Source organism: Klebsiella ornithinolytica NBRC 105727 = ATCC 31898, assembly GCF_001598295.1.
Classification (GTDB): Bacteria; Pseudomonadota; Gammaproteobacteria; order Enterobacterales; family Enterobacteriaceae; genus Klebsiella; species Klebsiella ornithinolytica.
In genome coordinates this window covers 228,276-284,160 of record NZ_BCYR01000001.1, presented here as the reverse complement: position 1 = coordinate 284,160, position 55,885 = coordinate 228,276, and the positions used below count along the sequence as shown (strand labels likewise).

Below are 55,885 nucleotides of genomic sequence, written 5' to 3'. Positions count from 1 at the left end.
CGGCAATCGCAGCGCAATAATCCCGGTCGCGGCGTGTTCTGGCAGACCGTTCTCGATGAGCATGCGCAAAACGACGATCCGGTAGTGACGGCCTCCATTCCCCTTGATTTCCGACATGACTGGCTCGGGGTGCTGTCGATGGATTTTTCGGTGCGAGAGATGAAAGCGTTTCTGGTCAGCGCCATTAAGGGGGGCCAGGAGGGGGAATATCAGCTGTATGATAGTCGGCTTAACCTGATTGCATCCTCGGCGTCGGGGAATGTACTGACCCTGTTGTCCGCCCGTGAACAGGCGATGCTTAGCTACGCGTTTTTGCATCAAAACCAGGGGGGGATTCGTTTATTAACGCGCTATATCAGCTGGCAGAAATTAAACAACTTTGATGGCGTGCTGCTGAGGATCCATACGCTGCAGGAAGGCGTGCGCGGTGCTTTCGGGACCATTACTATTGCGCTGACGCTGATGTGGCTACTCTTTACGCTGATGCTGATCATCTCCTGGCTGGTGATTCTGCGGATGGTGCGTAATATGAGTGTTTTGCAAAAGTCGCTGGAGTGGCAGGCCTGGCATGACGCGTTAACCCGCCTGTTGAATCGCGGGGCCTTATTTGAAAGGGCAATCGCTACCACCAGAATGTGCGAGCGGACGGGGCGGCCGATCTCGGTGATCCAGCTCGATCTCGATTACTTTAAGAAGGTGAATGACCAGCACGGGCACCAGGCGGGCGACCGGGTACTGTCGCTGGTTGCCAGTACCATCGCGAGCAATATCCGTGAAGGCGATCTGGCTGGCCGCGTCGGCGGTGAAGAGTTCTGTGTTGTGATGCCTGACACCACCTTACAGGTGGCAACAGCCATCGCCGAACGTATCCGCATCCGCATTTACAGCCGTGAAATTCTGCTCTGCAACGACACCAGTTTGCGGATCAGTGCTTCACTGGGGGTCAGCAGCAGCGATGATTGTGCCGGATTTAATTTTGAAAACCTGCAGTCAACGGCCGATCACCGGCTCTACCTCGCCAAACAAAATGGACGCAACCAGGTCTGCTTTAACGATTTGCCGTCGTGCGCTGGTTTGCGGAAATGAGATTTATCTTAAAAAACACCCGTGACCAATGCGCGATCGGAGAAAAAAGAACGCAACAAACCCTTGCGCCATCAGCATTCTGGGAGAGTGACAGAAAGTTCATCCCATTTCTCAATTATTTTCTTCATGAATAGCTCTTGTCATGCAAAATAATTGAGGATAATGTTTTCCCGCAACGGATATCCCGGTGTAACGAATTTTCAAGTGCTTCTTGCATTAGCAAGTTTCATCCCGACTCCTGCGAGTCGGGATTTTTTTCACCTGTACCTAGCGGTTGATCTCCGTGACGCTAAAGTCATGAATATCGAGTTCAAACGCTTCCGCTAGTTCGCACCAGGTGTGATAGTCGCGGCCATCAACGCTGACGTGATGCGGATCGTCGCGCGAACGCCGTATCTCGCTCTCGCTGATTTCATTAATCGCCGCCAGCAGGGCATCAACATCGACATTCACCCCGCGACTTCCCGCATATCCACTATCTTTGGCGGTTTTCATCATGGCTACCTCGCTTGGCTCAGATCGTGCCTGTTTAAGTATAGGCAAAAAATCACCGGATGGTCGGCGCGGCATAGGGGCCGTCGTAATGGCGGATGGTCGATAAAAACGCACTCACCGGGCAGGGCGCTGCACAGCGGGCAGTTTTGTTCTACACTGGCTCAAAAATAGAGGAGATAAGTTATGCAGGTGAACGATCGTGTCACGGTGAAGACCGACGGTGGCCCACGTCGATCGGGTGTAGTTCTGGCAATAGAGTCGTTTAGTGAAGGGACAATGTATCTGGTTTCGCTGGAAGACTACCCGCTGGGGATCTGGTTTTTTAACGAAGCAGGGCACCCGGACGGGATCTTTGTTGAGAGAGAAGATTAGTTCGTAAGGCATCTGAACTGGCGGAGAGCACCGCCAGTTTTGCCTGCGCCTGGTTCAGCGCAGGTTAACGTGTATTCCGCTGGTAATGTTTTCCGCCAGGCGTACGATATGGTAAATCACCTGTTTATTGTGGGTCTGAATTTTCTTTTTAATATTTCCTTTATGCGACGAAACCGTCTTTGCCTTGATGTTCATCTGGCTTGAAATCTGCGCTGTACCATAGCCCGCCATCCACATTTGCAACATATTCGATTCGGTACGACTGAGCGACAGTGTCGGTATATTGATACGGGCGCTGCTGTAGTTATCGTATTTAAGGCGATTACCCAGAATTTCATCAAGGTCTTTTGGCGTCAGCGATTTGGAGCTAATAAGTAAATTCTTGCGCACCAGCAGATAGCGATCGAAATGAATGTTAGCTAACGACATAAAGATAACAAATAACGTCCCAGGGTGCTGGGTAATGATATGCCGGATAAGCTGATTGCTGTCCGGATGATGAATAAAGCAATCTTCATTGATAAATACCACTGCCGGATGCATGAATTCACAGGCCTCTTTCAGGCATTCCACAGAATGTACTTCACTAATGTCGCGCTTTTTTATTCCCCGGCTTGTCAGATACCCGGACAATCCCAGCCGGGTATAGCTACACAAATCCATGATAATCGTTGACATGACCCATCCTCAATCAACACGTAACGATAATTTATCCCTCGCCGACAAGCGCGATGAAATCCATTTAAGTGGGTAATAAAAACCCGGTTCAGCACAGGAACCATCAGAGAGTCTAAACTATTCCGTAATATTGCCCATAATTTGCCAGGAATACTCCCAAAGTAATGTGTGGCCCGGGTTATGTGAGGGAATTAAAAGCAAAATTGCCTCTTTTCCAGAGAGCGTGGGCCACAAATAATAAATATTTTTAGGATTTTCCTTATGTTGATTGCGTAAATAGCCAGCGCTTTGTCATCGGCCCTTCATGATCGTTATTAATTAATAATGCGGCGGTCGGCTGCATTTTTTCCTGGAGCGACGGTGGCGTTTTGCGTACGGTCATGTTGGCAAGTTTGACGCCGGTCAACGGCAGGGGTGGCGGGCTTAACGCTTTAATGCCACAATACTTTTTTATCGGTTTGTGGGATGGATGATGAAAAAGTTAGTGATTGTCGGTGCGCTGTTGATGCTGGCCGGGTGTGTCCAGGTTGATAATTACGATACCGTCGTTAAAGCGCCAGCGCCCGCCGGGTTAGAGGGATACTGGCAGTCAAAAGGCCCGCAGAGCGAAATGATGAGCCCGGACGCGATTGCCAGCCTGATTGTGACGAAAAATGGCGACACCCTGGATTGTCGTCAGTGGCAGCGCGTCATCGCCACGCCGGGTAAATTAATGCTGCGTGACGAGCAGGTCTATAACGTCACCTCCAGACTCGATGTTTATCCTGTTGAGCGCTCTGGTAATACGCTGCAATACGATCGCATGACCCTGACTCGCGTTGACCGCCTGACCGCCGAGTGCGAGCAGGCGTGGAAAAAAGCCGCGGCAGGGAAAAGCGTGAACTAATGCAGGTGCGGGCTGAGGCAACGTTCAGCCCGCGAGCTTCCAACGACTACAGCACCTCCTCAATGACCCAAACGCTGACGCTTCCGCCGTTGCAGGTAAAAGTGCCGCAGCCTTCGTCGTCGGTTTCTACCACCTCCTGGCGATTGCCCAGAAAATCTTTCCAGCGCTTATTGCCATAGTTGGCGCCCAGCGGCAGCTGCTTCTCTCCCTCATCGCCGTTAGACAATACAACGACGCATCCCGGATCTTCATCGGTGCCGCTGCGGCTGAACGCAATGCAGTTGGGATGATCGAACCACAGCGTCTGGACGCCGTGGGCAAAACGCTGGCGGGCATCAATCAGTTCATGCAGTTGCTCAATAACCGGCATCTCAATGGCATAGGTCTGGCCATCACCACCGGTATCTTCATAGCTGGCGCCGAAGAGGTCGGCATAAAAAACCGAGGGGACGCCGTTTTCGCGCAGCAGAATGAGCGCATAGGCCAGCGGTTTGAACCACGGTTCGACGGGGGCCTCCAGTGCCTGCAAGGGTTGAGTGTCATGGTTGGTCACCAGCGTAACGGCATGAAACGGGTCGCTTTCAACCAGCGTGCCGCTAAAAATCTGGCTCATATCGTAGTCGCGCCCCTGACGTGACGCCTCGTGAAACTTCATCTGCAAAGGGGCGTCAAACAGCATCGTTTTACCGTCGACGCGCTCAATATATTGCTGGAGCTTATCAACTTCATGCGACCAGTACTCCGCCACGATAAACAACGGCTTTGTCGCCACTTCCTGGACGTGGTCAATCCACGCTTTATAAAACCATGCGGGAATATGTTTAACCGCATCGAGACGAAAACCGTCGCAGCCGGTTTGCTCCATAACCCAGCGGGCCCAGTACTTCAGTTCTTCGGCGACCGCATGATTGCGGAAATCAATATTCTCGCCCATCAGGTAATCGAAATTACCCATCTCATCATCGACCTGATCGCTCCAGCCTTCGCCGGTATAATCGTTAACAATTTTAAAAACGCCGTCCTCGTCGGGATTCTCGATGTGATCGACGCCGCTGAAACATTTGTAGTCCCAGATAAACTGAGAGTACTGCCCGTCCCGGACCGGGAAGGTGTAGCGTGTCCAGGCTTCGCACTCGATAATCTCCTCCGCGATTTGCGTCCGGTCCTGCTCATCGACGCGCTGCACGCGAATATGCTCTTTCTCATCTGCGCCCATCTTGTGGTTGACCACCACATCAAGCAGCACCGCAATATCGTGCTGGTGAAGGGCCGCAATGGCGGCAAGGAGCTGGGCTTTATCACCATATTTCGTGGCAATGGAGCCTTTTTGGTCGAACTCGCCGAGGTCAAACAGATCGTAGCTGTCGTAGCCGACGGAGTAACCGCCGGACGCCCCTTTGTAAGCCGGCGGTAGCCAAATCATGTTAATGCCAATTTCATTCAGGTTCGGGGCCAGGGCTTCGACTTCGCGCCACAACTCGCCGCCGGCGGGGTAATACCAGTGAAAGCACTGCAGTAACGTGGGGTTTTTCATCTTCCATGCTCCAGACGTCATCAAGCTGACCTTTGCAGTATGAGATATCTCCAGCAAATCCGATCAATTTTGGCTCTCTTTTCGCTATGTCTTAAATCGCTGCATATATAATATTTCGGAATAAGATGTAGCGTATAGGTGTTGGTGAGCGAAACTAAACGCCTTACACTACTGGAAAATATCACTTATCAGGGGCATCTATGAAATTAGCACTTCTGGGTCGTCAGGCGCTGATGGGCGCGATGGCTGTAGTTTTAATGGCCGGCGTCAGCGCAAAATCGTTTGCTGCGGAAAATCTGCTCGGGCAGATTAAAGAGCGCGGGACGCTGCGCGTAGGCCTGGAAGGGACCTATCCGCCGTTCAGCTATCAGGGCGACGACGGAAAGCTGACCGGTTTCGAGGTTGATTTTGCTAATGAACTGGCGAAACATCTGGGCGTGAAGGCCGATCTGAAACCGACCAAATGGGACGGCATGCTGGCTTCCCTCGATTCTAAACGTATTGACGTGGTGATTAACCAGGTCACCATTTCCGACCAGCGCAAGCAAAAGTATGACTTCTCTACCCCCTATACGGTGTCGGGTATCCAGGCGCTGGTGAAAAAAGGCAATGAAGGCATTATCAAAACCGCAGCGGACCTGAAAGGTAAAAAAGTCGGCGTCGGTCTGGGGACCAACTACGAAGAGTGGCTGCGCCAGAACGTCCAGGGCGTAGATATTCGTACCTATGATGATGACCCGACTAAATATCAGGATCTGCGCGTGGGCCGTATTGACGCGATTCTGGTCGATCGCCTGGCGGCGCTGGATCTGGTGAAGAAAACCGGCAATACCCTGGCGGTGACCGGCGAAGCGTTCTCCCGTCAGGAGTCTGGCGTGGCGTTGCGTAAAGGCAACGAAGACCTGCTGAAAGCGGTTGATGGCGCGATTGCAGATATGCAGAAAGATGGCAGCCTGAAAGCGCTGTCGGAAAAATGGTTTGGCGCTGACGTGACGATGTAACGGCGGGCGGTGAAAAAAGGCGCTATTGATAGCGCCTTTTTTTATTTCGTACGCCAGTGTGTGCATAATAAAGATAACTCAGTCAGGAGGTACCATGTCACTGCAAAATTTAACGCGCTTCCCGCGCCTGGAATTGATTGGCGCGCCGACGCCGCTGGAATATCTACCGCGCTTGTCCGATCATCTGGGCCGCGAGATTTTTATAAAACGTGACGACGTGACCCCGCTGGCGATGGGCGGCAATAAGCTGCGTAAGCTGGAGTTCCTGGCGGCAGATGCGCTGCGTGATGGTGCGGATACGTTAATCACCGCCGGCGCGATTCAGTCGAACCACGTTCGTCAAACGGCGGCGGTGGCCGCGAAACTGGGTCTGCACTGTGTGGCGCTGTTGGAAAACCCTATTGGCACTCGCGCCGAGAACTACCTGACCAACGGTAACCGCCTGCTGCTGGATCTGTTTAATACTCAGGTTGAGATGTGCGATGCGCTGACCCAACCCGATGTTCAGCTGGAGGAGCTGGCAACCCGCATTGAAGCGCAGGGCTATCGGCCCTATGTCATTCCGGTGGGGGGCTCAAATGCGCTTGGCGCGCTGGGCTATGTGGAAAGCGCCCTCGAAATCGCTCAGCAGTGCGAAGGCGCCGTGGAACTCTCTTCCGTGGTGGTCGCCTCCGGGAGCGCGGGTACTCATGCCGGACTGGCCGTAGGACTGGAACAGCTTATGCCAGGGGCTGAGCTGATTGGCGTCACCGTATCACGCAAGGTGGCGGATCAGTTGCCGAAAGTCGTTGCGCTTCAGCAGGCGGTGGCGAACAGTCTGGAGCTCCAGGCCAATGCGGAGATTAAGCTGTGGGATGACTATTTTGCGCCGGGATATGGCACGCCGAACGACGAAGGAATGGAAGCCGTGAAGCTGCTGGCGCAGCTGGAAGGCATTCTGTTGGATCCGGTTTATACCGGCAAAGCGATGGCCGGGTTGATTGACGGCATTAATCAGAAGCGCTTTAAGGATGAAGGGCCGATTTTATTTATCCACACGGGTGGAGCGCCGGCGCTGTTTGCCTATCATCCCCATATCTAAAGCAGAACATACAGAATGCAAGAGAGTATCCAACTGGTTATCGATTCCGCGCCTTATCTGCTGAAAGGCGCGGTGTTTACTTTACAGCTGAGCATCGGCGGTATGTTCTTTGGCCTGGTGCTGGGCTTTATCCTCGCTTTGATGCGGATGTCGCCTCTGTGGCCGGTGAAATGGCTGGCGAGAATGTATATCTCCATCTTCCGCGGTACCCCGCTGATTGCCCAGCTGTTTATGATCTATTATGGTCTGCCGCAGTTTGGTATTGAGCTCGACCCGATCCCGGCGGCGATGATTGGCCTGTCGCTTAACACCGCGGCCTACGCGGCGGAAACGCTGCGGGCGGCGATCGCCTCGATTGACAAAGGGCAGTGGGAAGCGGCGGCCAGTATCGGTATGACGCCGTGGCAAACCCTGCGCCGGGCGATTTTGCCGCAGGCTGCGCGCGTGGCGCTGCCGCCGCTCTCCAATAGTTTTATCAGCCTGGTAAAAGATACCTCGCTGGCGGCCACCATTCAGGTTCCGGAACTGTTCCGTCAGGCGCAGCTGATTACCTCGCGCACCCTGGAGGTATTTACTATGTATCTGGCCGCATCGCTGATTTACTGGGTGATGGCGACGGTGCTGTCCTCGTTGCAGAACTATTTTGAAAACCAGCTGAATCGCCAGGAGCGTGATCCAAAATGAGTGCCATTGAAGTCAAAAACCTGGTGAAAAAATTCCACGGCCAGACGGTACTGCACGGTATCGACCTCAATGTCCAGGAGGGGGAAGTGGTGGCGATCATCGGCCCCAGCGGCTCCGGTAAAACGACGCTGCTGCGCAGTATTAACCTGCTGGAACAGCCGGAAAGCGGGACCATCCGGGTGGGCGATGTGACCATTGATACCGCGCGCAGTTTCAGCCAGCAAAAAGGGTTGATTCGCCGCCTGCGCCAGCATGTGGGTTTCGTGTTCCAGAGCTTTAACCTGTTCCCGCATCGTACGGTACTGGAAAACATCATTGAGGGGCCGGTTATCGTCAAGGGTGAGGATAAAAACGAATCCATTGTTCGCGCCCGGGAACTGCTGGCAAAAGTGGGGCTGAACGGTAAAGAAAACAGCTATCCCCGCCGTCTGTCCGGCGGCCAGCAGCAGCGTGTGGCCATCGCGCGTGCGCTGGCGATGCGCCCGGATGTGATTCTGTTTGATGAGCCGACATCGGCTCTCGATCCTGAGCTGGTTGGCGAGGTGCTGAACACCATTCGCCAGCTGGCGCAGGAGAAGCGCACGATGGTGATTGTGACTCATGAAATGAGCTTTGCCCGCGATGTCGCGGACCGCGCTATTTTTATGGACCAGGGGCGTATCGTCGAACAGGGTGAGGCGAAAGCGCTGTTTGCTAACCCGCAGCAGCCGCGCACCCGCCAGTTCCTTGAAAAATTTCTGATGCAGTAATTTTTACCAGCTCGCGGCGGCCGTCCCCAGCGGCGAGGGCGGCCGCGACCAGACCACCGGTGTTCCCGCCAGCTGTAACGGAAAGCGCAGACGCTCACCCAGGCCGAAAGCTGACCACTCCAGCGCCGGCTGGAAATCGCCCCGCTGCGGTTCACGAAAAGAGAGGGGGCTTTCTGGCGTGGGATATTGCATTAAGCATGCCGCCACCCGAGCCAGCGACAGGCGCGCGCGGTAACCCTCACCGCAGGTCGCACGACGATAAAGACCTTTGAGTACCGCGGCAGCCATTAAATAACCGGTGGCATGATCCAGGGCCTGAACCGGCAGAGGCACCGGTTTATCCGCCAGGCGCCACTGTTGACCGGCTGCGGCAATGCCGCAGGCCATCTGCACCAGACTGTCAAAACCGCGGCGGTTACGCCACGGACCGCTCCATCCCCAGGCATTCAGCGACACATCGACCAGCCCTGGTCTGAGTCGAGCCCGCGTTTCGCTATCGAATCCCAGGGTGTCCAGCGCATCGGCACGGTAGCCGTGTACGATAACATCAGCCTGAGAGAGCAAATCTATTAAACGTTGCTTATCGATTGCTGTTTTAATATTCAGTCGTGCGCAGCGCTTGCCGGGCGTGATTTCCTCCTCGAGCGTCGGCTCATACCAGTCTGGCGGATCGATCCGCAGCACCTGCGCACCGAGGCCGGCGAGCAGACGGGTGGCCACCGGTCCGGCAATAATCCGCGTCAGATCGAGAACCCGAATGCCGAGCAGCGGCCTGCTGCGAGATAAACGCCAGTCGACGGGGGAGCCAGACGGTAACGGTGTTTCGATCAGCAGCGGTTCCTGACTGACCGCCATGCCCTGCGGGTGCGCCTGCCATTGTCGGGCGCTGCGCATTGCCGCCGCACAACCGCCTGCTTCGACGACCGCTTGTTCAAGCGCCTCAGCCTGCCACTGACTAACCGCGGACGCCAGAGAAGCCCGGGAGTCATGTTCACCTAAAACGCGCGCCATGGCACGACGGTGGTGATGTGCGTTGGTATGCAAACGGATCCAGCCTTCCTCAGTCGGGTAGTCGCCGGCCAGGGGATCCCAAAGCGACTGGGGCGGCCGGTTTACAGGATACAGGCTATGATTAAACCAGTAAGACGCGAGGCGCCGGTCGACCCGGATGGGCGAGGGAGAGCCTGATAGTTGTGCCAGTTGACCGCCCGCGACGGCAATAGAAGCTGAGGCAAAATCGGTGACGGCAAAGCAGGAACGCAACGCCCCCGTCTGGGTAAATTCGACTTCCGGGGCCGGGTGGGAACTAAAGGCCTGCCATAGCCGGGAATATATCGTGTTTAGCGATAATGGATCCGACATACTTTTCTCCGGTAACGGGTGAGGAGCGCCAGTCATGGCCTAATAAGTGCGATGCATACGATATTTTATACATATAAATAAGATTTATGTGTTAGTTTTCTGTATTTCTAATAATGATTATTACTCAGGAGTTATTTGGTCGGTTATGAGGGACATTGATTTTTTCAGCTGGCGGCGGGAAATGCTGCAACAATTTCAGTCAATCGCGACGGGAGGGGAAGTTTATAATCTCCTGCAACAACAAACGGAAGGGCTGGAATATGACTATTTTGCGCTTTGCGTACGCCACCCCGTGCCTTTTACCCGGCCCAGGATTACGCTGCAATCGACCTACCCGCAGGCGTGGATGACACACTACCAGGCTGAGAATTATTTTGCTATCGATCCGGTATTGCGTCCCGAAAACTTTCTCCGTGGCCATCTGCCGTGGGATGACAGACTCTTCCGCGATACGCCGGAATTGTGGGATGGCGCGCGGGATCACGGGTTGAACAAGGGGGTTACCCAGTGTCTGACCTTGCCTAATCATGCTCAGGGGTTTTTGTCCGTTTCCAGCCGCAGCCGCAGCGCAGGGCCGTTTCATGAAGACGAGCAGGAGATGCGCTTAAGAACGCTGACCGAGCTGAGCCTGCTGACGTTACTGCGGCTGGAAGATGCGATGGTCATGCCGCCGGAAATGAAGTTTAGTCGTCGTGAACTGGAAATATTGAAATGGACTGCGGAGGGAAAAACATCGGCTGAAGTGGCGATTATTCTCTCTATCTCAGAAAATACCGTTAATTTCCATCAAAAAAATATGCAACGAAAATTCAATGCGCCAAATAAAACGCAAATCGCCTGTTATGCGGTGGCGACCGGTTTAATTTGAGCAGGTAGGGTGTTCTGCGTGTCAGACGTGGGGACCGGCTGTGCTGAACTCACAGCCGGTTGACTGTTACTGGCGGTAAGCTTGTTTAATTTGCTTAACGGTGCTGGAGAATACGGCAGCCTGAGCCTCATCTTCCATCTGCGTGATCTGTTTTTCCATTTTAATAATCACCCGACCCGCATCCGCCTGGCCCATTGCCTGGAGCATCAGCGTCAGCAGCGTTTTCAGGCAGGTCACTTCCTGCGCCAGTTCTTGATTATTTTCTGCAGTGGAAAAATCTGGAGTGCTCATCGATATCCTCGTTTGCTATCGGCGCTTTTGCGCAATACTAAATGTTAAGGCGGCGCAGTATACCACAAGCGACGGGAAAAAAAGGAGCGCGTAATTTGTGTCCTCTCATCAGAGGTGTAGGCGCATTAATTGCCTGAATAATACGTAATCTGCCCGCGCATCGCAGGTTAATTTTTGCGGTAGTGTGTTTTCATCGTTAATTATTGTTACATATTTTGTTTCGTATTTTACCCTGCGGTATCGCGGCGCCCTGCGGGTGTTTTTGTAGGGCAAATGTTAAAAATGAAGCGTAATACAACTTACTGTTATCTATAAGTTTCCACTTGCTGTGCAGACAAATTGACATATCCGGGGAAGAAACTTTCCGTAGGGCATTTTTTTGCCTTTTAAAGTGACGAGAAAACCCGGTAATATGTATGAGATAAGCTATCCGTAGCGTTATCCCTAATTCTGGAGATTATTCCTTTGATCAACGTCCTTCTTGTTGATGACCACGAGCTAGTGCGCGCAGGGATACGACGCATTCTGGAAGATATAAAAGGGATTAAAGTTGTCGGTGAGTCCTGCTGCGGCGAGGATGCGGTGAAATGGTGCCGCGCCAATTCCGTTGATGTTGTTCTGATGGACATGAACATGCCTGGAATGGGTGGCCTGGAAGCCACGCGCAAGATTGCGCGTTCCATTGTCGATACCAAAGTGATTATGCTCACCGTGCATACCGAAAATCCGCTGCCGGCAAAAGTGATGCAGGCTGGTGCCGCAGGTTATCTGAGTAAAGGTGCTGCGCCTCAGGAAGTGGTGAATGCCATTCGCTGCGTAGCGTCCGGCCAGCGTTATATTGCTTCCGATATCGCCCAGCAAATGGCGCTTAGCCAGATTGAGCCGGAAAAGACAGAATCGCCTTTTGCCAGTTTGTCTGAACGCGAATTGCAGATTATGCTGATGATCACCAAGGGTCAGAAGGTGAATGAGATCTCAGAGCAGCTAAATCTGAGTCCCAAAACCGTGAACAGCTATCGCTACCGGATGTTCAGTAAATTAAACATCCACGGTGACGTCGAGTTGACCCACCTGGCCATTCGACATGGTCTGTGCAATGCGGAGTCGTTAGCAAGTCAGTGAGTGATGTTTTTGACGCAAAAGCTTTCCTGAAAACGGTAACCAGCCAGCCGGGCGTCTATCGCATGTATGATGCTGGCGGCACCGTCATCTATGTTGGCAAAGCAAAAGATCTGAAAAAAAGGCTGAGCAGCTATTTTCGGAGCAACCTGGCTTCGCGTAAAACCGAAGCGCTGGTGGCGCTGATTGCGCAAATCGACGTGACCGTAACCCATACGGAAACGGAAGCGCTGCTGCTGGAGCACAACTACATCAAGCTGTATCAGCCGCGTTATAACGTGCTGCTGCGTGATGACAAATCCTACCCCTTCATTTTCCTTAGCGGTGATACCCACCCGCGCCTGGCAATGCACCGCGGGGCGAAACACGCCAGGGGCGAGTATTTCGGTCCTTTCCCGAATGGTTATGCGGTTCGCGAGACGCTTGCACTGCTACAAAAAATTTTCCCTGTGCGTCAGTGCGAGAACAGCGTGTACCGTAACCGGTCGCGTCCTTGCCTGCAGTATCAAATTGGCCGCTGCCTGGGACCCTGTGTGTCAGGCCTGGTGAGTGAAGAGGAGTACGCGCAGCAGGTTGAATATGTGCGGCTGTTCCTCGCGGGTAAGGATGATCAGGTGCTGACGCAGCTCATTGCCCGGATGGAGAAGGCCAGCCAGGCGCTGGAGTTTGAAGAAGCGGCGCGCATTCGCGATCAGATTCAGGCCGTACGCCGGGTGACCGAGAAACAGTTCGTCTCGAATACCGGGGATGACCTCGACGTTATTGGCGTCGCCTTTGATGCGGGCATGGCCTGCGTCCACGTTCTGTTTATTCGTCAGGGCAAGGTTCTCGGTAGCCGCAGCTATTTTCCGAAAGTGCCCGGCGGTACGGAGCTTGGCGAAGTGGTGGAGACGTTTGTCGGCCAGTTCTATCTGCAGGGCAGCCAGATGCGTACCCTGCCGGGAGAGATTCTGCTCGATTTTAATCTTGGCGATAAAACCTTGCTGGCGGATTCCCTCTCTGAACTGGCGGGGCGCCGGGTGAACGTCCAGACGAAACCGCGCGGCGACCGGGCCCGCTATCTGAAGCTGGCACGTACCAATGCGGCCACGGCGCTCACCACGAAACTTTCCCAACAGTCGACGATCCATCAACGTTTGCAGGCCCTGGCTACCGTACTGAAACTGCCGGCCGTTAAACGTATGGAATGCTTTGATATCAGCCATACTATGGGTGAACAGACGGTGGCTTCCTGCGTGGTGTTCGACAGTAACGGGCCACTGCGTGCCGAGTATCGACGTTACAATATTACCGGCATTACCCCGGGCGATGATTATGCGGCGATGAACCAGGTTCTGCGCCGCCGCTATGGTAAGGCAATAGAAGTGAACAAGATTCCTGACGTTATCCTGATAGACGGCGGTAAAGGGCAGCTTGGGCAGGCGAAAAGCGTCTTTGCCGGGCTGGATGTGCCCTGGGATAAACAGCATCCTCTCTTATTGGGGGTGGCAAAAGGTAGCGATCGTAAAGCCGGGCTGGAAACGTTATTCTTCGAACCAGAAGGCGAAGGGTTTAACCTGCCGCCTGATTCGCCTGCGCTGCACGTTATTCAGCACATTCGCGATGAATCCCACGATCATGCCATTGCCGGGCATCGTAAAAAACGGGCAAAAGTGAAAAGCACCAGTTCACTGGAGACTATCGAAGGGGTAGGGCCGAAACGCCGCCAGATGCTGCTGAAGTATATGGGCGGATTGCAAGGGTTACAGCAAGCCAGCGTCGAGGAGATAGCCAAAGTACCGGGTATATCTCACGGTCTGGCAGAAAAGATCTTCTACTCGTTGAAACATTAGGGGCTCTGTAGCAACATAGGGCTAATTTTTACTTCTAACAGATAGTTACCTGTCACTATGCAATTTAATATCCCTACATTGCTTACTCTGTTTCGCGTCATCCTGATACCGTTCTTTGTGCTGGCGTTTTATCTGCCTTTCGTCTGGGCCCCTTTTGCCTGCGCCCTGATCTTTTTTGTCGCTGCCGTTACCGACTGGTTTGATGGTTATCTGGCCCGCCGCTGGAATCAGAGCACCCGTTTCGGCGCTTTTCTGGACCCGGTTGCCGATAAGGTGATGGTGGCGATTGCAATGGTGCTGGTGGTTGAGCACTATCACACCTGGTGGGTAACCCTGCCGGCCGCGACCATGATTGCCCGTGAAATTATTATTTCTGCGCTGCGTGAGTGGATGGCCGAACTGGGCAAACGCAGCAGCGTGGCGGTCTCCTGGATCGGGAAAGTGAAAACAACCGCGCAGATGACGGCACTGGTGTGGATGCTGTGGCGACCAAACGCCTGGGTAGAGTGGGCCGGAATCGCCCTGTTCCTCGTGGCAGCGGTGCTGACGCTGTGGTCTATGCTGCAGTATTTGAACGCCGCACGCGGAGATTTGCTTGATCAGTGATCGTTTCGCCGCAAATTTCAGCAAACGACACAAGGATTTAAAAAATATCGTTGACTCATTTCGCCAGGTAAGTAGAATGCAACGCATCGAACGGCAGCACAGCTTGCCAGACGATAACAAAATCAAGTGATTAGCAAATTTGCTTGATAATGCGGGAATAGCTCAGTTGGTAGAGCACGACCTTGCCAAGGTCGGGGTCGCGAGTTCGAGTCTCGTTTCCCGCTCCAGATTAAAAACATCGGCAGATGCGGGTGTTTAAGTATTAAGGCGCGTTAGCAAAGCGGTTATGTAGCGGATTGCAAATCCGTCTAGTCCGGTTCGACTCCGGAACGCGCCTCCAATTTACATCCCGAGCCCGGATGGTGGAATCGGTAGACACAAGGGATTTAAAATCCCTCGGCGTTCGCGCTGTGCGGGTTCAAGTCCCGCTCCGGGTACCATGGGAAGATATAGTAAAAGCCTATCTGGTCAATAGGTTAGGCGCTAGTGATAGCGCAAATGCTCACGGTTTACTGCGGTTAAAATACTCATCCATGTGCAAATATGTGCAAGAGGTTTTAATCGATGGCAAACGTACAAGTTTTATCCAGAAAAACCGGGAAAGTATATCGTGTGCAATTCATGCGAAATGGTTCCCGCGTATCAAAGGTCTTCTCTCGTAAAAGAGAGGCTGAGTCATTCCTTGCGCAAATTACGGTAAGTGATGATTTAGCTGATTGTCTTACGTCTACAGCACTCACAAACACAACCCTTTCCCAAGCAATAAAAGAATATCTATCGCAACATACCGGGCGAGATACGTCCGTTACTACTCGTTTATCATGGTGGGCTAGAGAGCTGGGTGATAAGCCGGTTGGTAAAGTTACCCGTCAGAACATCAAAGCCGCGCTTGCTCGTATGGAAGCAACAGGCAAAAAGCCCGCAACCCTGAACCGCTATAAGGCTGCCCTTAGTGCGGTTTTTGCTTATTTCAATGATCTGCACGATGTTAAGCTGAACCCTTGCAGGGAAATACGCCAACTCAAAGAAAGCAATGGAAGAACCCGCTTCCTGTCCCAAGAAGAACTAACCCTATTGCTAGAGACTGCAAAGCAAAGCAAGTGGGAACGTATGCACCTGCTTATCCACGCTGCTGTATCTACTGGCGCACGTCGCTCTGAACTGCTGGGCCTCAAGTGGTCTGACATTGATTTTGCTGCCAGAACCGCCCATGTTGCTTTAACTAAGAATGGCGATGCTCGGGTACTTACTCTTACTGATGGCCTTATCACGGAATTATCAGCCTTCCGCGAGGTTGGCCATGGTTATGTGTTCCCGCACCTATCAAGTCTAACCGGCGCCTTCCAGAATTTTGATAAGTACTGGTTTACTGCATTAGAAGCCGCAGAAATTCATGATTTCCGCTTTCATGATTTACGCCATACATGTGCATCAATGCTGGCTATGAATGGGGCTAGTTTGCTTGAAATTGGGCAAATACTCGGGCACAAAAGCCCATCTATGACAATGCGCTACAGCCATTTATGCACCACGCATAAAGCAAAGTTAACCGATCGTGTGTTTGGGAATATGATGTAACCCTGATAAAGGCTAGGAATAGCTAGCCAGAAAAAAGCCAAAAGAAAACCCCAGCACCGCGTCAACGGTCTGAGGTCGTGATCCACCAATGAGGAAAGCATTGATGAATACCACAAGTCTATCCGCTTTACAGGCCGCTCAGCAAGCAGCAAAGACCGCTTTGACACTCTATCGCGCAGGATTTCAACACCAGGCTGAATCAGTCTGGCGCTCTGCTATGTCTATTATTCAGGGGAAATGAATATGGATAATTCTAATCATTTACATGAACGGTTTATGACAGTTGAAGGTTTTGAGTTTGATTTTGAAAGCATAGCAATAGCAATTACTAGTACTGACGGTAGTTCTATTTCAGCGGAGCATAAGCAGTCGATGATAGATTCTTTTTTGGTCCATTATCATGTAGAAGAAAGCAGCCAAAATGTAACGCTAGCCCTAATTCGCTACTTTCTTTTAACTCGTAGGCCGCTTTTACCTGAGATGATGGATATTCTTAGCGGCGGAATAACTGAACACCTTAAAGGTGGGAAGCCGTGGGGAAGGCCAAATATAAAAGGTAAAACTGATTTTTATCAGTTAGCGCTAGTTTGGGCGATAGATAGAAAATTCCCACATCACAGACACGAGATTGGAGCAGAGCTTGATGTATCTGCTGGAGCAATTAAGAAGCAGATTGAAGCGGCAAGGAAATCATATGCTGCAACCCTATGGGCTGACAGGCTCGTATTGTTCTTACCGGATAATTTCGTTGAAACCCTCCCCTTACTGGATAATCTTGAGCTTAGAGATCAATTCATAACCAGGTCAGGGGCGACAATTATTTAGCACTAATTTAGTCACCACAAAAGTAAGTATCCGCGAAATCGGAGGGTGACGCATATCTGAGACTTGAGATTGGGGTAGGTAATTTACCAATTTTCGGAAACTACCTTTGTGGCTCATTTTGTTTTGCTCTAATTAGTTCGACCAAGACCGCAGTAGACCAGAGCAGACCAAAAAGGGCATAGATAATGGAAAACATCACGTTAATTGACTTAATGCAGGATTTGAAAAACTGGCAAGCTATGAGCGACGTCCCAGAGACGTACCCACAGTTTAAGTACCCAACATTGAAAACATTGTTCTGGCAATCGGATAAGCATCCGGGCCTGAGTCGTTGTACTCGTATTATTGGGAAAAAGCGTTATATCAATATCCCTTTGTTCAGTCTCTATCTCGCTGGGCAATTACCTGAACAACAAACGACGACGGATAAATAATGCAACGGCAACCCGCGCCGTATAACGATTTAATAAAAGTTGTGTGCAAATCCGTGTGTAAAAGACAAAAAAAAGCCCCAAAGCAATAAGCAATAGGGCATTTAAAAATAGAATTTACAAAAGGACTATAACAAATGGTTCAGAGAAACGTAAGTGATATTACCTCTAAAGCTAAAGGACAATGGCGACCAATTCTTGAAGGTTATGGCTGCCAATTACCCTCTAGCCGTCATCATGGCCCGTGTCCGGTATGTGGTGGTAAAGACCGCTTCAGATTCGATGACAAAGACGGGCGCGGAACATGGTTTTGTAATCAGTGTGGCGCTGGAGATGGTCTAAACCTAGTCGCTAAGTTCACCGGGAAGTCACTCAAACACGCTGCTAATGATGTTGCCGCTATCCTCGGCTTAACTGGCAACAAGGCAACTGCAACACAAGCACCTACGGTGCAGGCTAGCCAGGAAAATGAATCTGCCCATGAAATCCGCAAGGCTGGATTAGCTGCGGAGCTGGCTGACAGAATGACACGGGAGAGTCTCAGTGTTAGTTGTGAGAACATCCCTTATCTGGCTAGCAAGGGGTTTAAAGGTTTTGCCGTTAAGGTATTGCGAGAAAATTACCTGCACGCGTTACCACGTTATAAAGGCATATATCGATACCTCGAAGGTACATTGCTGGTGCCGCTAATGGACGTGACCGGCTTTATCCACACGGCTGAACTCATCAGTAAAAGCGGTAAATATGCGATTGCAGGCGGTCGTAAAAAAGAATGTTTCGCACTTATTGAGCCTAAGCAAGGCGATTGGCAAGAATCCAAAATAGTAGCCATTGCTGAAGGATACGCCACTGGATTAAGCGTTAGGGAGCTATCAAGCAACAATCTGACTGTGTTCTGTGGAATGAGTAAGAATGGACTTATGGGGGCTGCTCTAGCTGCTCAAATTCTATTCCCGGACGCCGAAATAGTCATAACTGGCGACAATAGCGCACACAGAGAGAGTGAAGCAGCCGCAGCCGCTGTGAATGGTCGCTGTTCATTCCCCCCTGCACAATACGATGACTGGGACGACTATCGTCAGGCTAAAGCAGGGGAGGCGCGCTAATGAGCCGTGAACCAATAATAGCCACAGAGACCACTATCCCAGCCTCAATACAGGCAGAGATCAACAGGGTACGAGCTAGTGCAGTTCGAAGCCGCCAATACCCGGAGGTATTACACAATGATGCTCCACCGTTTGAGCACGAACATATTAAACTGATGGAAATGCCAGGTATTGGCGGCGATGTGTTGAGAATGATTGAGGACACTGCATATCGCTCACTGCCAAAAGCCGCGGCTGCCGCAACACTTAATTTACTGGCATTGGTTGCCGGGTTAGGTAGAGTTAATAGTATTGCCGGGGGTAAATTAAATGTAATTACATTTGTGATTGCACCATCAGCAGCAGGTAAAGAGCATCCTCAGCAATTTGTAAAACTAATCGCAGGTAAGATGCATATAGCGCACCACATAATTGGCGCCCCACGCAGCGATAAAGACATGATACTGAACTTACTTGATGCCGATAGTGTTCAAGTCTGTAATTACTCAGTTGATGAGGCTCACACGTTCTTAGACAGTATGGCAAGCAAGAGCGCCAGTCAGTACACTCAGGCTATAGAGGGCGTAATGCTAGCGCTTTCTACAACTGACAATTATGTGCTATCAGGCACAATTCGACGCGAGGTCAAGTCGCAGTATGACGCCGACCTATCCCGTGCATATAAATCTAAAGATGCAATAGATAAATCCACGGCTGTAGATAGAGAAGATCGCTTACAAAACGTCGACGCCAAAATAGTCAAACTTGAGTCGGCGATAAATATGGTCGAATCTGGGATTCCGCGTCCATTGTGTAATTTTCAGATGAGCAGTACGCCTGCCAAGATGGATGGTGCAATAAACGAGGGAAATATTGAGAGTGGATTAATCGGTCGTTCATTGGTATTCCGTTGCTCTGATGACAGGGCCGAACTCAAAGAGATCGTAAAAACGGTATCACTCGCACAGTTAACTCCAATTATTAATTCCTTAGCAAATGTAATGAACCGCCATGATAAGGAAACTCAAGCCACTGAGGAATCTCGCGCTATGTTGGATAGTGTGCGGCGTTGGGCTGAGGATAATCACCGTAGAAATGACCCACTGATGGGTGCGTTATTTGCGAGATTATATGAGCGTGTATGCAGCGTATCCAGCTTGCTGGCGGCCGAGACGGGTATGATTCAACCTGAGCATGTTCTATATGGTTTCTCTCTTGTTATGTGGTCAATGCATGACATTAAAAGCATGATGGCACTATCTGATGCGGAAAACGTCGGAGAGAGTATTGAGATTCGATTAATGCAGTGTGTAAAAGGTGTTGGCGTGCCATATGCAGCTCTGCGACGTGAAGTTATGCGAACAAAGGTACTTGCTAGGTTGGATAAGAGAGACCCCAGAATTTACAACGATGCGTTGGATCGCTGCATTAATGATGGTCGACTTGTCGAGAGAGACCGTCGAGTTTACCCAAGCTAAACACGAAAAGGAGCCTAACGGCTCTTTTTTTTGCTAGCCAGAAATGGATTCCTGAAAACTCGTACATTCTGTACATAAACCTTACGTAACCCATATGCAGCAAGGGATACAGAGTGAACAAGCTCCGTACATTCCTGTACACGCGTGTACATCCATATCCCAGCGATGTACAGAAATGTACAAGGATGTACGGGCAATAAACACGCTACATACCGCGCCACGTCTAGCTTTGAAGGGTGAAGTGTACAGAATGTACAGGATTCTAAGAGCACAAAGTTATCCCCGTCTTTTTCTGGCTAGCGTCCCAGAAAGGGTAGTGTTTTCAGGTTGTAGCAGTTCACATGCTACGGCTAACCAGTGATAACACCGCTTTTAATAGGATGCTGGGTAAATAGGTGTGCATTCATCATTTATCAAAGAGCCAATATCTATAAAAGTGGTAGGTTGTGAATTATCAAACACAATTTGTGTTACGTTATAACATTTAGTGTTAGACTTGAATTATCAAGTTTATTCAAGGTGACGTTATGGCGAACAATCACGGTGGAACGAGAGCAGGCGCTGGCAGAAAGCGTTCCCCGCTGCCTAAACAGCTAACAGATAATGCGCTTACCCGCCTTTCTGAGTTAGTTGATGCTGGAGATGTTCAGGCTGTCAGAATGGTAATTGACCGTAGTTTTCCCGCATTAAAGTCTATTACGCCAACTGGGACACTTGATGCTGAGTTGCTCAAGATGAAAATTAAAGAGCTAAGCGAATTTGAGGAGCGCATTGCGGCGCTTGAGCGGGGGAACCATGGCAAGTAATTATCGTAACCGTATTAAAGAGCTTGAGCGGACTCATGCACCAAGCGTGCTGGCTGGTATTCGCTTCATAACTGATATGCCTGTAGAAGCTGATGACCCTCGCTCTGGTGATGTTATTGAAATTGTCCATCCTTGCAGCCCTGTCCCTGAACTTTATGTATATACAACTAACCGCGGGCAATTTCAGCTAATTAAGTCAGGGCTGGAAGATAAATTTATTCTGCTGGATTGCTAAGAATGGTGACTTTATCTGACCGATTGAAACGACTGGAGATTATCACTACTCCTACCCAACCAATCGAAATTGAGTTTCATGTGATTGAGGTTGTTAACAATGACGATCTGCGTCGTGGTTCGTGGAGTGTCACCAGCCATACGATAAACAAAACTATTACTTTCTATGCCTCAACCTCCACTGAGTTTCAACTCCTCCGCAACCAGTACAAAGCGCAGCATAAGGCACTGACTTTATCTGTCGACCCTGAGTGTATCGACTTCACAATAGCCCTTCCCGAAGGCCCGATCACCGTGACAAATAACTGATAACAATCATTTCAGTATTCCCGTTGATAACAACAAGAGACATATAAATGGCAATTACATACTATTCAGAGCAATACATACGTGGTGTAAATACGTCTGACACCATTGGTCGATTCCATGAGGTTGCTGCTCGAAAGATCAATACACTTTCGGAAAAACGCAAAGCAATTGCAAACGATAGGACACGCTCGGATGAGGAAAAGGCCGTTCTCTACAAACGCCTACAAGATGAATATGGTAAAACTCTGGAAAAGTCCAAAAATGAATTGGCTCGAGAACTGCTTATCAACATTGAGGCCCAATCCCGAGCTAAAGAGTCCGCTCGAGGCAACATGTCACTAACCGAGTCTGTGCAATTAATCGCTGCGTTACGACAAGCTGGTGTAGACGGTGATGATTTGCGAGCCGCAGCCATTAGTGATGTACGCATAGCACAAGCTATGGTTAACAGCCCTGAAGTTGTTATTCGTGCGGCTAAATGGACGCCAAAAGCAGCTAATGAAATTCTCGAACGCCATTTCCCTGACTTAGTTATGCAAAGTACTCAATTACAGGCAGACCAAGCTGCCTATGACCGCCTTAGTGACTCTATTGACGAATCATTAAGCGTCATAAAAAAGCGCGCACCTGCGAATGTGCTGGAAACTCGAGTGGATGAATCAACGCTATTTAGCGTTGATGGTGAAGACTAGGTTTTGATTTACAATGCAGATATTGCTTGTTCTGACCTGCTTGGTAAATTAGCCCTTACTCAGGGCTTTTATCAAAGAGCTTTATTATCGGCTAAGGCCTTTAGGAAAGGTGCAAATTTAGAGCTGACGGCAGCAGGTTCACCTTTACCAAAGACTGAAAATTGATATTCATCGTAACTCTCAATTTTCATTTTTACGTGTTTACCATTAGCTAAAACGACAAAATCACTGATAGGTATAACAAACCGACGCACCGAATAATTACCTGTGAAATCCCCGAAACTTCTTGCTGAGTGCGGGTCAGCATAATCAGTAAACTGGCTCGCCTCTCTCGCACTATCAATCACCTTTCCATCAACATTGAATTTAACGGCGGTGACATTCGTAATTCCTTGGGCACCAACTGATAAGATAATGAACTTTGGTAAACCGGTCTTCCAAGCAAAACCTAACCCAGTCATATCATCAGAGAAGCTGCTGTTAGCAGGAACCATGGGTTGGCTGATCATGAGTTGATCATCAAATTTGTCATGGGTCATCTTTAGGGAAGGTGTCATGACTCCATTCATTGTACTGCTCATGTTCTTCATTGATGTACAGCCAGTAAGAGCAACCGATAAGAGCAATAAAGCAATTTTATTCATTCTCATTCCCTTTTAGTTAATTCCCACACAGATATTAATACTACACAGCGGCTATCCGCACGTAAATGCGAACAGTACCAAAGATGCTTCTTTCTAGCTAGCCTGAGTTAGCTTGCCGTGTGCAAATATGTGCAAACCCTCCAAAACCAGATCAAACCAGAAACTACATAAATCACTTGAAACAAGGCTTTGTGGTGCGTATTATTCACATCAAACCGCAGGTGTAGCATTTAAAATCCCTCGGCCATAGGCTGTACGAGTTCAAGTCTCGTTCCGGGTACCATTGGGATTATAGAATAAAATCAATGATAAGCAGTGTCGTGAAACCACCTACGGGTGGTTTTTTCATTTCTGAAATCCCTCCATTCCTGATATCACGGCGTAACATCTTTCTTGTCGCACGGTCCGTCGACTGACGGAGCGACCGCAATTATTCTGCCCTACCGACCGTTTCCCGAAGATCTCATGACGGGGTAATTTACGCCGGGTGAAATCCCGCCAGGCCAGCCGCTTAAACTGATATCATCAATGTCTCTGTTCTTCGGAAAAGGTGTTCATATGCTGCATTCTGGCCAGCCGGCGAGGCGTAGAATTTTCATCGGCGATATCCACGGTCAGTACCACAAGCTCGCCGCTTTGCTGGAACACCTTGATGCTCTGTACCAACCGGATGAGCGTTTACTGATCTTCGTCGGCGATCTGATTGATAATCAGCCTGGGGCGCAGATCGACCACCTGGCGGTGCTGGAGCGGGTGAGGGCGGAAGTGGAATCGGGACAGGCGATATGTCTGATGGGCAATCATGAATTTAACGCCGTTGGCTGGGCACTGCGCCATCCGCATCGCGCTCAGCCGCTGCGGCCGCACTCCCCGAATAATCGACGTCAGCATCAGGCCTTTCTGGCCGATGTCGTCGAAGACACTCCGCGGCATGATTTCTGGATCGACTGGTTTAAAACGCTGCCGCTGTTTGTTGATTATGGCGATATTCGGGCGGTACATGCCTGTTGGCAGGACAAGACGATTGCCCGACTGCGACCGTGGCTGGATGAATAGAATCGGTTGAAACCCGAAAACTGGGTCGCTGCTTTTGATCAACAGCATCCTCTGTTCCGGATGATCGAGACCGTGCTTAAAGGACCAGAACTGAAACTACCTGCAGGCTTTAGCTTCGTGGATAAGACGGGCGTCGAGCGCCGCCATATTCGTCTGCGCTGGTGGCGGGATGATGTGAAAACCTATCGCCAGATAGCCCAGGTTCAGCCGGAAATGATCGGCCGGATCCCGGATATTCCTCTGGAGCAGACCCATCTGGACACAACAGATGTCCCGGTGGTGATCGGTCACTACACTTTATCCGGTGAACCTTGCTCCTTGAGCGAGCGTGTTGTCTGCGTCGATTACAACGCGGCGAAAGCCGATAACCCGCTTTACGCCTGGATTCAGGAACCCGGTTCGCGGCGCGCGATAACGGGGACGTTTGTCCGCCAGCCCACTCCCCCCTCCCGCCATTCTGCCGGGTAGTACCGGTATTCAGCGTTTCCCCCCCATTTTTCTCAGGCGCGGTATGGCCAAACTGCGGTAAAATAGCGCTCCGGTTCGCCGGACTATTATCCTTTGGGAACGGAACGCCGTTATGGCAATAAAAACAAATTAAATGAGGGATCTTATGGCTACATTGCTTGAAAGCTACGGTGATTGCTTCCGCAAATATGCCACCTTTCGCGGGCGTTCGGCGCGCAAGGAGTATGTGGTTTTTACCGTCGCCAACTTTGTGCTTTCGGCCGTACTGGGGTTGATTCCGATCGTAGGAGGCCTGTTTGGCCTGATCATCATTATCCCCGGCATCGCGGTTGCGGTGCGCCGTCTGCACGATTTGAACAAATCAGGCTGGTGGCTGCTGTCACCCTATGCTGTTCTGCTGGTTGGCTTTATCGGCATTATCACCACCGTTGATAACGGCGAGGCGGCCGTCTGGGTATGGATAACGGCGGCGGGAGGCATGGCGGCGCTGGCGTTGTCTATCTGGCTGCTGTTTGCCCGCGGCACCGATGGTGTCAACCGCTATGGCGACATTCAGCAAGAGAGTGAATACAGCCCGTCAGCAGCCCGGCAGAGCGCGCCGCTCTCATCCGCCGATGATGTGCGGGAACGCCTCGCGCAGGCGAAAAAAATGTTCGATGACGGAACCATTACCGAGAGCGAATACGAAACGATGCGCGCCAGCATCATTAAAGACATTTAACGCTTGCTGAGTGCGCTGCCGGGTGGTTTTCTCCCGGCATTTCCGCTACTGTATGCGCCATTTTTCTACCACGACGAGCCTGTTTATGAAAACCGGACCCCTGAACGAAAGCGAACTTGAATGGCTGGACGATATCCTGTCGAAATACGCCACCGAGGGCGCCATCCTTGATGTCTCAGAGCTTGACGGCCTGCTGACGGCCATTCTCTCCGGCCCGAAAGAGATTGAACCGGCTCAGTGGCTGCTGGCTATCTGGGGCGGAGCGGACAATGTGCCGCGCTGGGCGAATGACCGCGAGCGTGACCACTTTGTTAACCTGACTCTGCAGCACATGAGCGACATTGCCGAGCGTCTGGACGAGTATCCCGATCAGTTTGAACCGCTGTTTGGGACCCGCGAAGAGGAAGGTCAGGAGCTGACGATTGTTGAGGAGTGGTGCTTCGGCTATATGCGCGGCGTCGCTCTCGGAAACTGGCCCGCTCTGCCGGAAGAGCCGCAGTCGGCGCTGGACAGCATTGCTTTGCACGGCACGGAAGCGCAGTTTACAGCGGTTGAGGCGCTCTCTGTCGATGAGTTTATCGCCAGCGTGGATCATATCCGCCCGGCAGCGCTCTCGTTGTACCAATACTGGACTGAGCATGCTGAGCCGGAAGTCGTGCAGCAACCGATCCGCAATGAAGTCAAGGTCGGGCGTAACGATCCCTGTCCCTGTGGCAGCGGCAAAAAATATAAGCAGTGTTGCTTAGCGAAATAAATAACGGGTCTGCTGGTCTGATGCCGATCGTTTAAGCATCGGCTGACCGCTCCGGCAGAGGGGGAAGTATCCGTCATCTCAAAGAGATTGCCGATTTTTATCCGGCGCTGTCAGGTTTTCAACACGCCTGCGGATAAGTCTGTCCTGGAGGTCGCTGTTAAGCCAGGGATGTCGGTTTTACGCTGGTTTGCGCGAAAGGGGTCTGTCGCGTGGGTTCCGTGGAATATTCCGTCCGCGTATTTCTGTTTCCTGCGCGACAGATGAACTTCCCAGGGCCGGTTTCGCCCGGCCCTGGGAACCCGGCATCGCTCTGGCCGGCGATAAACCAAAAAAATGCGGGTCGCCTTTAAGTGACCCGCATTAGGCCAGAGGCCGTTTTTTTTATCCTACCGCCGGGAGCAAACCCGCGACGATGCAAAACTGAATAGCGACAATCGCAATACCACACAACAGCACCAGCCACAGCGCCGGTGTTCCCCCGGCGACCCGCCAGGGAGCGTCAGGGTGCTGTTTCCGACTCTTCATCACCAGCAGCGAAGGCAGCATGAGCGCCAGCACCGCCAGCGCGACGCCAGCATAGCCCAGCGCCATCACGAAGCCGCGCGGATAAAACAGGGCAAACGCCAGCGGCGGGAGGAAGGTGATTGCACCGCTTTGCAGACGACCGCCGGGGCTGTTTTTACGCTGGAACAGATCGGCCAGATAATCAAACAGTCCAAGCGCCACGCCAAGGAACGAGGTGGCCAGCGCGAGGTCGGCGAACAGATGCACTGCCAGTTCAACGTGCGGCGACGCCACGACTTCGCGCAGAGCTTCCAGCAGTCCGTTCAGGCCGGCATTTTGCGCCAGCAGCGCGGTAAACGCCGGGGAGTCAATACTGCCGAGCGTCGCCAGCTGCCAGAAAATATAGGCGACCAGCGGGATAAAGCTACCGATGATAAAGACCCGACGCAGCTTACGAATATCGCCGTTAAGATAGCTGACGATGCTCGGCACGCTACCGTGAAAACCGAAAGAGGTAAAAATCACCGGGATCGCCGATAGCGCCAGGCCCTGCTGGAGCGGGAGCGTCAGCAGATTGATGCGATGGATATGCGGCAACAGCAGCGCCAGCATAATGGCGAGAAAAATGATCTTGGCGCTAAACAGGAAGCGGTTAAACAGATCAACCAGCGATGTGCCGAGGCAGACTACCGCGCCACCAATGGCGGTAAACAGCAATACGCCGCCCGCAGGAGGAAGCGACCAGCCCAGCCACTGGTTGAGGCTGGAGGCCAGCAGTTCGCCCGCGCCGCTAATGTAGGCTGCGGTTAGCGCATACATCAGGAATAACATGCAGAAGCCGGTCACCCACTGCCCGTAACGTCCGAGATAACGTGCCGCCAGCGAACCGAGCCCCATATCGGCGGGCACGTGCTGATAGACCTCCAGCAGTAATAACGCGGTGTAGCACATCAGCGCCCACAGCGCGATCAGTAAGCAGAAGGTGACGCCAAAACCCACGCCCGCGGAAGCCAGCGGCATTGCCAACATCCCTGCGCCGATTGTGGTCCCGGCCACGATTAAAATACTACCCAGAGTGCGGTTCTTCACGTTTCTCTCTATCCATGAAGGAATTAACAATAAAATATGTCGCGCAGAGTATGTGAAATTATCATTCTCGTCAAATGAGGGTTACAGTGGTTGTAATTAAATATTTACACTCCGCGAAGGCCGCCTGAAGGCTGCGCTGGCGCAAAGCTTCCAGCCGTTCGCCGGGCTATGCTGGGCGTTTTACAGGAGGAGCTATGCAATCGATTCATGGTCATGAAGTGCTGCAGATGATGATCGCCTCGGGCGAACCTTACTCAACGGCCACTCTTGAGGCGGCAATCATCGCCCGCTTCGGCGCAGATGCACGTTTTCATACCTGCTCGGCAGAAAATTTAAGCGCGGCGGAGCTGGTGGCATTTCTACAGAAAAAGGGGAAGTTTGTTGCCGTAGAGGCGGGGTTTAATACGCGTGAGAGTAAGATCTGCCGGCATTAATTTAGCGGCGAAGCCGAAACTTCGCCGCCGGGATAATTAATTCTGCGTGTCGAGCGTCGCCAGCTCTTTATCAATAAAGTACAGGCCTTCGCCGCTTTTACCGGCGAGGGTCAGCTTATCAATAACAGATTTAAATAATTTCTCTTCTTCGTGCTGTTCAGCCACATACCACTGCAGGAAATTAAACGTCGGATAATCCTGATTAGTCATGGCGGCGTGGGCCAGCTCATTAATTTTCTGGGTAATCAGCTGTTCGTGTTCGTAGGTGACGCGGAACAGCTCATCCAGCGATGCGTACTCGGCAAACGGTGAGGAGATAGCGTTGATGCAGGGCAGACTGCCGGTATCGGTCAAATAATCAAACAGGCGCTGCATATGGGTCATCTCTTCCTGCGCATGACGGCGGAGGAATGCGGCGGCGCCTTCAAAGCTGTGGTAGCTGCACCATGCGCTCATTTGCTGATAAAGCAGAGAAGAATAAAGTTCAAGATTCATCTGCTCATTCAGTTTATCGATCATTTCTGTTTTCAGCATCGCGTGTGCTCCGAAAATAAAGGGTCAACGTAATTGTGCGGTTATTATAATTTGTTATTAATTTATTTGCAAAAAGTAAATTAAAAAACTTATTTATTAAAAATGAAAATGGGAATAAAACGCATTGGCAATTTAATAAGTAATGAGAATGGTTTCGGTTTAATATTTTAGTCAGTTCGTATTATCAAAATAAAAAACAGAAATAAGGTGTCTGGCGTTGGCAGGAAGATGGGCAGCCAGGGAGCTGACTGCGTCTCTGCCTGTGGCGGCTGGTACCGGGAGGGCGAGGGCGAAGGCGAAAAATGTGAAGCGCTACGTAATTTATAAAACAACTTTTCATAAAATTTGAAAGTGCGTTTGTTAAGTAGTAGAGTCCATCATAACGCTAACGAACTATCGCGGGAGTGCCCGCACAGCATTCAGGAGAGTAAAGCATGAAAATTGCACTGATGATGGAAAACAGCCAGGCCAGCAAAAACGCCATCATCCTCAACGAGCTAAACGCCGTTGCCGATGAAAAAGGGTTCCCGGTATACAACGTCGGGATGAGCGATGAGCACGACCATCATCTGACCTATATTCATCTGGGCATCATGGCCAGCATTCTGTTGAATTCGAAAGCGGTTGATTTCGTGGTAACCGGCTGCGGAACCGGACAGGGCGCGCTGATGTCGCTGAACATCCACCCAGGCGTAGTGTGCGGCTACTGTATTGATCCGGCTGATGCCTTCCTGTTTGCGCAGATTAATAACGGTAATGCGCTGTCCCTGCCGTTTGCCAAAGGTTTTGGCTGGGGTGCCGAGCTGAACGTGCGCTTTATTTTTGAAAAAGCCTTCACCGGTCGCAATGGCGAAGGTTACCCACCGGAGCGCAAAGAGCCGCAGGTGCGTAACGCCGGGATCCTGAATACGGTGAAAGCTGCCGTGGTGAAAGATAACTATCTGGATACTCTGCGCGCTATCGATCCGGAACTGGTCAAAACGGCTGTCTCCGGCCCGCGTTTCCAGCAGTGCTTCTTCGAGAACTGCCAGGATAAAGAGATCGAAGCTTTTGTCCGCCAGATAGTCGGCTAAGCAAGCCCTCGTTTTTTTCGAATAAGGCCAGCCACCGCTGGCCTTTTTGCTGCTATTTTTTGCTCTGCGAGACGCTGCTACCGGCATCTTTGCTCAACCGCAGACTATCTACCATTCCCACCAGACAAATTAAGGCAATAAAGACAAAGGAGAGCCGGAAGCTGATCCCCGGTAGGGTCGTCAGACTTAACCACTCACTGGCTTTTTCACCCATGCGAATGCCGATCGCGCCGAGGGTGATCCCCAGACCCACGGCCAGCTGTGACGCGGTACTGAACAACGTATTGGCGTAGCTCATCTGCGCAGGCGGAACATCGGCAAAAGCAAGCGTGCTCACGCCGGTAAACTGAATCGAGCGGAATACGCCGCCGAGATACAGGATCATACAAATAAGCCAGACCGGGGTCTGCGGCGTTAAAAAAGCACAGGCGAGCAGCGAGATGACGTTTAGCGTCCCGTTTATCAATAGCAGCCGACGGAAGCCGAGCCAACGGATGAGCGGGGTGGTGGCGGGTTTAATGGTGAAGTTGCCGACAAACACCGCCAGCACCAGCAGCCCGGAATGGAACGGATCCATACCAAAGCCAACCTGAAACAGCAGCGGTAACAGAAAGGGGACGGCGCTGATGGAAGCACGGAAAAGCGATCCTCCGTACATCGTAACCCGAAAGGTGGGCACCTGTAGCGCATCGAGACGCACCATCGGCCACTCTGCCCGGCGGAAATGGCGCAGAGCGAACAGCATGCATCCCGTACCGATCCCCAGCAGGACCAGGGTTGTCCAGCCTTGTGGTCGGGTATCGCCAAGCAACTCCATGGCGCTCACCAGGCTCACCATAGCAACCGATGTCGCAAAGAAGCCGGGAAGGTCAAAGGGACGTCGCTGCGCTTCGCGGATATCGGGAATAATTCGCAGCGACAGCGCGATGGCGATCAATCCCAGAGGAACATTAATAAAGAAAATCCAGTGCCAGCTGGCATAGCGGGTAATAAAGCCACCCAGCGGTGGACCGATGATCGGCGCAACCAGCGCCGGCCATGTCAGTGTGGCAATGGCTTTGATGAGCTGATCTTTTGGCGTGGTACGCAGTACCGCCAGGCGGCCGACGGGCACCATCAGCGCGCCACCAATACCCTGAAGGATTCGCATGGCGACAAAGGTGTCCACGTTGCTGGCAAAGCCGCAAAAAACGGAGGCAAGCGTAAAAATAGCCAACGCCAGCGTGAAGATCTTACGCGCGCCGAAGCGATCGGCAATCCAGCCGCTGGCCGGGATCAATACCGCCAGCGTAATCAGGTAGGCGCTGATACCGATATTGAGGTCAACCGCCGCAACGCCAAAATCTTTTGCCATGTCCGGCAGCGCGGTAGCGATTACCGTCCCGTCAAGAAACTCCATGAAAAATGCGCCGGCGACCAGCAGCGCAGGAGCAGAGAAGGCGCGGCCTTCTCGTGAAGAGATATCTGTACTCATTGTGTGTTTGCCATCGCCTGGTGAGGTGCTTATCGCGGGAAAAACGTGCAGGCTCTTAACTCTGCGATTTCCCTCACTTTTGTTTAATTTATAAATTATTCTTGTAAATAAATTGTGATTTAGCGCATGTTTCTATTGATTTATGTGATGCAGGTCATATTATAGACCCCACCAATGGTAACACCTGCATAACAAAACCGGAGTCGCTTCATGAAACTGCGCAAAATTCTGAAGAGCATGTTCGAGCAGTACTGCAAAACATTCAAAGATGTACCGCCTGCCGGTATGTTCTGATAAAAAAACCTGCTGCGGCAGGTTTTTTTATCTCTCGGGATTTAGGTTACTATTACGCTCCTCGAAAAAGGAGTAATAAATGTCTCAACATCTCACCGAACAAGACGAACTGGTTTCTGACGTTGTCGCCTGCCAGTTGGTTATCAAACAGATTCTCGACGTCATTGATGTCATCGCCCCTGTTGAAGTCCGCGAAAAAATGACCACGCAGCTGAAAGCCATCGATTTTGCCAGCCATCCGGCTTCGGCCGATCCGGTGACGCTGCGCGCGGTCCAAAAAGCGATTGCGCTGATTGAGCTTAAGTTTACGCCGCAGGGTGAAGCACACTAAGTTGTTTCGCCCCGCTATCGCTGTCGATGGCGGGGCGAAAACCAGACGTTAATGAGAGATAGCGGCCCTTGCCGACGCCGGCTGTTCATCTTTAAATAGCTTACTGTTGCCCCAGCACTCTTCATAACGATGGCCGACTAAATCCTCCACGATAATACGCACATCGGACGGGATATCGCTAACCTTACCCCCTGCTTTAATCCGCGCCACTTCCTGCAATACGACCAGGTGCGCTTTGCGATCCAGTTTCATCTGCTTGCTGAAGACAATGGCCGCCAGCGCCAGCAGGATCACGCCGCTACAGAACACCACCGCAATGGCGGTCACGGCGCTTTCTGGTTGCGTATGCGCTTTCGACTGGAACCCGTAAAAGCTGAGAATAGCTCCCATCGTGAAGACAATAATCGAACGCAGGATTTTTCCGGAGAAGGTCATGGCGCCCGCGTAGATCCCTTCGCGGCGGCGGCCGGTATAGATCTCATCAACATCGGCGAGGAAGGTGTAAACGGTCCATGGAATGTAGTACACGCCGCCGGTACCCAGGCCAAACAGCACCGTGATCCCAAACATCAGGATGGTTGCCAGATGAGCGGGCAGATGGAAAAACCACAGCGAGGTGTACAGCAACACGGAGAAAATCACGATGCTCAGCGCCAGAATATAGGGCTTGCTGAATCCCTTTTTCACACACAGGCCGATAAACAACGCCGTAGAGAGCAGCTGCAGAATCGAGTTCAGGCTGTTCAGCCCGGCGACCATCGCCGGATCGTGCTGCAGGACAAAGATAACGAAGTAGGTAAAGATCGAGGCAAACAGCCATTCTGCGCCGAAACCGCAGAGATACATCCCAAGATGTTTGCGGAACACGCGTAGATAGAAGGTTGAACGCATATCCTTCGCCAGCATCAGCAGGGTCGTGAGCAGGCCTTTTTTCTCATTCACGCGAACTTCTTCTTCACGCGGGCGCTCCCAGCTGCAAAACCACAGGCAGGAGATGGCGATAATCAGAATAACCCCGTAGGTCAGCCCGGTCAGGAAGAACGGTGTGGCGGAGTCTTTGCCGTACAACAGGATAAACTGACCTGGGATGAACGCCGCCAGGAAGTTGGCAAGCTTGCCGAAAATGGCTTTATAGCCGGTCAGTTTAGAGCGTAATGAGAAGTCGTCGGTCATTTCGGTGGCTAAGGTTTCATAAGGCACCATGACTGAGGTATAAATAATCTCAAAGACGACGTAGGTGCAGAGGTAGTACCAGAAACCCAGCCCCTCAACCCACAGCAGCGGGTAAAACATCATCAGCGGGATGCCGATCAATAAAAAGAAACGTCGGCGTCCGAAGCGTTTGCCGAGCCGCGTTTTACCGAAGTTATCGGTCAGGTAGCCCATTAACGGATTGCTGATCGCATCGATGATGCTGGCGACGGAGAAAATGAACGACGCCTCAATCAGCGTCAGTCCGCAGAACGTGGTGTAGAAATAAAGTAGCCAGGCGCCGCTGATTGCCAGCGCGCCGCTCCCCAGTAAATTACCGCCGCCGTAGGCTAGCTGATGGCGTAACAAAATCGGTCTTCCCTGCAACCCTTGTGAGGTTGAAGCCGCGTATCCTGCCATTAATATAAACCTCATGTTTTAAATTTTTGAAACGCTGTTTTTATATTCTTAAAGTCGATGGCGAAAAGTGATCGCCGTCACTAATCACCCGCTGCGCCATTTCCCAGAGCAGGAATGCGATCGGCTTAAAAGTTTTTAATGCTTTTCAGGAATAAGAACGGCGCCTGAACGGCGGAAATGATGTGTCAGAAACAGCGATCGCTGGAACGTTATCCGCGATGGACGGAGGCGTGAAGCGGAGGGATTGATGATCCGGTGTCGTTTATTCGCGCAGCGGAACGGTGGCCATACGGCGGTCTGCAGGGCATCGTCCGGCGGGTTTTAGTGCCAACGCTGCGCGGTTGCGCCGGCCAGGGCGATCGCTATGCTGCGATGCGAAAGCCGTTCTCTCGGGATCCATACTCGCTGAGAGAACGGTTGATGTGATGCCGGCGCGATGGCCTTAATCCTGGCGGCGTGTCACCAGACTGAGCAGGCGGCGATCGGTCTGAAGCATACCCAGGCCGGCTTTATCCGCGTTACGAACCTCTTCAAGCACGCTTTGCAACAGCACGCCGTCCTGCTGCTGCTCTTTCTCCAGCAGCGTCAGGAAGCGCCAGGTGGTGTCGTCGCGTTGCGCTTTAGCCTCTTCGGTCAATCCGGACAGCATGCTGCTACGCTGTTCATAATCGGCCAGGGTGGTGGTAAACAGATCTTCGAGGGAGTGACAGTTATAGCTGTAGCTGCCTTCATTTTTGACGATCGGCCAGTTTCCGCCGGTCTTCATAAAATCGAATACGCGCATCATCTGCGTCACGTGGGATTGTGCCCGGGAGCGCAAAAAGATGGCGGTGCCGTTCAGACGGTGCTGTTCGCACCATTCGCTGAGATGCAGATATAAATTTGAGGCATGAAACTCAAGGTTCATCTGATTATTGAGTTTTTGAGCCATTCCTGAAACGACCATAAAAAATATCCTTATTAAGCTGGAGGTATCATTCACGCGTCGGGAATCTTCGCCGGTGAACGATAAAATGCGAGACTCTTTACGCGTAACATTGTCGGCAAAATAATGAATTTGCACTTTCCCTATGTGTATCGGTAATTAATTAGCGCCTGCCGATATATATAGAATACCCTCAATAATAGACTAAGAAAACTCTCAAGTGCATCTGTTTACGTTTCGTTACAACATCCTTATAAAGCGTGTTGTTTTTGTCTTTTACTTGATTTAAATATCCATATCTTGATGATTTTATTGAATTTATTTTTATGGCTTTTTTTATGATATGGATGATGCCTACGACATATTAATTAAATATGAATTTAATCCTGAGGTCATAATTCGGTCATGTCGCATCAACCATTCGGTAAAAAAGAAATCACGAGAAATGATTGAGTGACGTCATTTTTACAGGACCAGATAAGCGGGATGATGAGGTGTATTCTGTTATTAACGGTAATAAAATTCTCCTGTGCGATATTTCATCTTGTGAGAAGTCGTATCGGTAAGGGAAACGGCTGAAAAAGGGGGCACAGCACTTTCGGGACATCTCCTGAGAGCAGGCGGCGGTAGCGACAAGGATAAGTCTGCTGATGATATGGATAATATTGCTATGTGCAGGGCTAATTGTCTGACAATTAGCTCTTTTTTTATGTCATTTTTCGCTAAATCTATGCACGCAATTACTGTAATTCCGCGATGTGATAATGCTCTCGTATGGAGAATTGATTTCCAGTTATTACTTAATGAACAACGGCAGTTCGGTGTGCAATTTTTCTAATGCCTTGTTTTACGTCCGATAAAAAAATTAAGTCCGATACTTCCCTACAGAAAAGCGAAATAAAGCTGGAGTTTACCATGCACAAATTTACTAAAGCGCTGGCGGCGATCGGTCTCGCTGCGGTTATGTCACAATCAGCTATGGCTGAAACGCTTAAACTCGGATTTCTGGTCAAACAACCGGAAGAACCCTGGTTTCAAACCGAGTGGAAATTTGCCGATAAGGCCGGCAAAGATTTGGGCTTTGAGGTAATTAAAATTGCGGTCCCGGATGGTGAGAAAACCCTGAATGCCATCGACAGCCTGGCGGCCAGCGGGGCAAAGGGCTTCGTTATTTGTACACCTGACCCGAAACTCGGGGCGGCGATTGTCGCTAAAGCGCGCGGATACGATATGAAAGTCATCACCGTCGATGACCAGTTCGTGAATGCGAAAGGTAAACCGATGGAGAGCGTACCGTTGGTGATGATGGCCGCCAGTGAAATTGGCGCCCGTCAGGGGCAGGAGCTGTACAAAGAGATGCAAAAACGCGGCTGGGATGTGAAGGATACCGGCGTGATGGCGATTACCGCTGATGAACTCGATACCGCCCGTCGTCGTACCACGGGTTCCATCGACGCGCTGAAAGCGGCCGGTTTCCCTGACCAACAGATCTACCGCGTGCCGACTAAATCCAACGATATCCCGGGCGCCTTCGACGCCGGTAACTCGATGCTGGTACAGCATCCTCAGGTGAAGCACTGGCTGATCGTGGGGATGAATGACAACACCGTACTGGGCGGCGTGCGCGCCACCGAAGGTCAGGGCTTTAAAGCCGGGGATGTGATTGGCATTGGCATTAATGGTGTGGATGCGGTTAACGAACTCTCCAAAGCGCAGGCGACCGGTTTCTACGGTTCTCTGCTGCCTAGCCCGGATATCCACGGATATAAAACCAGCGAGATGCTCTACAACTGGGTCACAAAAGACGCAGAACCGCCGAAATTCACTGCGGTCACCGATGTGGTGCTGATCACGCGCGACAACTTCAAAGAAGAGCTGGCGAAAAAAGGGCTGTAAGGCCTGGTTGACCCTGCCTCCCGCAGCCTGCGGGAGGCTGAGCATAGAAGAGCGGAGTTGTTATGCAACAGTCTACCCCTTATCTCTCATTTCGCGGCATTACCATGACCTTTCCCGGCGTTAAGGCGCTCTCCGATATTAGCTTTGACTGCTATAGCGGACAGATCCACGCCCTGATGGGGGAAAATGGAGCCGGAAAATCGACGCTGCTGAAAATTCTCAGCGGCAACTATATTCCTACCGCCGGCGACCTGCAGATAGACGGCCAACCGCGCGTATTCAGCAACACTACCGAAGCGCTGAACGCCGGAGTGGCAATCATTTATCAGGAGCTGCACCTGATTCCGGAAATGACCGTCGCGGAGAATATCTACCTCGGCCAAATCCCGCATAAGTACGGCTTAGTGAACCGCTCGCTGCTCAACTACGAAGCGCGGCTGCAGCTGGAACATCTGGGGCTGGATATCGACCCGGAAACGCCGTTGAAATACCTCTCCATCGGCCAGTGGCAGATGGTTGAGATTGCCAAGGCGCTCACCCGTAACGCAAAGGTTATCGCATTTGATGAACCGACCAGCTCTCTTTCGGCGCGCGAGATCGACCATCTGTTTCGCGTCATCCGCGAATTGCGTGAGGAAGGGCGCGTGATTATTTATGTTTCGCACCGCATGGAGGAGATTTTTGCGCTCAGCGATGCGATCACCGTGTTTAAAGATGGCCGCTACGTACGCACCTTCGATGATATGCAGACCGTGAGTCATGACGCGCTGGTGCAGGCGATGGTCGGGCGCGAGCTGGGCGATGTTTACGGCTGGAAACCGCGTGAGTATGGCAAAGAGCGTCTGCGCCTGGAGCAGGTCAAAGCGCCCGGCGTCCGCAGGCCGGTAGATCTGTCGGTGCGCAGCGGGGAAATCGTCGGCCTGTTTGGGCTGGTCGGGGCCGGGCGCAGCGAGCTGATGAAAGGGTTGTTTGGCGGAACCCGTATCACCGGCGGTCAGGTGTATATCGACGGGCAGGCGATCGATATTCGCAAACCGGCACAGGCTATCGAGGCCGGAATGATGCTGTGCCCGGAAGACCGCAAAGCGGAGGGCATTATTCCGGTCCATTCCGTACGCGACAATATCAATATCAGCGCGCGTCGCCGGCATATTCACGCGGGCTGCATCATTAACAACGGCTGGGAAGCGCACAACGCCGATCGGCATATTAAGTCGCTTAATATCAAAACCCCGGGCCCCGAACAGCTGATTATGAATCTCTCCGGCGGCAACCAGCAGAAGGCGATTCTGGGACGCTGGCTGTCGGAAGAGATGAAAGTGATCCTGCTGGATGAGCCGACCCGCGGCATTGATGTGGGCGCTAAGCATGAAATTTATAACGTTATCTATGCCCTGGCGGCCTCCGGTGTCGCCGTCGTTTTCGCCTCCAGCGATTTGCCCGAAGTGCTCGGCGTGGCCGATCGTATCGTGGTGATGCGCGAAGGTGAGGTGGCGGGCGAACTGCTGCATGATGATGCCAATGAACAGCAGGCGTTAAGCCTTGCGATGCCAAAAGTGAGCCAGGCGGTCGCCTGAGTAAGGAGTCAATAATGTCCTCTGTTACTACCCCTAATGCCCGCCAGAGTTCGTTTAGCTTTGCCCGAATCTGGGATCAGTTTGGCATGCTGGTTGTTTTTGCCGTGTTGTTTATCGGCTGCGTGATTTTTGTACCCAATTTTGCCTCGTTTATCAATATGAAAGGGCTGGGGCTGGCGATTTCAATGTCCGGTATGGTGGCCTGCGGCATGCTGTTTTGCCTGGCGTCCGGGGATTTTGATCTGTCGGTGGCATCGGTCATCGCCTGCGCTGGCGTAACGACGGCAGTGGTGATTAATCTGACGGAAAGCATGTGGATAGGGATTGCCGCCGGTCTGCTGCTGGGGGCAGTCAGCGGGCTGGTTAACGGCTTCGTGATTGCCCGGCTGAAAATTAACGCCCTGATCACGACGCTGGCCACAATGCAGATTGTGCGCGGCCTGGCTTATATTATCTCCGACGGAAAGGCGGTCGGCATTGAAGATGAGCGCTTCTTTACCTTAGGCTATGCCAACTGGTTTGGCCTGCCGGCCCCGATCTGGCTGACCGTCGCCTGCCTGATTGTTTTTGGTTTACTGCTCAACAAAACCACCTTTGGCCGCAATACGCTGGCTATCGGTGGCAATGAAGAGGCGGCCCGTCTGGCGGGGGTGCCGGTGGTGCGGACCAAAATTATTATCTTCGTGATCTCAGGCGTGGTTTCTGCGGCCGCGGGGATTATCCTCGCCTCGCGCATGACCAGCGGCCAGCCGATGACCTCGATTGGCTATGAGCTGATCGTTATCTCAGCTTGCGTGCTGGGTGGCGTGTCGCTGAAAGGCGGGATCGGTAAGATCTCTTATGTGGTTGCCGGGATCCTGATCCTCGGCACCGTAGAGAACGCCATGAACCTGCTCAATATCTCGCCGTTCTCTCAGTACGTGGTGCGCGGGGTGATTCTGCTGGCGGCGGTTATCTTCGACCGTTATAAACAAAAAGCAAAACGAGCTGCTTAATAATCCCCCAACCTTTTAGTCTAATCCCTGATTATCGCCAGCGCCCGCTACGCTGGCGATAGCTATCAAAAATGGCGATCCCGGTCACACTGTCTATACTTACATGGCTAACAATCCGTTAACAACCAGCGTTGTGCTGGCCATGAAAGGAGGAGAACAGGGTGGCTGACAAGATATCTGTACCGCCTGTGCCAACCGAACATCATGCATTTTTCTTTGACCTCGACGGCACGCTTGCCGATATCAAACCTCATCCCGATCAGGTTGTTATCCCCACACAGGCGCTTCAGGCGCTGCGGCAGCTTGCGCAGCAGCACGGTGGGGCGGTGGCATTGATTTCAGGGCGCTCAATGGTTGAGCTTGATGCGCTTACCCATCCATACCGGCTGCCGCTGGCCGGTGTTCACGGGGCAGAACGCCGCGATATCAATGGTAAAACGCACATCGTCACGCTTCCTGATGCGCTGCTCCGGGAACTGGATGAGCAGCTGCGGGCGGCGCTGGAGACGATGCCGGGATGTGAGCTGGAACACAAAGGCATGGCGTTTGCGCTGCATTATCGCCAGGCGCCGACGTACCAGAGCGCGGCGCTATCGCTGGCGCAGGGGATTGTCAAACGTTACCCCATCCTCGCATTGCAGTTGGGTAAGTGCGTGGTGGAGATTAAGCCGCGTGGGGTCAATAAAGGGGAAGCGATTGCGACGTTTATGCAGGAGGCGCCGTTTCAGGGGCGTAAACCGGTATTCGTTGGCGACGATTTGACGGACGAAGCCGGGTTCAACGTCGTGAATCAGCTCGGCGGCATGTCGGTAAAAGTTGGCAAGGGCGACACCCAGGCGCAGTGGCGTCTGCCGGATGTCGCGGCCGTTCAGCATTGGTTAATCAGCATCGCAAATAATAAGCAACAACCTGATGCGCAAAATGACAGGAGGGAGGGTTATGGGGCGCTTAGTCGTAATATCTAATCGTATTGCGCCACCGGATGATAAAAAGGCCAGCGCGGGTGGCCTGGCCGTGGGCATTTTGGGCGCGCTGAAGGCCGCCGGTGGATTATGGTTTGGCTGGAGCGGAGAGATTGGCGATGACCAGAAACCGCTAAACACGGTGACGCGAGGCAATATCACCTGGGCCTCGTTTACGCTCAATGAACGGGATCATGACGAATACTACAACCAGTTTTCCAACGCCGTGCTGTGGCCGGCATTTCACTATCGCCTGGATCTGGTGGACTTCCAACGTCCGTCATGGGACGGCTATCTGCGGGTTAACGCCAACCTGGCGAAGAAGCTTCTCCCGCTGATTGAGCCCGATGATATTTTGTGGATTCATGATTATCATCTGCTGCCTTTTGCCAGCGAGCTGCGCAAGCTCGGGGTCAATAACCGTATCGGTTTCTTTTTGCACATTCCGTTCCCGACGCCAGAGATTTTTAACGCGCTGCCTCCGCATGCCGAGCTTCTTGAGCAGCTCTGTGACTACGATCTGCTTGGCTTCCAGACCGATAACGACAGAGTGGCGTTTCTTGATAGCGTCTCGCTGCAGACCCGGGTGGTGACGCGAGATGGCCGACGCCATGAGGCATGGGGCAAACATTTCCGCACCGAGGTTTACCCGATAGGCATCGATCCTGACGAGATTGCGCGCAGTGCGAAGGGGCCGCTGCCGCCCAAACTGGCACAGCTGAAAAGCGAGCTTAAGGGGGTAAAAAATATCTTCTCCGTTGAGCGACTGGATTACTCTAAAGGCCTGCCGGAGCGCTTTCTCGCCTATGAAGCCCTGCTGGAGAAATACCCGCAGCACCATGGCAAGATTCGCTATACGCAGATTGCGCCAACCTCCCGTGGCGAAGTACAGGCCTATCAGGATATTCGCCATCAGCTGGAGACCGCCAGCGGCAGAATCAATGGCCAGTACGGACAGCTGGGCTGGACGCCGCTGTACTACCTGAATCAACATTTTGAACGCAAACTGTTGATGAAGATCTTCCGCTATTCCGATGTCGGGTTAGTGACGCCTCTACGCGACGGGATGAATCTGGTGGCGAAAGAGTTTATTGCTGCCCAGGATCCGCAGAACCCGGGCGTGCTGGTCCTGTCGCAGTTTGCCGGGGCGGCGAATGAGCTAACCAGTGCGCTGATCGTCAATCCCTACGATCGCGACGAGGTGGCCGCGGCACTGGATCGTGGTCTGACGATGCCGCTGGCGGAACGCATTGCGCGTCATGCGGAGATGCTGGCGGTCATCAAGGATAACGATATCCATCATTGGCAGGAGCGGTTCATCAGCGATTTGCAGCAGATCGAACCGCGCAGTGAGGAGAGCCGATTGCAACGCAAAGTCTCAACTTTCCCCAAACTGGCGTAGCGCGGTAAGCGGGAAAAAGGCTGACGCCTTTGGCGTCAGCCTTTTTCCAGAGAGACCAGTAAAACGTCCACGCCGCTGCTGCCGACGATGCTTTTCGCCGAGCAGGTGGCGCGCGAAAACAGGCTGTGGTTGTGATTGCCACATATCACCAGGTCCACGTGATGCTGCTGGCAAAAATCTTTGATGTGGTGGCTGAGTTCGCCGCTGGCAATCGTCACGTTGTCGATAGGGTAATTGGCTTCTTTCGCCAGTCCGGAGAGAAAATCTCGCGTTTCTTCATGCATCAAGTCCCGCAGGTTTTCCAGCATCGGCGCAGCAAACTGGTTATATAACTCCGGATCGGTGGCCAGCGTGATCAGGCTGACTTTGGCATCCAGCGGACGTGCGATAGAGACCGCTTTATTGATAAGCACGCGGCTTTCCGGCGTTGGGGCGACGGCAACGAGCAGATGAGAATAGGACATCAGGCCTCCTTCAGATACGCGAAATAACCCTTCATACTTTCTTTACTCTCATTTTTTATCTCCCGCAATCCCTGTTCATCACACATTAAGCGACTGATTTCTGGTGGAGATAAATCACGTTTTCATCGACCAAGTTTTAGTTTTGGACATACGTTTTGTTATAAAGGAAATGCTGTTTTATAAATAGGTGATGCGTGTTCGTCGACTCTTTGTATGTTTGCCATGGACGGGGGCGAGCTGGCAAAAACGAAAAGGTAACCCTGTTCTCATACTTCTACTGTAGCCATGTATCCACTCCCTTTTGGCTAAGCCAGAAAGCTTGTCGGAGTTCACTAAAAAAAAGACACAGGATTTACGGCGATGAAAACACGTAAAATCGGTTTAGTTAATTATCTGGCCTATGGCTCGGGCGACTTCCTCGGCGCCGGGACCACCGCGCTGACCGCGGCCTGGCTCCTCTACTTCTACACCACCTTCTGCGGCCTTTCCCCCATTGAAGCAACATTGATTTTTGCCACGGCGAGAGTGCTGGATGCGGTGATCAGCCCGCTGATGGGCTTTCTGACCGATAACTTTGGGACCACGTGGCTCGGCAAACGCTTTGGCCGACGTAAGTTCTTTATTCTGCTCGGCATCCCCTGCGTGTTCAGCTACTCCATCATGTGGGTTGGCGATATGGGATTCTGGTATTACCTGCTCACCTATCTGCTGTTCGATATCGTCTACACCATGATTCTGGTGCCGTATGAAACGCTGGTACCGGAAATGACGGATGATTTTAAACAAAAAACCAAATTCTCCGGCGCGCGTATTTCGATGGCGCAGATGTCGGCCATTCTGGCGTCATTCCTGCCGGGCATTCTGCTGACCCAGTTTGGTAAGGACAATGCGGTTTCCTTTTTCTACGCAAGTCTCGTCTTCTCCGTGCTGTGCGCGCTGATGCTGACCTTCGTCTGGTTCTTTACCTGGGAACGTCCGCGGGAAGAGTGGTCCGAAGCCGCGCTGCGGGCGGAAGAAGAGAAGCGCAATTTGTCTTTGGCTCAGAGCCTCAATCGCCTGTTTATTGAGCTGAGTTCGACGCTGCGGATTAAGATTTTCCGCCAGCACCTGGGGATGTACCTTGGCGGCTATATCGCTCAGGACGTCTTTAATGCCGTGTTTACCTACTACGTGGTGTTTGTGCTGATGCAGGAGGCCTCAATGGCGTCCAACCTGCTGGGCACCATGGCTATCTTCCAGTTTATTGCCGTCATCGCCATGATTCCGCTCTGTATTCGCTTCGGGCCCGCCCCTTCGTATCGTATGGTGGTCGTGCTGTTTGGCCTGAGCTCGCTGTCCTACGCGATTCTCTATTACGCCGGACTGAGCGATGTCTACTCGCTGCTGCTGTTGATCTCTGCCGTCGCGGGACTTGGGCGTGGCGGAATCAACTATGTGCCATGGAATACCTACACCTATATCGCGGATGTGGATGAGGTCATCACCGGGCAGCGTCGCGAAGGGATTTTTGCCGGCATTATGACGCTGACGCGCAAAGCCTCTCAGGCCGGCGCGGTGATGCTGGTGGGTATCATTATGCAGCTCTCGGGATTTGTTTCCGGGCAGAAGACCCAGCCCTATGAAGTGAGCCATACCATCCTGTTGATCCTGAGCGTCGGCACGCTGGCGGTGCTGGCCTGCGGTTTCCTCGTCTCCCTGCGCTTCAGGCTCAATCTTGCCACGCATAGCGTGCTGCGGGCGGAGACGCTCAAAATGCGTCGCTCGGGCCGCGCACAGCCAGAGCTGGCGACAGCGGAAGATCGCGCGGTGGTTGAGATGCTGGCCGGCATGCCGTTCGACGCGCTGTGGGGAAATAACAATATTGGTTATCTGAACCGCAATAAACCTGCCGCGCCATCGCTGAAGCAGGGTGCTGAAATGAAATCGACATACAACAGAGGGTAAAGAGATGAAGGTGTGGCCTGTCAAACATAGCCCGTTACTGCGTCAGCCGGCGCATTTTATTAGCCGCCATGAACTGCAGTCGCTGATCCAAAAAGTGACCCATAATCTGGTCAATATTCGCGATGAAGCGGGGACGTTTCTGCTGCGGCTGGACGACGGGCGGGTCATTGATACCAAAGGGTGGGCCGGTTGGGAGTGGACGCATGGCGTAGGTTTGTACGGTATTCATCAGTACTACCAGCAGACCGGGGACACGGCGATGCGCGATATTATCGACAGCTGGTTTGCCGATCGCTTCGCCGAAGGAGCGACCACGAAGAACGTTAATACCATGGCCCCATTCCTGACCCTGGCCTGGCGCTACGAAGAGACCGGGAGACCGGAGTATCTGCCCTGGCTCGATAGCTGGGCGGAGTGGGCGATGCATGAGATGCCGCGCACGGAGCATGGGGGAATGCAGCACATCACGCTGGCGGAAGAGAACCATCAGCAGATGTGGGACGATACGCTGATGATGACCGTACTGCCGCTGGCTAAAATCGGTAAATTGCTCAATCGTCCGCAGTATGTGGAAGAGGCGGTGTATCAGTTTTTACTTCACGTTCAGAACCTGATGGACCGGGAAACCGGGCTGTGGTTTCACGGCTGGAGCTATGACGGTCAGCATAACTTCGCCCGCGCTCGCTGGGCGCGGGGTAACAGCTGGCTGACGATGGTGATCCCCGATTTCCTTGAACTGGTTGATTTACCTGAGCACAGCGCCGTCAGACGCTATTTGATCCAGGTGCTGAATGCGCAAATTGCCGCGCTGGCAAAATGTCAGGATGACAGCGGCCTGTGGCATACGCTGCTGGACGATCCGCACTCGTACCTGGAAGCATCGGCCACCGCCGGATTTGCCTATGGCATTCTGAAAGCGGTGCGTAAGCGCTATGTCGCGGCGGAGTACGCCGAGGTGGCGGAGAAGGCGATTCGCGGGGTGGTGAAAAATATCTCCCCGGAAGGGGAGCTGTTACAGACCTCGTTTGGGACCGGGATGGGCGGCAATCTCGACTTTTACCGCGAGATCCCGCTGACTTCGATGCCGTATGGTCAGGCAATGGCGATATTGTGTCTGACGGAGTATTTGCGCAAATACTTCTAAGGCAGGATTTGATCGCCCTGACAGACGCTGACAAGCACCGCGCCATCAGGCATTTCCCCGGCAGCGCGCGGCTAGCCGGGGCGACAAAATCCCCCGCCGACTTACATCCGCTCGACGGTTTCAATACCCAGCGTATCCAGACCCTGTTTCAGGGTTCTGGCCGTCAGCTGCGCCAGCTTCAGACGGCTGTTGCGTGCGGCTTCGCTCTCGGCGGTGATAATCGGGCAATGCTCGTAGAAACCGGAGAACAGGCCCGCCAGATCGTAGAGATAGGCGCACATGACGTGCGGCGTGCCTTCGCGGGCCACAACGGTCAGCGTCTCTTCGAACTGCAGCAGGCGCGCGGCCAGCTGCGCTTCGCGCGCTTCGGTAATGATCACCGGTGCCGCAGCCAGCGCCTGCTCGTCAACTTCCGCTTTACGGAAGACGGAGAGCACGCGGGTATAGGCATACTGCATATACGGCGCGGTGTTGCCTTCGAAGGCCAGCATGTTATCCCAGTCAAATACGTAATCGGTGGTCCGGTTTTTGGACAGGTCGGCATATTTCACTGCGCCAATACCGACCGCATTGGCCAGCTGTTCCAGCTCATCGGCAGGCATGTCCGGATTTTTCTCGGCCACCAGGCGGCGCGCGCGTTCCAGCGCTTCATCCAGCAGATCCGCCAGCTTCACGGTACCGCCGGCGCGAGTTTTGAACGGCTTCCCGTCTTTGCCCAGCATCATGCCGAACATGTGATGTTCCAGCGGCACGGATTCCGGTACATAGCCCGCTTTACGCACGATCGTCCACGCCTGCATCAGGTGCTGGTGCTGACGGGAATCGATGTAGTAGAGCACCCGGTCGGCGTGCAGCGTTTCATAACGATACTTCGCACAGGCGATATCGGTAGTGGTGTAGAGGTAGCCGCCATCCTTTTTCTGGATGATGACGCCCATCGGTTCGCCTTCCTTGTTTTTGTACTCATCAAGGAACACCACGGTCGCGCCTTCGCTCTCGACGGCCAGACCTTTGGCTTTCAGATCGGCAACAATGCCCGGCAGCATCGGGTTGTAGAGACTTTCACCCATGACGTCATCGCGGGTCAGGGTGACGTTCAGACGATCGTAGGTAATCTGGTTTTGGGTCATGGTGATGTCAACCAGCTTGCGCCACATCTCCAGGAAGTAAGCATCGCCACCCTGGAGTTTTACTACGTAGTTACGGGCGCGTTCGGCAAAGACTTCATCTTCGTCATAATGCTTTTTCGCATCGCGGTAGAAGCCTTCGAGGTCGGACAGCGCCATTTCACCGGCGTTTTCCTGCTGCTGTTTTTCCAGCCAGGCGATCAGCATGCCGAACTGAGTGCCCCAGTCGCCGACGTGGTTCGCACGGATCACCTTATGACCGAGGAATTCAAGCGTACGGACGGCAGCGTCACCGATGATGGTGGAACGCAGATGGCCGACGTGCATCTCTTTGGCGACGTTCGGGGCGGAGTAGTCAACGACGATAGTTTGCGCCTGCGGCCGGGCGACGCCCAGACGCTCAGACGCCAGCGCGCTGTTCACATTTTCCGCTAAAAAGGCCGGATCGAGGAAAATATTGATAAAGCCGGGCCCGGCGATTTCAACCTTGTTAGCAATCCCGTTAAGGTCGAGATGAGACAGTACCTGCTCTGCGAGTTGTCGCGGCGCCATACCCAGTTTTTTCGCTACTGCCATCACGCCGTTGGCCTGATAGTCGCCGAACTGGATTTTTGCTGACTGGCGGACCTGAGGTTCGCAATCGGCAGGCGCACCTGCCGCGATCAGGGCCTGGCTGACTTTTTCTGAGAGAAGAGCCTGAATATTCACCGGAATACCTTACGTTTAAGGCGCTATAACCCCTGTGGGGCAGCGCCGGAATGTGGACAAATTAGGGCAGGAGTATACTGCATTTGCGCCCATGCGTCAGCACCGTGCGCGCGTTGCCGGGCAGCACGCTTAATGAATAGCCACTCGGCGAACCCCACAGAAGATTCCCGGTTGGTCGCCGCCGGGAAACACGCTAAATTACCCCCCTTTGACGTGCATTGAGGTGCAGTATGGCAAACTGGCAGCAAATTGATGAGCTTAACGATATTTCCGCGGATCTGCCGCGTTTCACCGACGCGCTAAGCGGGCTGGCCGACCGACTTGGGTTGGATATCGCGCCGCTGGATGCCGACCATATTTCCCTGCGCTGCCACCAAAACGCCACGGCAGAGCGCTGGCGTCGCGGTTTTGAACAATGCGGCACGCTGCTGTCGGAAAACACGATCAACGGTCGACCTATCTGCCTGTTCAAACTGGATGAGCCGGTTTCGGTGGCCCACTGGCGTTTCAGCGTGGTTGAGCTGCCGTGGCCGGGCGAGAAACGCTATCCGCATGAAGGATGGGAGCACGTTGAGATTGTGCTGCCGGGCGAGCCGGATGCGCTCAATGCTCGCGCGCTGGCGCTGCTGTCTGATGAGGGATTGAGTCAGCCGGGGATTTTTGTCAAAACCAGCTCGCCGAAAGGAGAGCGCGAACGGCTGCCAAACCCGACCCTGGCGGTGACGGATGGCCGCGTCACGATTAAATTTCACCCGTGGTCAATTGAGCAAATTGTCGCCAGCGAACAATCTGATGCGTAACAGTGTGAAGCGACGCGGTTTTTGAACGGATAAATCATGACATGCTGTGTTGCCCGCAGCGTAAAGGAGAAGGAAATGACGCTACTGGAAGTCTGCTGTTATAGCATGGCCTGTGCGCAAGAGGCGCAGCGCTGTGGAGCCGATCGCATTGAGCTCTGCGCCGCGCCGCATGAAGGGGGATTAACCCCGTCGCTGGGCGTGCTGAAAACAGTACGCGAAACGGTGACCATTCCGGTGCATCCGATTATTCGCCCGCGCGGCGGTGATTTTTGCTACACCGAAAGCGAGTTTGCGGCGATGCTCGACGATGTGGCGACGGTCAGGGAGCTGGGTTTTCCCGGCGTGGTCATCGGGGTGTTAGATGTGGATGGTCGGGTCGATACCGCGCGCATGCAAAAAATTATGGCGGCGGCCGGTTCGCTGGCGGTCACGTTCCACCGGGCTTTTGATATGTGTGCGGATCCGTATCAGGCTTATCGCACGCTGGCCGATTCCGGCGTTGCCCGTATCCTGACATCGGGTCAGCAGGCCAGCGCTGAAAAAGGTCTTTCATTAATTACGGAACTTATTGCCCTGGGGGATACTCCAACCATTATGGCTGGTGCAGGTGTTCGAGCGGCCAACCTGGCGAAGTTTCTTCAGGCAGGTGTCAAAGAGGTCCACAGCTCGGCCGGACACTGGGTGCCATCGCCAATGCGCTTCCGTCATTCCGGATTATCGATGTCCGCCGATGCCGACGCAGATGAATATTCGCGCTATGCCGTAAATGGCGTAGCGGTGGCAGAAATGAAGCAAATCATTTCTGCGCAGAGAAGTTAAACCGTTTTTTGCTGCACATCATGTCGCCCAATATGATGATTGCCCGTACCAGGCCCCTGCAATTTCAACAGGGGTCTTTTTTTCACCTTTATTTGCCCCCGACTGACTTTTTCGCCAGCGATTGCTGGGTCTCAGGTTTGTTGGCAATAATCACCGCGCGCACCGGCGCCGGGTAACCTTCAAGCGTTTTACTGTTGTCTTCGGGGTCGAGGAAGTCAGCCAGCGACTCCGTAATCATCCATTCGGTACGGCGCTGCTCTTCGGTGGTGGTGGCGCAGACATCGACAATCCGCACATTGACAAATCCGCACTTCTCCAGCCACATTTTCAACGCCGCGGCCGACGGAATAAAGTAGACGTTGCGCATCTGCGCATAGCGGTCGCCTGGTACCAGAACGCTATTTTCATCCCCTTCGACCACCAGCGTCTCCAGCACCAGTTCGCCACCGTCGACCAGCTGATCTTTGAGCTGCCATAAATGGTCGAGCGGCGAGCGGCGATGGTACAGCACGCCCATCGAAAAGACGGTATCGAAGGCGTTGAGCGCCGGAAGCTGCTCAATGCCCAGCGGCAACAGGTGGGCGCGCTGATCGTTACCCAGCAGCTTACGCACCGCTTCAAACTGGCATAAAAACAGCTGCGTCGGGTCAATCCCGACCGCCAGATGCGCGCCGGCGCCGATCATGCGCCACATGTGGTAGCCGCTGCCGCAGCCAACGTCGAGAATCGTGCGCCCGGTCAGATCGGACAGATGCGGCAGCACGCGCTCCCATTTCCAGTCAGAACGCCATTCGGTATCGATATTCACGCCGTAAAGCGAGTAGGGCCCTTTGCGCCAGGGCATCAGGTTTTTCAGCAGGTTCTCTACGCGCAGCCGATGGCCTTCGCTTAGCGGCGCTTCGCTTTCGGCGGTGACGCTATGCAGCAGGTCCAGACGATACGGGGCCAGCTCCGGCAGAAACTCTACGGCCCGTTCCCACTCGCGGAATTTGCCGTGCAGAGCTTCCCGTTGCCACGCCGCGACCTGGGCAGGGAGCGTCTCCAGCCAGTGAGATAGCGGGCTGAGAGCGATGCGTTGATAAAAATGATTGAAATCGATCATGCTTTTTCCTCTGATTTCACCGCCACCAGTGAACCAAAGTTAAAGCACTGGAACCACAATTCGGCATGTTCAAACCCGGCTTTATGCAGGCGGGCTTTGTGCGTTTCGACCGAATCGGTCAACATGACGTTTTCCAGCATGCTGCGCTTCTGGCTGATTTCCAGTTCGCTGTAGCCGTTGGCACGCTTAAAGTCGTGATGCATGTTGAACAGCAGTTCGCCAACATGCGCATCTTCGAAACTGAATTTTTCGGACAGCACCAGCGCGCCCCCGGGATTCAGCCCCTGGTAAACCTTATCCAGAATAGCCTGGCGTTCATCGGGGGCCAGAAACTGAATGGTAAAGTTCAGTACCACCATGGAGGCGTTGTCGATGGTGATATCACGAATATCGCCTTCCACAACCTCGACGGGCGTCGGCGCTTTATAGGCATCGATGTGGCGACGGCAGCGTTCGACCATTGCCGAAGAGTTATCCACCGCCACAATTTTGCAGCCAGGGTGGGCAATGTTACGCCGGATAGAGAGCGTTGCCGCTCCAAGCGAGCAGCCGAGGTCATAAACCTGGGTATCGGGCTGAACGAAGCGTTCAGCCAGCATGCCGATCATAGAAATGATATTGGAATAGCCGGGCACGGAGCGCTGGATCATATCCGGGAAGACTTCAGCAACCCGTTCATCAAAGGTCCAGTCGCCGAGGCTGGCAATCGGCGCGGAAAAAAGCGTATCGCGGTGAGACATAACGTTAAACCCGAAAAAACGAAAACGGCGTATTGTGCGCTAATGTAAGGAGAAAACCAACTCCCAGGGCATATACCACAGATTCGCGAGCACCATCAGCAACAGGGCGCACCAGGTGGCGCTCATTCCGGAGCGACGCCAGCTGAAGAGCCGGTGGTGAAAACCGTAAGAGTGCATCAGTCGTCCGGCAATCAGCAAAATACCGCAGACGTGCACCATCCAGTTCTGCGCGCCATTCATCTCCATAAACAGCAGCAGGATGATGCCAATGGGGACATACTCAACGGCGTTGCCGTGCACGCGGATAGCAACCTGCAGCTCGCTAAACCCTCCGTCACCATACCCGACGTGGTATTGCGTGCGCAGACGTACAACATCAAAAGAAAACTTAATTAGCAATAACGCACCCAACACCGCGTACAGCGCGCTGACCATACAAAAAACTCCCTTTCACTCTTTCAGATGGCTCCGATTAGCATAGCAGGATATCAGAAAAGCGCGGTTTGCTGCGGAATTGACGGTGCGGTCCCGACCTCTGGCATCACCCGGCGCAAATCTTCCCAAAGCGTGCTGACCAGCTCCGGGGCCTGCGCGATGTCCGGGGTGTGGAGAAATAAATAGGGCGTTGTCGACTGGCTCCATTGGGGTAAGGTCTGCAGCCAGACGCCAAACAGCCGGTGATTGTGGGCCATGTCGTCGCTGCCGATAAAGCGAACCAGCGGATTCCCCGCCGTGACCACGGCATGAACCGGAAGTTTGGGTTTTTTACGCTGGGCGTCGATCATGGCCGGATTTCGCGCGATGGCGCTATGCACCGGGCGGCTGTCGAGGATGGCGCGATTCACGTGACGTTGATGCAGCCCGCGATTGAGCGCCTTTTCGGCGTCCCCTTTGGCGAAAAACTCTGGATGCCGTACTTCGACGCCATAGGTGAATTGGGTCGGCAGCGTATCGAGAAAGTGCCACAGGGCAGGGAGGTCTCCGGGGCCAAAGGTGGCGGGCAGCTGCAGCCAGTACTGGCCAATACGCGTTTCCAGCGGCGCCAGACGAGTAAAAAACTCGTGGCTCAGGTCGTCGCAATGGCGCAGAGCGGCCTGATGCGAAATGGTGGCCGGAAATTTAAAGCAGAAGCGAAAATTATCGTGAGTTTGCTCATACCAGCGGGCGACAATCTCCGCCTTCGGCAGGGCGTAAAGGGTCGTATTACCCTCCACGCAGTTAAAGTGGCGAGCATAGTCTGCAAGGCTGGTGATGCCCAGACGCACCCACTTCGGGTGCGACCATTGCGGGAGCCCGATATAAATCATAAGGCGGCGAGGACGTCCTCGGTGCTGCGCACGCGGGCGATGCGCGGGAAAATATGCGTCATGCTGCCCTGGTGCTGCTCGGCAGAGGCGGCGCTGCAGGCGTCTTCGACGATAACCAGGTTGAAGCCCAGCTCCCAGGCATTACGCGCGGTGGATTCAACGCCGATGTTGGTGGAGATGCCGCAGAGAATAAGGGTATCAACACCGCGACGACGTAGCTGCAGCTCGAGGTCGGTACCATAGAAGGCGCCCCACTGGCGTTTGGTGACTTCAATATCGCCGTCCTGTTTGCCCAGCGCCTGCGGGTAGGTCCACCAGTTATCCGGCAGCGCGTGCCCGCCGGCCTGCGCGTCAACCGGTTGCTTTAGCGCTTCGGCAAAATCAGCGGACCAGCCAACGCGGACCATGATGACCGGCGAGCCTTGCTGACGGCACTTTTCAGCCAGACGGGCCGCGCGCGTTACCACGTCATCGGCACGATGCGGCCCACCGGCGAAGGGCAAAATACCCTCTTGCAGATCGATGACAACGAGCGCAGTTTTTTTCGCATTGAGTTCTAACATGGTATCCCCGTATCTTCTTCTGTGGTTTGACCGTTACAATACCGTTGCCGATCCGGCTCATGGGTAACAATTTTTGTTAATTTTTGTGAGCACAGGCAATAAGCGTACAGCAAAGCAACGTACAAACTGCATCGGGCTTATCGTGCGGCGGAAATTCTATTATAATGACCGCCTTTTTTCATTCAGTTGTGACATTCAGCTAAAGCTGCGACTCCGTCGCCTGCGAGGCAGGCAACAATCCGCCTGCGGCTAAGTTAAGGGATATCTCATGCGTACAGAATATTGCGGACAGCTACGTCTGTCCCACGTGGGGCAGCAGGTGACTCTGTGTGGTTGGGTCAACCGTCGTCGTGATCTTGGTAGCCTTATCTTCATTGATATGCGTGACCGCGAAGGCATCGTGCAGGTGTTTTTCGATCCGGATCGTGCGGAGGCGTTAAAGCTGGCTTCCGAACTGCGCAATGAGTTTTGCATCCAAATCACCGGTACCGTGCGTGCGCGCGACGAAAAAAACGTCAACAGCGAGATGGCTACGGGCGACATCGAAGTGCTGGCCTCTTCGCTGACGATCATCAACCGTGCAGAAGCGCTGCCGCTTGACTCCAATCACGTCAACACCGAAGAAGCGCGACTGAAATACCGTTACCTGGACCTGCGTCGTCCGGAAATGGCTCAGCGTCTGAAAACCCGTGCGAAAATCACCAGCTTCGTGCGCCGCTTTATGGACGATCACGGTTTCCTCGATATCGAAACCCCGATGCTGACCAAAGCGACCCCGGAAGGCGCGCGCGACTATCTGGTGCCGAGCCGCGTTCACAAAGGCAAATTCTACGCGCTGCCGCAGTCTCCTCAGCTGTTTAAACAGCTGCTGATGATGTCCGGCTTTGACCGTTACTATCAGATAGTGAAATGCTTCCGTGACGAAGACCTGCGTGCAGACCGCCAGCCGGAATTCACCCAGATCGATGTGGAAACCTCCTTTATGACCGCGCCGCAGGTGCGTGAAGTCATGGAAGAGCTGGTTCACCAGCTGTGGCTGGACGTGAAAGGCGTCGACCTGGGCAAATTCCCGGTGATGACCTTTGCGGAAGCCGAGCGCCGCTTCGGTTCCGATAAGCCGGATCTGCGTAACCCGATGGAGCTGGTCGATATTGCCGACCTGGTGAAAGCCGTAGAGTTTGCCGTCTTCTCCGGCCCGGCCAATGATGCCAAAGGGCGCGTCGCTGCGCTGCGCGTACCGGGTGGCGCTGCGCTGACCCGTAAACAAATTGATGAGTATGGCAAGTTCGTCCAGATCTATGGCGCGAAAGGCCTGGCGTACATGAAAGTCAACGAGCGTGCGAAAGGTCTCGAAGGCATCAACAGCCCGGTAGCGAAATTCCTCAACGCAGAGATCGTCGACGCCATTCTTGAGCGCACCGGCGCCCAGGATGGCGACATGATTTTCTTCGGCGCGGACAATAAGAAAGTGGTTGCCGATGCGCTGGGTGCGCTGCGTCTGAAGCTGGGTAAAGACCTGAGCCTGACCGACGAAACCAAATGGGCGCCGCTGTGGGTTATCGACTTCCCGATGTTCGAAGATGATGGTGAAGGCGGTCTGACCGCGATGCACCACCCGTTCACTTCGCCGAAAGACATGACTGCGGATGAACTGAAAACCGCGCCGGAAACGGCGATCGCTAACGCCTACGATATGGTGATCAACGGGTATGAAGTGGGCGGCGGTTCCGTCCGTATCCACAATGGCGACATGCAGCAGACCGTCTTCGGTATTCTGGGCATCAACGAACAGGAACAGCGTGAAAAATTCGGCTTCCTGCTGGACGCGCTGAAGTACGGTACGCCGCCGCACGCGGGTCTGGCCTTCGGTCTTGACCGTCTGACCATGCTGCTGACCGGTACCGATAATATCCGTGACGTTATTGCCTTCCCGAAAACGACCGCCGCGGCCTGTCTGATGACCGAAGCGCCGAGCTTTGCTAACCCGACATCCCTGGGTGAGTTAGGTATTCAGGTTGTGGCGAAAGAGACAAAAGAGTCTCCGGAGAATAAGTAAGATGTCATTCAAGCTTCCCGTTTCCGTTCTGGTGGTCATTTATGCCGAAGATACGAAGCGGGTGCTGATGTTGCAGCGACGCGACGATCCCGCTTTCTGGCAGTCGGTAACCGGCAGCCTGGAAGCGGGGGAGACCGCAGCGCAAGCCGCCGTGCGTGAAGTAAAGGAAGAGGTCGCGATTGATGTTGCTCATGAGCAGCTGACCTTAATGGACTGTCAGCGCACGGTGGATTTCGAGATTTTTTCTCATTTACGTCATCGCTACGCGCCGGGCGTTGAGCGCAATACGGAATTTTGGTTCTGTCTTGCGCTCCCTCATGAACGCCAGATTGTCTTTACGGAACATCTGGATTACCGCTGGGTCAATGCGGCAGAAGCCGCCGCCCTGACCAAGTCGTGGAGTAACCGGCAGGCGATTGAAGAATTTGTAATTAACGCCGACTAGTCTTCCCAGCCATTTGCAGGTCGAAAGGCTGCGGGAAGCAGGCATTTTTGGAGAGTTTTTTATGGCAGGTCATAGTAAATGGGCCAACACCAAACACCGCAAAGCGGCACAGGATGCCAAGCGCGGTAAGATCTTTACTAAAATCATTCGTGAGCTGGTTACCGCTGCGCGTCTGGGCGGCGGCGATGTCGCTTCTAACCCGCGTTTGCGTGCGGCAGTAGATAAAGCACTGTCCAACAACATGACCCGCGACACCCTGAACCGTGCTATCGCCCGTGGCGTTGGCGGCGATGATGACGCGAACATGGAAACCATCATTTATGAAGGTTACGGCCCTGGCGGCACCGCGGTCATGGTTGAATGCCTGAGCGACAACCGCAACCGTACCGTTGCCGAAGTGCGCCATGCCTTCAGCAAAACCGGCGGCAACCTCGGCACCGATGGCTCCGTAGCCTATCTGTTCAGCAAAAAAGGGGTCATCTCTTTTGAAGCCGGCGACGAAGACGTGATCATGGAAGCCGCGCTGGAAGCTGGCGCAGAAGACGTTGTGACCTATGACGACGGCGCGATTGACGTGTATACCGCGTGGGAAGAGATGGGCGCGGTGCGCGATGCGCTGGAAGCGGCTGGCCTGAAGGCTGATGCGGCTGAAGTCTCCATGATTCCTTCGACCAAGGCGGATATGGATGCGGAAACGGCACCCAAACTGCTGCGTCTGATCGATATGCTGGAAGACTGCGACGACGTGCAGGAAGTGTATCATAACGGCGAGATCTCTGATGAGGTCGCCGCAACGCTCTAATGTTGCTGACCGTTAAATCACTAACCGGAGGTGCGTGATGGCCATTATTCTCGGCATTGACCCGGGGTCACGCATTACCGGTTATGGCGTTATTCGTCAGGTCGGGCGGCAGCTGAGCTATCTTGGCAGCGGCTGTATTCGGACCAAAGTCGACGATTTACCGTCGCGCCTGAAGCTGATTTACGCAGGCGTGACGGAAATTATCACCCAGTTTCAGCCGGACTATTTCGCCATCGAGCAGGTGTTTATGGCGAAAAACGCCGACTCGGCGCTGAAGCTGGGGCAGGCGCGCGGCGTGGCGATTGTCGCGGCGACGAATCAGGACCTGCCGGTGTTCGAGTATGCCGCGAGGCAGGTTAAGCAAACCGTTGTCGGCATCGGCAGCGCGGAAAAAAGCCAGGTGCAGCACATGGTGCGCACGCTGCTTAAGCTTCCCGCCAACCCCCAGGCGGACGCGGCGGATGCGCTGGCTATCGCCATTACCCACTGCCACGTCAGTCAGAACGCGGCTCAGATCAGCGAGACGCGGCTCAATCTGGCGCGTGGGCGCTTACGATAACGTCAAATCAGGCTGGATATTCATCCAGCCTTTTTTTATGATACCGCAGATACTTTAGCCCTTAACGCAGGAGCTCCATGTGATAGGCAGACTCAGAGGCATCGTTCTCGAAAAACAACCCCCGCTTGTATTACTGGAAACGGGAGGCGTGGGCTATGAAGTACATATGCCAATGACCTGTTTTTATGAACTGCCGGATGTGGGCAACGAGGCCATCGTTTTTACCCATTTTGTCGTTCGCGAAGATGCGCAGCTGCTCTATGGTTTTAATAACAAGCAGGAACGCACCCTGTTCAAAGAGCTGATTAAAACCAACGGCGTCGGGCCAAAGCTGGCGCTGGCGATCCTCTCCGGTATGTCGGCGCAGCAGTTTGTTAACGCCGTAGAGCGCGAGGAGCTGGCTGCCCTGGTGAAACTGCCGGGTATCGGTAAGAAAACCGCTGAGCGTCTGATTGTTGAAATGAAAGACCGGTTCAAAG

General features: G+C 53.1%; 60 protein-coding genes and 3 tRNA genes (2 of these 63 only partly in view). 45 read left to right on the top strand and 18 right to left on the bottom strand.

From position 1 onward, the window contains the following. Window positions 1–1,086, top strand: the 3' portion of a protein-coding gene (gene dgcQ / locus ROR01S_RS01355; RefSeq protein ID WP_064359020.1) for a cellulose biosynthesis regulator diguanylate cyclase DgcQ. It extends 609 nt beyond the left edge of the window; only the last 1,086 of its 1,695 coding nucleotides appear in the window; its start codon lies beyond the left edge, outside the window; its stop codon occupies window positions 1,084–1,086. Between the two features lie 267 nt (window positions 1,087–1,353). On the opposite strand, the gene yodD is transcribed toward dgcQ, so the two are convergent. Next, entirely contained in the window at window positions 1,354–1,581 is a 228-nt protein-coding gene (gene yodD, locus ROR01S_RS01350; protein WP_015583989.1) for a YodD family peroxide/acid resistance protein, read from the bottom strand. A 183-nt stretch (window positions 1,582–1,764) separates the two neighbouring features. Here yodD and dsrB point away from each other — a divergent pair, with 183 nt between their 5' ends. Then, window positions 1,765–1,953 carry a protein DsrB gene (gene dsrB / locus ROR01S_RS01345; protein ID WP_004864183.1) on the top strand — a complete coding sequence of 63 codons (189 nt, stop codon included), beginning with the start codon at window positions 1,765–1,767 and terminating at the stop codon, window positions 1,951–1,953. A 54-nt stretch (window positions 1,954–2,007) separates the two neighbouring features. Here dsrB and rcsA read toward each other — a convergent pair whose 3' ends face one another. Next, complete coding sequence (rcsA, locus tag ROR01S_RS01340) at window positions 2,008–2,631, bottom strand: transcriptional regulator RcsA (protein WP_004864179.1); 624 nt, start codon at window positions 2,629–2,631, stop codon at window positions 2,008–2,010. Between the two features lie 469 nt (window positions 2,632–3,100). Between rcsA and yedD the strand changes: the two genes are divergently transcribed. Further along, window positions 3,101–3,517, top strand: coding sequence for a lipoprotein YedD (yedD, locus tag ROR01S_RS01335; RefSeq protein WP_160873412.1), 417 nt, complete (start codon window positions 3,101–3,103; stop codon window positions 3,515–3,517). Between the two features lie 46 nt (window positions 3,518–3,563). Here the strand turns inward: yedD and amyA are convergent, their stop codons facing one another. Beyond that, window positions 3,564–5,051 (bottom strand): alpha-amylase, encoded by a 1,488-nt coding sequence (gene amyA / locus ROR01S_RS01330; protein WP_004864174.1) that lies wholly within the window; start codon window positions 5,049–5,051, stop codon window positions 3,564–3,566. A 200-nt stretch (window positions 5,052–5,251) separates the two neighbouring features. Between amyA and tcyJ the strand changes: the two genes are divergently transcribed. From tcyJ to tcyN, 4 genes are all read left to right on the top strand, one after another. Continuing rightward, window positions 5,252–6,052, top strand: a complete 801-nt coding sequence (gene tcyJ / locus ROR01S_RS01325) for a cystine ABC transporter substrate-binding protein (RefSeq protein WP_004864171.1) — start codon at window positions 5,252–5,254, stop codon at window positions 6,050–6,052. Window positions 6,053–6,146: 94 nt separating this feature from the next. Next, window positions 6,147–7,133 carry a D-cysteine desulfhydrase gene (gene dcyD, locus ROR01S_RS01320; RefSeq protein WP_064359019.1) on the top strand — a complete coding sequence of 329 codons (987 nt, stop codon included), beginning with the start codon at window positions 6,147–6,149 and terminating at the stop codon, window positions 7,131–7,133. Between the two features lie 15 nt (window positions 7,134–7,148). Beyond that, complete coding sequence (gene tcyL / locus ROR01S_RS01315) at window positions 7,149–7,817, top strand: cystine ABC transporter permease (RefSeq protein WP_004864166.1); 669 nt, start codon at window positions 7,149–7,151, stop codon at window positions 7,815–7,817. Next, window positions 7,814–8,566: an L-cystine ABC transporter ATP-binding protein TcyN gene (tcyN, locus tag ROR01S_RS01310; protein ID WP_004864162.1), complete on the top strand. Its 753-nt coding sequence runs from the start codon at window positions 7,814–7,816 to the stop codon at window positions 8,564–8,566. Before tcyL ends, tcyN begins: the two co-directional genes overlap by 4 nt. 3 nt (window positions 8,567–8,569) lie before the next feature. On the opposite strand, the gene ROR01S_RS01305 is transcribed toward tcyN, so the two are convergent. Then, window positions 8,570–9,928 (bottom strand): CoA transferase, encoded by a 1,359-nt coding sequence (locus ROR01S_RS01305; protein ID WP_064359018.1) that lies wholly within the window; start codon window positions 9,926–9,928, stop codon window positions 8,570–8,572. A gap of 145 nt (window positions 9,929–10,073) precedes the next feature. Here ROR01S_RS01305 and sdiA point away from each other — a divergent pair, with 145 nt between their 5' ends. After that, on the top strand, window positions 10,074–10,796 hold the full coding sequence (sdiA, locus tag ROR01S_RS01300) for a quorum-sensing transcriptional regulator SdiA (RefSeq protein ID WP_064359017.1): 723 nt from the start codon (window positions 10,074–10,076) through the stop codon (window positions 10,794–10,796). A gap of 66 nt (window positions 10,797–10,862) precedes the next feature. Here the strand turns inward: sdiA and ROR01S_RS01295 are convergent, their stop codons facing one another. After that, window positions 10,863–11,087 carry a DUF2594 family protein gene (locus tag ROR01S_RS01295; RefSeq protein ID WP_004864152.1) on the bottom strand — a complete coding sequence of 75 codons (225 nt, stop codon included), beginning with the start codon at window positions 11,085–11,087 and terminating at the stop codon, window positions 10,863–10,865. A 465-nt stretch (window positions 11,088–11,552) separates the two neighbouring features. On the opposite strand from ROR01S_RS01295, the gene uvrY reads away from it, so the two are divergent. The 15 genes from uvrY (at window position 11,553) to ROR01S_RS01220 (ending at window position 22,082) form a co-directional block, all read left to right on the top strand. Next, window positions 11,553–12,209: a UvrY/SirA/GacA family response regulator transcription factor gene (gene uvrY / locus ROR01S_RS01290; protein ID WP_004864149.1), complete on the top strand. Its 657-nt coding sequence runs from the start codon at window positions 11,553–11,555 to the stop codon at window positions 12,207–12,209. Next, window positions 12,206–14,038 carry an excinuclease ABC subunit UvrC gene (uvrC, locus tag ROR01S_RS01285; RefSeq protein ID WP_064359016.1) on the top strand — a complete coding sequence of 611 codons (1,833 nt, stop codon included), beginning with the start codon at window positions 12,206–12,208 and terminating at the stop codon, window positions 14,036–14,038. Before uvrY ends, uvrC begins: the two co-directional genes overlap by 4 nt. Before the next feature lie 57 nt (window positions 14,039–14,095). Next, the gene (gene pgsA / locus ROR01S_RS01280) at window positions 14,096–14,644 is read left to right on the top strand and encodes a CDP-diacylglycerol--glycerol-3-phosphate 3-phosphatidyltransferase (protein WP_004864143.1); all 549 of its coding nucleotides are present in this window, start codon (window positions 14,096–14,098) and stop codon (window positions 14,642–14,644) included. A gap of 151 nt (window positions 14,645–14,795) precedes the next feature. Continuing rightward, window positions 14,796–14,871 (top strand) — tRNA-Gly (locus ROR01S_RS01275). Between the two features lie 39 nt (window positions 14,872–14,910). Then, window positions 14,911–14,984 (top strand) — tRNA-Cys (locus ROR01S_RS01270). 13 nt (window positions 14,985–14,997) lie between these two features. Next, window positions 14,998–15,084 (top strand) — tRNA-Leu (locus ROR01S_RS01265). Between the two features lie 124 nt (window positions 15,085–15,208). Continuing rightward, window positions 15,209–16,222: a tyrosine-type recombinase/integrase gene (locus ROR01S_RS01260; RefSeq protein ID WP_064359015.1), complete on the top strand. Its 1,014-nt coding sequence runs from the start codon at window positions 15,209–15,211 to the stop codon at window positions 16,220–16,222. Window positions 16,223–16,459: 237 nt separating this feature from the next. Further along, entirely contained in the window at window positions 16,460–17,047 is a 588-nt protein-coding gene (locus ROR01S_RS01255) for a hypothetical protein (RefSeq protein ID WP_162268826.1), read from the top strand. Between the two features lie 185 nt (window positions 17,048–17,232). After that, window positions 17,233–17,481: a hypothetical protein gene (locus tag ROR01S_RS01250; RefSeq protein ID WP_064359013.1), complete on the top strand. Its 249-nt coding sequence runs from the start codon at window positions 17,233–17,235 to the stop codon at window positions 17,479–17,481. Between the two features lie 134 nt (window positions 17,482–17,615). After that, entirely contained in the window at window positions 17,616–18,584 is a 969-nt protein-coding gene (locus ROR01S_RS01240; protein ID WP_073972266.1) for a primase-helicase zinc-binding domain-containing protein, read from the top strand. After that, entirely contained in the window at window positions 18,584–20,041 is a 1,458-nt protein-coding gene (locus ROR01S_RS01235; RefSeq protein WP_064359010.1) for a hypothetical protein, read from the top strand. The genes ROR01S_RS01240 and ROR01S_RS01235 overlap by 1 nt, the downstream gene beginning before the upstream one ends. A 527-nt stretch (window positions 20,042–20,568) precedes the next feature. Next, window positions 20,569–20,847, top strand: a complete 279-nt coding sequence (locus ROR01S_RS01230; RefSeq protein WP_064359009.1) for a hypothetical protein — start codon at window positions 20,569–20,571, stop codon at window positions 20,845–20,847. After that, window positions 20,837–21,082, top strand: coding sequence for a hypothetical protein (locus ROR01S_RS26910; RefSeq protein ID WP_155728871.1), 246 nt, complete (start codon window positions 20,837–20,839; stop codon window positions 21,080–21,082). The genes ROR01S_RS01230 and ROR01S_RS26910 overlap by 11 nt, the downstream gene beginning before the upstream one ends. 2 nt (window positions 21,083–21,084) lie before the next feature. After that, window positions 21,085–21,390: a hypothetical protein gene (locus ROR01S_RS01225; protein ID WP_064359008.1), complete on the top strand. Its 306-nt coding sequence runs from the start codon at window positions 21,085–21,087 to the stop codon at window positions 21,388–21,390. 47 nt (window positions 21,391–21,437) lie between these two features. Continuing rightward, on the top strand, window positions 21,438–22,082 hold the full coding sequence (locus tag ROR01S_RS01220) for a hypothetical protein (protein ID WP_064359007.1): 645 nt from the start codon (window positions 21,438–21,440) through the stop codon (window positions 22,080–22,082). Between the two features lie 71 nt (window positions 22,083–22,153). Here ROR01S_RS01220 and ROR01S_RS01215 read toward each other — a convergent pair whose 3' ends face one another. Continuing rightward, window positions 22,154–22,726: a hypothetical protein gene (locus ROR01S_RS01215; protein ID WP_064359006.1), complete on the bottom strand. Its 573-nt coding sequence runs from the start codon at window positions 22,724–22,726 to the stop codon at window positions 22,154–22,156. A gap of 558 nt (window positions 22,727–23,284) precedes the next feature. On the opposite strand from ROR01S_RS01215, the gene ROR01S_RS01210 reads away from it, so the two are divergent. The 4 genes from ROR01S_RS01210 (at window position 23,285) to ROR01S_RS01195 (ending at window position 25,725) form a co-directional block, all read left to right on the top strand. Further along, window positions 23,285–23,782 (top strand): metallophosphoesterase, encoded by a 498-nt coding sequence (locus tag ROR01S_RS01210; RefSeq protein ID WP_064359005.1) that lies wholly within the window; start codon window positions 23,285–23,287, stop codon window positions 23,780–23,782. Window positions 23,783–23,854: 72 nt separating this feature from the next. Continuing rightward, window positions 23,855–24,250 (top strand): metallophosphoesterase family protein, encoded by a 396-nt coding sequence (locus tag ROR01S_RS01205; protein WP_155728870.1) that lies wholly within the window; start codon window positions 23,855–23,857, stop codon window positions 24,248–24,250. 145 nt (window positions 24,251–24,395) lie between these two features. Next, window positions 24,396–24,971: a DUF805 domain-containing protein gene (locus ROR01S_RS01200; RefSeq protein WP_064359003.1), complete on the top strand. Its 576-nt coding sequence runs from the start codon at window positions 24,396–24,398 to the stop codon at window positions 24,969–24,971. A 52-nt stretch (window positions 24,972–25,023) separates the two neighbouring features. Continuing rightward, on the top strand, window positions 25,024–25,725 hold the full coding sequence (locus tag ROR01S_RS01195; RefSeq protein WP_463666829.1) for a YecA/YgfB family protein: 702 nt from the start codon (window positions 25,024–25,026) through the stop codon (window positions 25,723–25,725). A 381-nt stretch (window positions 25,726–26,106) separates the two neighbouring features. Here the strand turns inward: ROR01S_RS01195 and tyrP are convergent, their stop codons facing one another. Next, on the bottom strand, window positions 26,107–27,318 hold the full coding sequence (tyrP, locus tag ROR01S_RS01190) for a tyrosine transporter TyrP (RefSeq protein WP_032717084.1): 1,212 nt from the start codon (window positions 27,316–27,318) through the stop codon (window positions 26,107–26,109). 194 nt (window positions 27,319–27,512) lie between these two features. Between tyrP and ROR01S_RS01185 the strand changes: the two genes are divergently transcribed. Further along, the gene (locus tag ROR01S_RS01185) at window positions 27,513–27,752 is read left to right on the top strand and encodes a YecH family metal-binding protein (RefSeq protein WP_032717085.1); all 240 of its coding nucleotides are present in this window, start codon (window positions 27,513–27,515) and stop codon (window positions 27,750–27,752) included. A 36-nt stretch (window positions 27,753–27,788) separates the two neighbouring features. On the opposite strand, the gene ftnA is transcribed toward ROR01S_RS01185, so the two are convergent. Continuing rightward, window positions 27,789–28,286: a non-heme ferritin gene (ftnA, locus tag ROR01S_RS01180; RefSeq protein WP_004864122.1), complete on the bottom strand. Its 498-nt coding sequence runs from the start codon at window positions 28,284–28,286 to the stop codon at window positions 27,789–27,791. A 434-nt stretch (window positions 28,287–28,720) separates the two neighbouring features. Here ftnA and ROR01S_RS01175 point away from each other — a divergent pair, with 434 nt between their 5' ends. Next, window positions 28,721–29,359: an RpiB/LacA/LacB family sugar-phosphate isomerase gene (locus tag ROR01S_RS01175; RefSeq protein ID WP_004864120.1), complete on the top strand. Its 639-nt coding sequence runs from the start codon at window positions 28,721–28,723 to the stop codon at window positions 29,357–29,359. A gap of 52 nt (window positions 29,360–29,411) precedes the next feature. On the opposite strand, the gene ROR01S_RS01170 is transcribed toward ROR01S_RS01175, so the two are convergent. Continuing rightward, window positions 29,412–30,833, bottom strand: a complete 1,422-nt coding sequence (locus ROR01S_RS01170) for an MFS transporter (protein ID WP_032717086.1) — start codon at window positions 30,831–30,833, stop codon at window positions 29,412–29,414. Window positions 30,834–31,043: 210 nt separating this feature from the next. On the opposite strand from ROR01S_RS01170, the gene azuC reads away from it, so the two are divergent. Then, window positions 31,044–31,127 (top strand): stress response protein AzuC, encoded by an 84-nt coding sequence (gene azuC, locus ROR01S_RS26905; protein ID WP_015583995.1) that lies wholly within the window; start codon window positions 31,044–31,046, stop codon window positions 31,125–31,127. A gap of 79 nt (window positions 31,128–31,206) precedes the next feature. Then, window positions 31,207–31,458 (top strand): DUF2766 family protein, encoded by a 252-nt coding sequence (locus ROR01S_RS01165; RefSeq protein ID WP_004864113.1) that lies wholly within the window; start codon window positions 31,207–31,209, stop codon window positions 31,456–31,458. A 48-nt stretch (window positions 31,459–31,506) separates the two neighbouring features. On the opposite strand, the gene ROR01S_RS01160 is transcribed toward ROR01S_RS01165, so the two are convergent. Together ROR01S_RS01160 and ROR01S_RS01155 are read right to left on the bottom strand one after the other, a co-directional pair. Then, window positions 31,507–33,069, bottom strand: a complete 1,563-nt coding sequence (locus ROR01S_RS01160; protein ID WP_064359002.1) for an MFS transporter — start codon at window positions 33,067–33,069, stop codon at window positions 31,507–31,509. Window positions 33,070–33,511: 442 nt separating this feature from the next. Then, window positions 33,512–34,015, bottom strand: coding sequence for a non-heme ferritin-like protein (locus tag ROR01S_RS01155; protein WP_004864107.1), 504 nt, complete (start codon window positions 34,013–34,015; stop codon window positions 33,512–33,514). Window positions 34,016–34,909: 894 nt separating this feature from the next. Here ROR01S_RS01155 and ROR01S_RS01150 point away from each other — a divergent pair. The 5 genes from ROR01S_RS01150 to otsA all read left to right on the top strand — a co-directional run bounded on the left by ROR01S_RS01150 (window position 34,910) and on the right by otsA (window position 40,826). Continuing rightward, window positions 34,910–35,890 (top strand): arabinose ABC transporter substrate-binding protein, encoded by a 981-nt coding sequence (locus ROR01S_RS01150; RefSeq protein ID WP_004864103.1) that lies wholly within the window; start codon window positions 34,910–34,912, stop codon window positions 35,888–35,890. 62 nt (window positions 35,891–35,952) lie between these two features. Further along, complete coding sequence (gene araG, locus ROR01S_RS01145; RefSeq protein ID WP_004864098.1) at window positions 35,953–37,467, top strand: L-arabinose ABC transporter ATP-binding protein AraG; 1,515 nt, start codon at window positions 35,953–35,955, stop codon at window positions 37,465–37,467. A gap of 14 nt (window positions 37,468–37,481) precedes the next feature. Then, entirely contained in the window at window positions 37,482–38,462 is a 981-nt protein-coding gene (gene araH / locus ROR01S_RS01140; RefSeq protein ID WP_032724644.1) for an L-arabinose ABC transporter permease AraH, read from the top strand. Window positions 38,463–38,623: 161 nt separating this feature from the next. Next, window positions 38,624–39,427, top strand: a complete 804-nt coding sequence (gene otsB / locus ROR01S_RS01135; RefSeq protein ID WP_015583997.1) for a trehalose-phosphatase — start codon at window positions 38,624–38,626, stop codon at window positions 39,425–39,427. Further along, entirely contained in the window at window positions 39,402–40,826 is a 1,425-nt protein-coding gene (otsA, locus tag ROR01S_RS01130; protein ID WP_004864090.1) for an alpha,alpha-trehalose-phosphate synthase, read from the top strand. Before otsB ends, otsA begins: the two co-directional genes overlap by 26 nt. 35 nt (window positions 40,827–40,861) lie before the next feature. Here otsA and uspC read toward each other — a convergent pair whose 3' ends face one another. Further along, window positions 40,862–41,290 (bottom strand): universal stress protein UspC, encoded by a 429-nt coding sequence (gene uspC / locus ROR01S_RS01125; protein WP_004864087.1) that lies wholly within the window; start codon window positions 41,288–41,290, stop codon window positions 40,862–40,864. 360 nt (window positions 41,291–41,650) lie between these two features. Here uspC and ROR01S_RS01120 point away from each other — a divergent pair, with 360 nt between their 5' ends. Together ROR01S_RS01120 and bglB are read left to right on the top strand one after the other, a co-directional pair. After that, window positions 41,651–43,234 (top strand): MFS transporter, encoded by a 1,584-nt coding sequence (locus tag ROR01S_RS01120; RefSeq protein ID WP_032717089.1) that lies wholly within the window; start codon window positions 41,651–41,653, stop codon window positions 43,232–43,234. 4 nt (window positions 43,235–43,238) lie between these two features. Beyond that, window positions 43,239–44,378, top strand: coding sequence for a beta-galactosidase BglB (gene bglB / locus ROR01S_RS01115; RefSeq protein WP_015583999.1), 1,140 nt, complete (start codon window positions 43,239–43,241; stop codon window positions 44,376–44,378). A 101-nt stretch (window positions 44,379–44,479) separates the two neighbouring features. Here bglB and argS read toward each other — a convergent pair whose 3' ends face one another. After that, window positions 44,480–46,213: an arginine--tRNA ligase gene (argS, locus tag ROR01S_RS01110; protein ID WP_004864079.1), complete on the bottom strand. Its 1,734-nt coding sequence runs from the start codon at window positions 46,211–46,213 to the stop codon at window positions 44,480–44,482. Between the two features lie 230 nt (window positions 46,214–46,443). Here argS and ROR01S_RS01105 point away from each other — a divergent pair, with 230 nt between their 5' ends. Beyond that, window positions 46,444–47,013, top strand: coding sequence for a VOC family protein (locus ROR01S_RS01105; RefSeq protein WP_032717090.1), 570 nt, complete (start codon window positions 46,444–46,446; stop codon window positions 47,011–47,013). 75 nt (window positions 47,014–47,088) lie between these two features. After that, the gene (cutC, locus tag ROR01S_RS01100) at window positions 47,089–47,832 is read left to right on the top strand and encodes a copper homeostasis protein CutC (RefSeq protein ID WP_054828782.1); all 744 of its coding nucleotides are present in this window, start codon (window positions 47,089–47,091) and stop codon (window positions 47,830–47,832) included. An 88-nt stretch (window positions 47,833–47,920) separates the two neighbouring features. Here the strand turns inward: cutC and cmoB are convergent, their stop codons facing one another. Genes cmoB through ROR01S_RS01075 form a run of 5 tightly spaced genes read right to left on the bottom strand, consistent with a single transcriptional unit; the run spans window position 47,921 to window position 51,544 of the window. Continuing rightward, window positions 47,921–48,934, bottom strand: coding sequence for a tRNA 5-methoxyuridine(34)/uridine 5-oxyacetic acid(34) synthase CmoB (gene cmoB, locus ROR01S_RS01095; protein ID WP_064359001.1), 1,014 nt, complete (start codon window positions 48,932–48,934; stop codon window positions 47,921–47,923). Next, on the bottom strand, window positions 48,931–49,674 hold the full coding sequence (gene cmoA / locus ROR01S_RS01090; protein ID WP_004864067.1) for a carboxy-S-adenosyl-L-methionine synthase CmoA: 744 nt from the start codon (window positions 49,672–49,674) through the stop codon (window positions 48,931–48,933). The genes cmoB and cmoA overlap by 4 nt, the downstream gene beginning before the upstream one ends. A 39-nt stretch (window positions 49,675–49,713) precedes the next feature. Further along, on the bottom strand, window positions 49,714–50,109 hold the full coding sequence (locus ROR01S_RS01085) for an MAPEG family protein (protein ID WP_004864064.1): 396 nt from the start codon (window positions 50,107–50,109) through the stop codon (window positions 49,714–49,716). Window positions 50,110–50,162: 53 nt separating this feature from the next. Further along, window positions 50,163–50,981: a DUF72 domain-containing protein gene (locus tag ROR01S_RS01080; RefSeq protein ID WP_004864059.1), complete on the bottom strand. Its 819-nt coding sequence runs from the start codon at window positions 50,979–50,981 to the stop codon at window positions 50,163–50,165. Next, on the bottom strand, window positions 50,978–51,544 hold the full coding sequence (locus ROR01S_RS01075; RefSeq protein ID WP_004864056.1) for a hydrolase: 567 nt from the start codon (window positions 51,542–51,544) through the stop codon (window positions 50,978–50,980). Before ROR01S_RS01075 ends, ROR01S_RS01080 begins: the two co-directional genes overlap by 4 nt. A gap of 268 nt (window positions 51,545–51,812) precedes the next feature. Here ROR01S_RS01075 and aspS point away from each other — a divergent pair, with 268 nt between their 5' ends. The 5 genes from aspS to ruvA form a co-directional block, all read left to right on the top strand. Next, window positions 51,813–53,600, top strand: a complete 1,788-nt coding sequence (aspS, locus tag ROR01S_RS01070; RefSeq protein WP_044347114.1) for an aspartate--tRNA ligase — start codon at window positions 51,813–51,815, stop codon at window positions 53,598–53,600. Between the two features lies 1 nt (window position 53,601). Continuing rightward, the gene (gene nudB, locus ROR01S_RS01065) at window positions 53,602–54,045 is read left to right on the top strand and encodes a dihydroneopterin triphosphate diphosphatase (protein ID WP_004864050.1); all 444 of its coding nucleotides are present in this window, start codon (window positions 53,602–53,604) and stop codon (window positions 54,043–54,045) included. A gap of 61 nt (window positions 54,046–54,106) precedes the next feature. Next, window positions 54,107–54,847 carry a YebC/PmpR family DNA-binding transcriptional regulator gene (locus tag ROR01S_RS01060; RefSeq protein WP_004864047.1) on the top strand — a complete coding sequence of 247 codons (741 nt, stop codon included), beginning with the start codon at window positions 54,107–54,109 and terminating at the stop codon, window positions 54,845–54,847. 37 nt (window positions 54,848–54,884) lie between these two features. Continuing rightward, a complete protein-coding gene (ruvC, locus tag ROR01S_RS01055) occupies window positions 54,885–55,406 on the top strand; it encodes a crossover junction endodeoxyribonuclease RuvC (RefSeq protein ID WP_004864044.1) in 522 nt (173 codons plus the stop codon). Window positions 55,407–55,485: 79 nt separating this feature from the next. Then, window positions 55,486–55,885: the 5' portion of a Holliday junction branch migration protein RuvA gene (ruvA, locus tag ROR01S_RS01050; protein ID WP_004864039.1), read on the top strand. 212 nt of this gene lie beyond the right edge of the window; only the first 400 of its 612 coding nucleotides appear in the window; it begins with the start codon at window positions 55,486–55,488; its stop codon lies off the right edge, out of view.

Coding starts and splice junctions, on each gene's coding strand:
- uspC (WP_004864087.1), bottom strand. CDS start 41,290: ATGTCCTATTCTCATCTGCTCGTTGCCGTCGCCCCAACGCCGGAAAGC.
- ROR01S_RS01240 (WP_073972266.1), top strand. CDS start 17,616: ATGGTTCAGAGAAACGTAAGTGATATTACCTCTAAAGCTAAAGGACAA.
- ROR01S_RS01200 (WP_064359003.1), top strand. CDS start 24,396: ATGGCTACATTGCTTGAAAGCTACGGTGATTGCTTCCGCAAATATGCC.
- ROR01S_RS01175 (WP_004864120.1), top strand. CDS start 28,721: ATGAAAATTGCACTGATGATGGAAAACAGCCAGGCCAGCAAAAACGCC.
- ROR01S_RS01150 (WP_004864103.1), top strand. CDS start 34,910: ATGCACAAATTTACTAAAGCGCTGGCGGCGATCGGTCTCGCTGCGGTT.
- rcsA (WP_004864179.1), bottom strand. CDS start 2,631: ATGTCAACGATTATCATGGATTTGTGTAGCTATACCCGGCTGGGATTG.
- aspS (WP_044347114.1), top strand. CDS start 51,813: ATGCGTACAGAATATTGCGGACAGCTACGTCTGTCCCACGTGGGGCAG.
- ROR01S_RS01255 (WP_162268826.1), top strand. CDS start 16,460: ATGAATATGGATAATTCTAATCATTTACATGAACGGTTTATGACAGTT.
- cmoA (WP_004864067.1), bottom strand. CDS start 49,674: ATGTCTCACCGCGATACGCTTTTTTCCGCGCCGATTGCCAGCCTCGGC.
- ROR01S_RS01160 (WP_064359002.1), bottom strand. CDS start 33,069: ATGGCAGGATACGCGGCTTCAACCTCACAAGGGTTGCAGGGAAGACCG.
- ROR01S_RS01260 (WP_064359015.1), top strand. CDS start 15,209: ATGGCAAACGTACAAGTTTTATCCAGAAAAACCGGGAAAGTATATCGT.
- ROR01S_RS01085 (WP_004864064.1), bottom strand. CDS start 50,109: ATGGTCAGCGCGCTGTACGCGGTGTTGGGTGCGTTATTGCTAATTAAG.
- ROR01S_RS01195 (WP_463666829.1), top strand. CDS start 25,024: ATGCGCCATTTTTCTACCACGACGAGCCTGTTTATGAAAACCGGACCC.
- tcyN (WP_004864162.1), top strand. CDS start 7,814: ATGAGTGCCATTGAAGTCAAAAACCTGGTGAAAAAATTCCACGGCCAG.
- yodD (WP_015583989.1), bottom strand. CDS start 1,581: ATGAAAACCGCCAAAGATAGTGGATATGCGGGAAGTCGCGGGGTGAAT.
- otsA (WP_004864090.1), top strand. CDS start 39,402: ATGGGGCGCTTAGTCGTAATATCTAATCGTATTGCGCCACCGGATGAT.
- ROR01S_RS01075 (WP_004864056.1), bottom strand. CDS start 51,544: ATGTTAGAACTCAATGCGAAAAAAACTGCGCTCGTTGTCATCGATCTG.
- azuC (WP_015583995.1), top strand. CDS start 31,044: ATGAAACTGCGCAAAATTCTGAAGAGCATGTTCGAGCAGTACTGCAAA.
- ROR01S_RS01230 (WP_064359009.1), top strand. CDS start 20,569: ATGGCGAACAATCACGGTGGAACGAGAGCAGGCGCTGGCAGAAAGCGT.
- araG (WP_004864098.1), top strand. CDS start 35,953: ATGCAACAGTCTACCCCTTATCTCTCATTTCGCGGCATTACCATGACC.
- ROR01S_RS01185 (WP_032717085.1), top strand. CDS start 27,513: ATGCAATCGATTCATGGTCATGAAGTGCTGCAGATGATGATCGCCTCG.
- ROR01S_RS01170 (WP_032717086.1), bottom strand. CDS start 30,833: ATGAGTACAGATATCTCTTCACGAGAAGGCCGCGCCTTCTCTGCTCCT.
- ROR01S_RS01220 (WP_064359007.1), top strand. CDS start 21,438: ATGGCAATTACATACTATTCAGAGCAATACATACGTGGTGTAAATACG.
- tcyL (WP_004864166.1), top strand. CDS start 7,149: ATGCAAGAGAGTATCCAACTGGTTATCGATTCCGCGCCTTATCTGCTG.
- ROR01S_RS01225 (WP_064359008.1), top strand. CDS start 21,085: ATGGTGACTTTATCTGACCGATTGAAACGACTGGAGATTATCACTACT.
- araH (WP_032724644.1), top strand. CDS start 37,482: ATGTCCTCTGTTACTACCCCTAATGCCCGCCAGAGTTCGTTTAGCTTT.
- tcyJ (WP_004864171.1), top strand. CDS start 5,252: ATGAAATTAGCACTTCTGGGTCGTCAGGCGCTGATGGGCGCGATGGCT.
- ROR01S_RS01210 (WP_064359005.1), top strand. CDS start 23,285: ATGCTGCATTCTGGCCAGCCGGCGAGGCGTAGAATTTTCATCGGCGAT.
- ROR01S_RS01165 (WP_004864113.1), top strand. CDS start 31,207: ATGTCTCAACATCTCACCGAACAAGACGAACTGGTTTCTGACGTTGTC.
- ftnA (WP_004864122.1), bottom strand. CDS start 28,286: ATGCTGAAAACAGAAATGATCGATAAACTGAATGAGCAGATGAATCTT.
- dsrB (WP_004864183.1), top strand. CDS start 1,765: ATGCAGGTGAACGATCGTGTCACGGTGAAGACCGACGGTGGCCCACGT.
- ROR01S_RS01120 (WP_032717089.1), top strand. CDS start 41,651: ATGAAAACACGTAAAATCGGTTTAGTTAATTATCTGGCCTATGGCTCG.
- ROR01S_RS01080 (WP_004864059.1), bottom strand. CDS start 50,981: ATGATTTATATCGGGCTCCCGCAATGGTCGCACCCGAAGTGGGTGCGT.
- ROR01S_RS01060 (WP_004864047.1), top strand. CDS start 54,107: ATGGCAGGTCATAGTAAATGGGCCAACACCAAACACCGCAAAGCGGCA.
- ROR01S_RS01105 (WP_032717090.1), top strand. CDS start 46,444: ATGGCAAACTGGCAGCAAATTGATGAGCTTAACGATATTTCCGCGGAT.
- sdiA (WP_064359017.1), top strand. CDS start 10,074: ATGAGGGACATTGATTTTTTCAGCTGGCGGCGGGAAATGCTGCAACAA.
- cmoB (WP_064359001.1), bottom strand. CDS start 48,934: ATGATCGATTTCAATCATTTTTATCAACGCATCGCTCTCAGCCCGCTA.
- ROR01S_RS01250 (WP_064359013.1), top strand. CDS start 17,233: ATGGAAAACATCACGTTAATTGACTTAATGCAGGATTTGAAAAACTGG.
- bglB (WP_015583999.1), top strand. CDS start 43,239: ATGAAGGTGTGGCCTGTCAAACATAGCCCGTTACTGCGTCAGCCGGCG.
- ROR01S_RS01295 (WP_004864152.1), bottom strand. CDS start 11,087: ATGAGCACTCCAGATTTTTCCACTGCAGAAAATAATCAAGAACTGGCG.
- yedD (WP_160873412.1), top strand. CDS start 3,101: ATGATGAAAAAGTTAGTGATTGTCGGTGCGCTGTTGATGCTGGCCGGG.
- nudB (WP_004864050.1), top strand. CDS start 53,602: ATGTCATTCAAGCTTCCCGTTTCCGTTCTGGTGGTCATTTATGCCGAA.
- ROR01S_RS26910 (WP_155728871.1), top strand. CDS start 20,837: ATGGCAAGTAATTATCGTAACCGTATTAAAGAGCTTGAGCGGACTCAT.
- ruvC (WP_004864044.1), top strand. CDS start 54,885: ATGGCCATTATTCTCGGCATTGACCCGGGGTCACGCATTACCGGTTAT.
- amyA (WP_004864174.1), bottom strand. CDS start 5,051: ATGAAAAACCCCACGTTACTGCAGTGCTTTCACTGGTATTACCCCGCC.
- cutC (WP_054828782.1), top strand. CDS start 47,089: ATGACGCTACTGGAAGTCTGCTGTTATAGCATGGCCTGTGCGCAAGAG.
- ROR01S_RS01155 (WP_004864107.1), bottom strand. CDS start 34,015: ATGGTCGTTTCAGGAATGGCTCAAAAACTCAATAATCAGATGAACCTT.
- ROR01S_RS01235 (WP_064359010.1), top strand. CDS start 18,584: ATGAGCCGTGAACCAATAATAGCCACAGAGACCACTATCCCAGCCTCA.
- dcyD (WP_064359019.1), top strand. CDS start 6,147: ATGTCACTGCAAAATTTAACGCGCTTCCCGCGCCTGGAATTGATTGGC.
- pgsA (WP_004864143.1), top strand. CDS start 14,096: ATGCAATTTAATATCCCTACATTGCTTACTCTGTTTCGCGTCATCCTG.
- ROR01S_RS01215 (WP_064359006.1), bottom strand. CDS start 22,726: ATGAATAAAATTGCTTTATTGCTCTTATCGGTTGCTCTTACTGGCTGT.
- ROR01S_RS01305 (WP_064359018.1), bottom strand. CDS start 9,928: ATGTCGGATCCATTATCGCTAAACACGATATATTCCCGGCTATGGCAG.